The sequence below is a fragment of the Streptomyces sp. NBC_00457 genome (genome assembly GCF_036014015.1).
Taxonomy (GTDB): Bacteria; Actinomycetota; Actinomycetes; order Streptomycetales; family Streptomycetaceae; genus Streptomyces.
This window is the reverse complement of the sequence record NZ_CP107905.1, coordinates 9207916-9264693: the sequence shown is the minus strand read 5'-3', so window position 1 is coordinate 9264693 and position 56778 is coordinate 9207916. Positions and strand designations below refer to the sequence as shown.

Genomic DNA, 56778 nt, shown 5'->3' with positions numbered 1-56778 from the left:
GTCGGTGAGGCCGGGCGACCACGAGATCGAACTGGGCGAGCTTCACGGACGTAAGGGAGACGCATGACCACCCGTATCGGCATCGACTTCGGCACCGCCAACACCGTCGTCGCGGGCTGGGACCCCGAGGCGGGCCGCGGCGTCCCCATCCCGCTGCCCGGCGTCGACATGCTGCGCGAGGCCGGCCCCGGACCCACCCAGCGGGTGGTGCCCTCCCTGATCGCGTACGCCCACGACGGAACCACCCGCCGCCTGGGTATGCAGGTCACCCCCGAGATGGACGACGACCCCGGCTTCACCGTCTTCGCGTCCACCAAGAGCAACGTCTCCGGACACGCCTACGACGCGGGCCGCCCGGTCGGCGACCGCAAGGTCACCGGCCGGGAGGCGGCCACCCAGTTCCTCAGCGACATCATGGCGCTGGCGCTGCTCACCATCGAGGACGACGACCTGGAGATCGTCGCCACCGCGCCCGTGGAGTCCTTCGACGGCTACCGCGACTGGCTGGTGCGCGAGGTCCGCGAGGGCCTTCCCACCGCCCGCCTCCGCATCGTCGACGAGGCCACCGCGGCCGCCGTCGGCTACAGCGCCCGGCTCAACCCCGGCGACGCGTTCGCCGTGATCGACTTCGGGGCCGGCACCCTCGACGTCTCCGTCGTCCGGGTGCAGGAGCCCGACGAGACGGGCTCCGGCGCGGGGGTGCGCACGATCGCGAAGCGGGGCCTGGACCTGGGCGGCAACACCATCGACGCGTTCCTCGCCGAACACGCCCTCGGCCATCTCGCCCTGCCGCACGGTGACCAGATCGGCCGCAACCAGGTCTTCCGCCGCCTCCTGGCCTCCGCCGAGCGCGCGAAACGGGAGCTGGCGACCGCCGAGCAGGCCGTCATCCGCGCCGCCGACGCCCGTAGTGACCGTGTGCACCAAGTCACGGTCACCCGCGGCGAGTTCGACGCCCTTCTGCGCGACAAGGGCGTGCTGCGCCGGATCAACCAGGCCCTGCGCTCCTGCCTCGATCTGGCCGCCACCCGCGGCTTCGGCACCGACGACATCCGGGGCGTCTTCCTCGTCGGCGGCAGCTGCCTCATCCCCGCCGTGCAGGACGTCGTCCACCTGCACTTCGACCCCGAAGTGGTGCGCCTGGACCGGCCCTTGGAGGCGGTGGCCGCCGGGGCGGCCGGCATCGCGGGCGGCAGCGAGCTGTTCGACCACATCCAGCACGACTACGCCATCCGGCATGTCGACCACGACACCGGCTCCTACGAGTTCGAGACCCTGGTGGAAGCCGGCACCGCCTATCCCACCGAGGAAGCGGTCAAGACGCTCACCGTCAGGGCGGTGCACGACCGGCAGCGCAGACTCGGCCTGGCCGTCTACGAACTCGCCCACGCCACCTACCGCGACGCCAGCGCCGAGCTGGAGATCTCCTTCGACGCCGGCGGCGGCGCCCGCACCGTCACCGTCACCCCGCAGCAGCGCCAGCAGCGGTCCATGCTCTGGCTCAACGAGGACAGCCCCACCTTCCTGGAAGCCGACCCGCCGGCCACGGCCGGAGAGGATCGCTTCCGCCTCGAGTTCCGCATCGACGCCCACAAGCGCCTCACCGTCTCCGCCTACGACCTGCGCCGCCACACCCTGGTCCTGGACAGACAGCCGGTCGTCCGCCTGGCGTGAACACCCGGCTGCACCCCCTCCCGTCTCCGACCCCAAGGAATCGTCATGTCGCACTTCACCCGCGTCCGCACCGCCCTGCGCGACCCCGGCCTGCTCGTCCAGGCCCTCGCCGCGGTCGGCTTCACCACCGTCGAGAGCCACGACACGCCCCAGCGCCTCTACGGCTACCAGGGCGACGCCCGCCGCGACCGCGCCGAAGTGATCATCCGCCGCGCCCACATCGGCCGCCTCAGCAACGACATCGGCTTCCGCCGCGGCGACGACGGCACCTTCGAAGCCGTCATCAGCGAGTACGACAGGTCCCGCTACGACCAGCCATGGCTGACCAAGGTCGCCCGCGCCTACGGCCACGCCGCCGCCCTGCGCTACGCGGAGGACCACGGCTACGAGGTGGACACCGACGTACTGGAAAAGGACGGCCGGCGCCGCCTCGTCCTGCGCCGCTACACCTGAGCGTTCCGGTTCAGCGGCGGAGCCGGTCGAAGCAGAACGGTGCGAGGGCCTCGGGGCGTCGGCCGGTGCGGATGTACTCGGCGAGCCGGTGCCCTGTGGCGGGGCCCAGGGTGACGCCGAGCATGCCGTGGCCGGTGGCCGCGAAGGCATTGGCGTGCCCTGGGACGCGGTCGATCACCGGCAGGCCGTCGGGGAGGAACGGCCGCCCACCGACCCAGGGGTCACGGATCACGCTCACCAAGTCGTCCGGGTCGTCGAACCAGCGGCCCAGATAGTGCCGGCTCGCCAGCGCCACGGCGACGATGCGGCGCCAGTCGAGACGGCTGTTGTTGCCGCTCAGCTCCATCGTGCCGCCGATCCGCGTGGTGCCGCCGATCGGTGAGGCGACGGCCCGGCGCTCGCCGAAGTACAAGGTGTGCCGGGGCGCCGGGTCCAGCTCCACCGAGAAGCTGTAGCCCTTGCCCGCCTGGAGAGGCAGTCGGTGTCCCAGAGCACGCAGCAGACGGGGAGAGCGCATACCGGCCGCGACGACGACGGCCGAGCAGGGAATCTCGCCCTGGTCGGTGCTCAACGCGGTGACCCGCCCCCCTTCGGACCGGAATCCCGTGACCTCCGCGTTCTCATGGACCTTCACCCCCGCGGCGGCCAGCGCCGCACCGAGCCCGCGGGCGAAGGCCTCCGGATCGACCACGCCCTCCCCCTCCACGAGGTAGGCCGCGCGCACCTGGGGCGACAGCGCGGCGTCCAGCAGATGCGCTTCGGCACCCGTGGTGACGTCGTCGGGCATCGGATAGCGGCCGTCCGCCATCTCCTGCTGGATCGCGAGGTGATGACGAGCCTCCACCGGCGACAGGAACGCGTGCACCATCCCGGGCCGGGTCAGCGTCGTGTCCACCCCCGCATCGCGCAGGCCGTCGAAGAGGTCGAACGTGCCGCGGTTGAGCTCGGCGATCGCGGCGTAACCACGCCGGAACGCGGCCGGGGTGCTGCTGCGCCAGAACCGCCACAGCCACCGCAGGAACGCCGGATCCGGAAGCGGCCGTAGATACAGCGGTGAGTCCGGCCGCCCCAGCGAGCGCAGGGCGTAGCGCACCACACCCGGGGCCGGGACGGGCGTCGAGTGGCTCAGGCACACCCAGCCCGCGTTGCCCCGGGACGCCCCGGAGCCCAGGCCGCGCCGCTCGACGACCGCCACCGGCAGCCCGGCCGCGGCCAGGTAGTAGGCGGTGCACAGGCCCACGACACCGCCTCCCACGACCACGACAGGGTGGTCACCGACCGGCCCCGGCCTGCCGGGCACGCCGGTCATGACGCGGATCCGTACGACGCGAGGAACTCCCGGGTGCGGGCCTCGGCGGGTGCTCCGAGAACGTCCTCGGGCCTCCCCTCCTCCACGATCCGGCCGCCGTCGACGAAGACCACATGGTCGGCCACCTCGCGGGCGAAGGGGAGTTCGTGGGTGACCAGCATCATCGTCATTCCGTCCGCGGCGAGTTCGCGCATCACGCTCAGCACCTCCCGGGTGGCCTCGGGGTCGAGGGAGGACGTGGGCTCGTCGAAGAGCAGCAACTCGGGCTTGAGGGCGAGCGCCCGCGCGATGGCGACGCGTTGCTGCTCGCCGCCGGAGAGCTGGTCGGGCAGGGCGAGGGCACGGTGGGCGACACCGACCCGGCGCAGCAGCGCGACGGCACGCTCCAGCGCCTCCGGCTCCGGGATGCCCGCCTTGCGCTGGGCCAGGACGACGTTCTCCACGGCGGTGAGGTGCGGGAACAGGTTGAACCGCTGGAAGACCATGCCCACGGTGCGGCGCAGCCGGGCCAGGTCGCGACAGACCGTGCGGCCGTCCTGGTGCACCACCTCTCCGGCGACCTCGACCGTGCCCCGGTCGGGCCGTTCCAGCAGGTTGACGCAGCGCATCAAGGTCGTCTTCCCGCCGCCGCTCTGTCCGATGACGCTGACGATGCGGCCCCGGTCGATGGTCAGGTGGACGTCGTCGAGCACCAGCCTGCCGTCGAAGGACTTGCTCAGCCCGCCGATCCGCACGACGGCCTCGGGCGGCGCCGGCGATGTGGTCTGCGCGGCGGTGACTGGCTCGGTCATACGGCACCTGCCTTCACGTCGGCGCTCAGATCCTGGGCGAGCAGGGCACGCGCCGCCCGCAGGCGCCGTCGTCGCCACGGGGACAGGGGGACGCCTGCACGTACCTTCCGCTCCAGCAGAAGCAGCAGTTGGGAGAGCGGGTAGCACAGGGCGAAGTAGATGGCCGAGATGACCAGATACACCTCCAGGGCCCGGAACGTGGCCGAGGTGATGAGCCGCCCTTCGGACATCAGCTCGGCGGCGGAGACGGTGACCAGCAGCGAAGTGGACTTCAGCAGGTCGACGAGCATCGTGTTGGTCCCGGGCAGTGCCTGGCGTACGGCCTGCGGCAGGACGATGTGACTGAAGATTCCCGCCCTGCCGAGTCCCAGTGCCTGCCCTGCCTCCGTCTGCCCGTTGTGCACGCCGCTGATCGCGGAGCGGAAGATCTCGGACAGGTAGGCGGCGTAGAAGACGACCAGGCTCAGGCATCCGGCGGTGAAGACGTCCAGCCGGATCCCCGCCGAGGCCAGGCCGAAGTAGGCCAGGAAGATGATGGCGAGCAGGGGGATGTTCTTGAACAGCTCGGTGTAGACGGCGGCGACCGCGCGCAGCGGCCATGCCCTGCTCAGCCTGAGCAGCGCCACGGCGAGGCCCAGGAGCACGGCGCCGACGAAGCTCACCACCGTGTAGGAGAGGGTGCGCCACAGCGCGTCCAGCAGGTCGGGCCGGTAGTCGGACCAGGGGACTTGAAAGAGATCGGACATGTCAGCCCCTCACTCACCGATGGACGGCGGGGTCCAGTCCTGGGGCCGGTCCACACCGCGGCGCGCGGTGGCGACATCGGCGGAGGGCTTCAAGAACTGCTCGGGATCACCGCCGTACTTCTTGACGAGCTTCTCCATCTCGCCGTTCTGGTACATGGCGTCGATCTCGGCGGAGATCGCCTTCTCCAGCTTGGTGGCCTTCTGGGGCAGGTAGAAGCCGGTCTGGTAGGGCTGGAAGTACTGGTAGTCGGGCTTGGCCTCGACCTCGGCCGCTGTCGGGGGTGTCAGGTACTGGGTGTCGATCTTCAGGTCGGGCCGTTCCTTCTGTGCCGCGATGATGATCAGCGGGTCGAGGAATCCGACGTCCACGCGGCCCGCGCCGAGGTCGTCGAAGACTCCGTTGGCGTCGGGGTAGGCGTGCAGCTTGGCGTCGGGGACGGCCTGGATCGACTTGACCCACACATAGCCCTCGACCGTGCCGAGTTCCAGGCCCTTCAGGTCGTCGACGGTCTTGTAGGTCTTCCCGCTGCGGACGGCCATGGCCGGGGGCGAGTAGTACGGCGGATCGGTGAAAAGCCCCTGCTTCTGCCGGTCGGCGGACCAGGCGACACCGCCGATGGTGATGTCCACGCGGCGGGACTGCACGCCCGCGAGCATGCCGGCGAAGTCCGTCACCTGGGGCTCGATCTCCAGGCCCAGTTTCTCGGACACGTAGGTGAGGATGTCGCCGTCCAGGCCGACGATCTTGTCGCCCTCGACACTGGTGTACGGAGCGTACGGCTGTACGGCGACCTTGATGACACCGGGCGTGAGCGTGCCCAGCGCGGCGGTCCCGGCGGACACGTTCTTGGGGGCGTCATCGTCGCCCGAGCCACAGGCGGTGGCCGCCAGCATCAGGAGCATTACCGACAAACCGCCGGTGAGCGATCGTATTCGGGTCATGGCGTGGGCCTTCCGAATCAGTGCTGAGGGAGCTGAAGGAGCCCGCCGTTTCACCGCGCTGTGCCTCCGACGGGGAGGTGATTGGGCCCATACGTTATGGACAGGACCTCATCACGTCACCGGTCACTTCGTACGAACTTGCGGCCGGTATTCCTCGGCATGCTGTACGGTGCGTCCAGCCGCCGGCCGGTCCACGACCCGTTGCCGGTCCATTCCCGCGACGGGAGGAAGCCTGGTGCTGAGCCCGTCACTCGCGCAGGAGATCGCCGGGGACACCTCCGCCGTCATCGGCTTCAATGTGCTGATCACCGATGCGGACGGCATGGTCATCGGCAGCGGCGACACCAGCCGGGTCGGGTCCTTCCATGAAGCGTCGGTCGATGTGATCCGCACTCAGGAGGCCGCCACGCACAACGCGTTGCAGGCCCAGCAGCTGCGTGGGGTGCGCCCGGGTGTCACCCTGCCGCTGGTCACGGACGGGCAGGCGGTGGGAACGGTCGGCATCACCGGAACCCCTGCTCAAGTACGCCGCTTCGGGCTGCTGGTGAAGCGCCAGACGGAGATCCTGCTCAGGGAATCCGTGATGCTGCGCTCCCGCCTGCTCGCGGAACGGGCCACGGAGACGCTGCTCGCCGACATCGCGTCGTACGACCCTCAGGTCGTCGAAGGTGATTTCCTCCTCTTCCGGGCCGCTGAACTCGGCTACGACCTACGGCTCGAGCGGGTCGCGGTGGCGTTCGAGGTGAGCGTGCCCGCGACGGCCGCCCGACGTCAGGGCGCCCCGACCCGGGACATGGCGCTGGTCCGCTCGGAACTGCTCCGCACGGTTCGCGAGGTCTTCGCCGATCCCCAGGACATCGTCGCCTCCACGGCCCCCGGCTGGATCGGCGTACTGCGCCGGCTCCCGGCCCGGACCGAGGTGGCTTCCCTGATCGACGACTGCCGGAGAATCACCGACATCATCGCCGCGCAGGACGGCCTCGACGCCCGCGCGGGGATCGGCGAACCGGCCGTCTCCGTGGCCGGGCTGCACGACTCGTACCAGGACGCCCGCGACGCGCTCCGCCTCGGCGGCCGCGTCGCGGTCGACACATCGGTCCACCTGATCGCCGATCTACGCGTCCATCAGGTCCTGGCGACGGTGAGCCAGCCCACCCGCAACCGTCTGATCGAACGGGCCGCGGCACGACTGCGAGCCCAGCCGGACTGGCCGGTACTGCGCGACACGGTCACCGCCTGGTGCGAGAGCGGATTCAACCTCGTCCGCACGTCCGCCGCCCTGCACATCCACCGCAACACCGTCGTCTACCGCATGAACAAGATCGAGCAGATCACCGGTCGTCCGCTCCGTGAGCACCGCACGACCATGGCCCTGTACCTCGCCTGTCTGGCCGACGAACTGGGGGACGGCACCACGACCGCCGACGGATAGCCGTTCAATTCCCGGCGTTGCGGGCGTTGTTGACACGTCCGGTCGTCCGGGTGACGGTGCGTTCATGACTCCGTTACCCGCGCCGCCCGGTGCCGACGCCGAACTCGTCGACCGCGTACGAGCGTTACGTCCCCTCATCCGCGAACACGCCGTCCGCACCGAGCAGGAACGGCGCGTCACGCCCGAAGTCGTCGCCGCGCTCACCGAGGCGGGGGTCTTCCGGATGAACGTGCCCCGGCGGTACGGCGGTTGTCAGAGCAGCCTGCGGACACAGGTCGACGCGCTGGCCGAGGTCTCCGCCGCGTGCGGTTCGGCCGGGTTCATGGCGTTGATCCAGGCGGGGTGCGCGTACATCGCGGCGCTGTTCCCCGACGAGGCGCAGGACGAGATCTTCACCAGCCCGGACGTACGGGTCAGCGGCACTCTCATCCCGGACGCCACGGCCGTCCCCACCGAGGACGGGTACGTCGTCAACGGCACCTCGCCCTTCGCGACCGGCTGTCAGGACGCCGACTGGCATCTGCTCACCGCACGGGTCGAGTCCGGCGACGGGCCTCCCGAGATCCTGTGGGCCGCCGTTCCCATGGCCGAGCTGGAGGTCCTCGACGACTGGCATGTGACGGGGCTGGCGGGCAGCGGCAGCAACAGTGTCGTCGCCCGGGACATCGCCGTACCTGCTCATCGTGTGCTGCCGGTCGGGCCGTTGCTGGCCGGGGAGTTCCCGTCCAAGGCCAACGCGGACGACCCGTTCTACCGGATGCCGGTGCTGATGCTGTTCTGCGCGTGGACGACGCCGAACGCGCTCGGACTGGCGCGCTCGGCGCTGGCGGAGTTCCGGGAGCGGATCCACCGGCGCGGTATCACGTACACCTTCTACGAGCGGCAGAGCGAGGCCGCCGTCACGCATCTGCAGGCGGCCGAGGCCGCGATGAAGATCTCCTGTGCCGAGTTGCTGACCGGCGACATCGTCACGCTGATCGAGTCGCGGGCGGCGAGCGGGGAGCCGTACACGACCGAGGAACGGGCGCGGATCCGGGCGGGCAGCGGCTACGTGGCGCGGCTGTGCACGGAGGCCGCCGAGCTGATCGGCTCGGCATCCGGTGCCTCGTCCCTGCACCGGGACGTGCCGATCCAACGGACCGTGCGCGATCTGCGAGCGCTGAGCCTGCACTCGTTCGTCAACCCGGCCACCAACCTGGAGCTGTACGGCCGGGTGCTGTCCGGGCTCGACGCTGGAACGCCGTTCCTGTGACGAAGCGCTCCGCTTGAAGTGCCGCGCTGTGCCGTCGGCCGCCTGCGGCACCGTCGTGGCCGGTCGCGCCCGCGCGGCGGAGCCGCATATCGATACAGCCCCGCGCCCCTTCGGGGCGCTGCCGAACCCGCTTAGCCCGCCGGTACCGCCGAATCGTTCCGCAGCGCTGTGAACAGGGCCCGCGCCCGCCGTTCGTCCCATTGCACCGCGCTGCCCTTGGAGGTACGGAGATTCGGGTTGGAGACGGGCACGTTGAGCTGGCTGCCCTTCCCCGACGCGGCCTTCCGCATCGCCTCGAACAGGGACACGAGGTCGGGCAGTTCCGTGTCCTTGTCCACGATCAGCGTGTCGAGGCCCGCCTCGGCCGTGGGGACCGACTTGGTCGGATCGAGGAGGGTGGACGGCGTGACCGCCTTCTGGGCGAGCGCGGCCAGGAACTTCTGCTGGTTGCGGGTGCGCCCCAGGTCACCCTCGGCCTCCTGCTTGCGCTGCCGTACGAACGCCAGTGCCTCGGCGCCGTCGAGGGTCTGGCAGCCTCTGGGCAGGTCGGCCCCCGAGTCCTTGTCCTTCACGGCCCTCTCCAGGCACATGTCGACCCCGCCGACCGCGTCGACGACGCCCACGAAGCCGGCGAAGCCGATCTCCGCGTAGTGGTCGATGCGCACCCCGGTGTTGCGTTCCACGGTACGGACGAGCAGGTCGGGGCCGCCGAGCGAGAACGCCGCGTTGAGCTTGTCCGGTGTGGCGGGATAGCGCCTGCCGGTGTCCGGGTCGACGTACGGCGGAAGGGTCACCCACGAGTCGCGCGGCAGGCTCAGCATCGTGGTGCCGTCGGCCCCGGTATGCAGCAGGATCACCGAGTCGGTGCGGCGGCCCTCGGTCGAGCCGGTGTTCAGGTCCTGCTGCTCCTGCAGGGACAGGCCCGCGCGGCTGTCGGAGCCCACGACCAGGTAGTTGGTGCCCTCGCCGAGCGGCGCCCGGCCGGTGAGCGCCCCGAGGTCGACCTCCTGGTTGAGGCGGGTGTCGGCCCAGACGTACGTGCCGACGACGGAGAGCAGCAGCGCGGCCGACAGGACGGCCACCGTCCGCGCGACGCGGTGGCGTCGGGGGCGGCGGCGGCCGTGGCTCTGGCCGCGTCGGTCGTAGGCGCTCTGGTCGTAGCGGCCGGGGGTGGCGGGCGAGGGCATGCCGGGCAGGGGGGCGGTGCGGGTCGAGGGCGGAGGCACCGCCGGGGACGGTGGCGCGGCGCCCGGCACCGCGCTCGCCGTCCAGTGGCCTCCCGGCCGGCTGCCTGCCGCCTGGTGGTCTCCTGGATGCTCGGTCCAGTCGTTCATCCACCCGTCCCGCTGGTTCTGCTCGAAGGGTCAACGTCAACGCAGACTCTTGTACGGAACGGGACCGCCGATCTGTTCAGCGGCCGAGCCGGACCGCTTGACGCGGTGCCACTTCAGCCGGCTGCCGAGCAGCAGGGCGACCAGGGACTGGATGACGACCAGGTACATCAACTGCCGGTAGACGATGATCTGGAACGGCATCGTCCACAGCGTCCGCAGCCGCTCACCGTCGAGTCTCAGGGCGTAGCCGGACGTGACGAGCTGGACGCCGAGGAAGGCGAACCACACCAGGGCCGACTCCAGCGGATCGCGGAACAGCACCCCGTACAGCGCGTAGACGTCGATGACGGGCGCGAGGAGCGGCAGGGCGATCTGGAAGAGCGCGATGTACGGCAGTCCGCGCCGGCCGAACCGCCCGGCCGTGCCCATGCCGAAGAAGGCGCCGCGGTGCTTCCACATCGCTTGGATCGTGCCGTAGCACCAGCGGTACCGCTGCTGCCACAACTGGCGCACCGACGTGGGCACTTCGGTCCAGGCGACGGCGGACTCCTCGTACAGCACCCGCCAGCCCGCCCGCCACAGCGCCATCGTGAGGTCGGTGTCCTCGGCGAGGGTGTCCTCGCTGAGCCCGCCGACAGCCAGCACCGCGTCCCGGCGGAAGGCGCCGATGGCACCGGGCACCGTCGTCATGCACTCCAGGACCTCGAACATGCGCCGGTCGAGGTTGAACCCGAAGACGTACTCCAGGTGCTGCCATCGGGCCAGCAGCCTGCGGCGGTTGCCGACCTTGGTGTTGCCGCTGACAGCGCCGACCGCAGCGTGCGCGAGCGGCTGGATGAGCCGCTGAACGGCATCGCGCTCGAAGACGGTGTCGGCGTCGACCATCACCACGATGTCGTACCGCGCCTGCGCCAGCCCGGTGTTGAGGGCGGCGGCCTTGCCCTCGTTGGGCTTGCGGATCACCTCCACGCGCGGATCCCCGATCCCCTCGGCGATCTCGGCCGTACGGTCGGTCGACCCGTCGTCGATCACGATGATCTGCAGCGCCTGGTGGGTGGAGTCGAGCAGCGAGCGGACGGTGGACTCGATGCCGACCTCTTCGTTGTACGCCGGTACGAGCACCGTCACCGGCCCGGTCACCTCCCGCATCCAGGGCGCCCCGGGCAGGAACCGCTCCAGTCTGCGCACATGGGCCCGGGCGAACAGGGCGAGGAGCAGCAGCCGCAGCACACCGAGGCCGCCGGCGAGGCCGAGGGTCCAGATCATGGCCGTGGAGAAGGCGCGCCCGGCGGCCGTGGCCCAGATCAGCCCCTGCCCCTGCCAGCGGTCGACGGTGGAGGCGGACGAGTAGGGGACGAGATCGAGCCCCGCGGACACGGTGGTGAACCGGTCGACGTTCCGGTTCCCGAGCAGCTTCTTCGCCTCCTGGTACGCGCCGGCCGTCTGGCTCAGCTGCCTGACCGTCCCCAGCGCCGGCTTCCGCGACCCCTTGTCGGCGGCGACGAGCACATAGCCGTAGGCGGTGGCACGCCGGGCCGCCTGCCACTCGCGGCCGCACAGGGTGTCCGGTGTCGTGGTCCGCGGCATCCGCAGCAGATTGGTGTGCAGGCCGGTGGCGCCCGCCAACGCGGCCTGGGTCATGCCGAGTTCGGCCTCGAAGCGGGGCGGCGAGGCCTCGCCGAGAACAGCACCGGTGTACGTGTTGGAGCCGATCTCGTGCCCCTCGGCACGGATCCGCCGGATCAGCTCGGGGTACCGCGCCGCCTGGGCGCCCTTGACGAAGAAGGTGGCGCGAGCCCCCTTCGTGCGCAGGAGGTCGAGCAGGCGCGGAGTCCAGACGGGGTCGGGCCCGCCGTCGAAGGTGAGCGCCACGGTGCGGGGCGGCATCGCCGCCGTCTGTATCCCGCCGCGGTTGATCCCGATCACCGGCCCGCCCTTCGCCACGGCATCCGGCACGGGCGAGGTGCACGGCGACCGCGTCTTCGCGGCATCGACCTCGTGCTCGGTCCAGCCCTGGAAGAGCAGGGCGGCGAACAGGGCGGGGAGGGTGAGCGCCAGTAACAGCCAGTGGCCGCGGGGGTCACGGGTCTGCTTGTGACGGGCCTTCTGCCGGGACTTCAGCCCGGCCGTCACGGAAACCCACCTCCCCCGGGGCCATCACCTCTGCCCACGGCGGAGGTGATCTTCGTCCACTGCTCGGCGAGGCTGGGGGTACGCATGGGGCGCGAGTGTAGTTACGGGGTTTCGATTACGGGTGCACAACACCGATCTTCACAGGGGGCACCGCATGAAGTGCCCCGCTCGCGCCCCCGGCGCGGCGCAGCGCTCAGTACTCCTCGGTCTCGACGAACCCGGAGTCCGCGTCATTGTTCGCGCCGAAGGCGTCGACAGCGGCGGTGGGGTCGAATCCGGGCGGGCTGTCCTTGAGGGCCAGGCCCATGCCGTGCAGCTTCGCCTTGACCTCGTCGATGGACTTCGCACCGAAGTTGCGAATGTCGAGGAGATCGGCCTCGGAGCGCGCGACCAGCTCACCCACGGAGTGGACGCCCTCACGCTTGAGGCAGTTGTACGACCGGACGGTGAGTTCCAGCTCCTCGATCGGCAGTACCAGATCGGCGGCAAGGGCGGCGTCCGTCGGGGACGGACCCATGTCGATGCCCTCGGCGTCGATGTTGAGCTCACGCGCCAGACCGAACAGCTCGACCAGCGTCTTACCGGCCGACGCCATCGCGTCACGCGGACGCATGGCCTGCTTGGTCTCGACATCGACGATCAGCTTGTCGAAGTCGGTGCGCTGCTCGACACGGGTCGCCTCGACCTTGTACGTGACCTTCAGCACCGGCGAGTAGATCGAGTCGACCGGGACACGGCCGATCTCCTGACCGACCTGCTTGTTCTGCACGGCGGAGACATAACCACGGCCACGCTCGACCGTGAGCTCCATCTCCAGCTTGCCCTTGCCGTTGAGCGTGGCAAGGACGAGGTCGGGGTTGTGCACCTCGACACCGGCCGGGGGCGCGATGTCGGCGGCCGTGACCAGACCCGGGCCCTGCTTGCGCAGGTACATCACGACCGGCTCGTCGTGCTCACTGCTCACGACCAGCTGCTTGATGTTGAGGATCAGGTCGGTGACGTCCTCCTTGACGCCCGGCACGGTGGTGAACTCGTGCAGGACACCGTCGACGCGGACGGACGTGACAGCCGCACCCGGGATCGAGGACAGGAGGGTACGGCGGAGAGAGTTGCCAAGGGTGTAGCCGAAGCCCGGCTCCAGCGGCTCGATCACAAACCGGGAGCGGAACTCGTCGACGACCTCTTCGGCCAGGGACGGACGCTGAGCAATCAGCACGAGGTGTTGCCTCCAGTGGTTCGGCGCCCGGGGATGTGACGCCGTGGTCTCCACGAAGGATACGGGCGATACGGGTGATACGGCCTCCGAAAAGACCGGACCACCCGACTCCGTTCCTCTGCCGACCAGTCGGCGGCCCCAGTTGTCACAGGAATGGCGCCCGAGCTCCGGCAGGAACGGAGCCCGCCGATCAGCCGCTCCTACTCCTGGGCGGCAGTCATTCGGAGCGTGGCCGGGACTGGTACAGCCGGGTGTGACACCGGCCTTCGGACTCCAGTCCAGTGAGGTGCACCGCCGATCCGTGAAGCCCGACCTTGAGCGCCACGCGGCCCGTCGGCACGTCGGAGTCGATCTCCGGGTAGTCGTCGCTGGAGATCCGCAGCACCAACCGGTGTCCGGCCGCGATCCGGTAGTGCGTGGGCCAGATGTGCACGTCCAGGCCGTGGAACGCGCCCGGTGTCACCGGCGCGAGTGCGGTGTGCCCGCGGCGGTGGCTGGCCTTGAGCCAGCCGGCGGTGATTCTCGTCCGTGTGCCGTCGGGTGTCTCGTCGTACAGCACCGCGGCGATATTGCCGTCGGTGGCGGTGAACGCCGCGCGGAGCGACACACTGGCGTCTCCGGCCAGGACCAGGTCGCGCCTCAATGCCCTGGTGGAGAAGGTGAGTTGTTGGTGGCTCTGCGGCGCCTCGGTACCCGTGTCGACCTCGAAGGTGGCCTCGCCTCCGGCGCCGGGGGCGGTCCCGAGCGAGCCGTCGCCGCGCAGCGCGAGCGTCAGGGTACGGGCGCCGCGGGGCGGCCACGCGTCCCACTGGTGCCAGCCTGTGCCGATGCCGGGGCCGGGGATTTCGTACGAGGTGATGCGCGCGGCCGGCAAGGGGGCACGGGGGTCACCGGCCAGCCAGCGGTCCCACCACGCCAGATAGGGGCCGGGCCCGATGCCCGCGTGCTGGGTGCGTGGATCGCCGTGTTCCCAGGGGCCGGAGACGAGCCACACGTTCTGGGGCCGGGCGAGGTGGTTCTTGACCATGCCGTCGCGGTAGCGGTCGTACCAGCCGTTGATTTCGAGGGTGGGGACGGTCAGCCGGTCCCAGTGGGCCATGACGCTGCGGCCGCGCCAGAAATCGTCGTAGAGCGGGTGCGCGGCGTACGTCTGGAGCGTCGCGGGCGCGGTTGCCTGCTGCCAGTCGCGGATGCGGGGCGAGTAGATTCCGCCGCGATAGATCGTGTTCTCGTACCAGTCGTGCAGGCCGTTCGTCGGGATGATCGCCTTGAGGTGCGGGGGCCGGTTCACGGCGGCGAGGAGACTGGTGTGTCCGCCGTAGCTGACGCCCATCTGACCTATGCGGCCCGTGGAGGACAGGTGCCGGGCGAGCCATTCGATCGCGTCGTGGTTGTCACGCTGTTCCTGCGGACTGAAGGGGTCCACCGTGCCGGGCGAAGCCCCGGAGCCGCGGACCTGGCACACCAGCGCGTTGTAGCCCCGCTCCACGAAGTACGACGCCGCGTGTCCGAAGTGCTCCAGGTTCGCGGGGTAGGCGGTGTACTCGTACATGATCCCCGGGAAGCGGCCGGTGGCCGCCTTGCCGTCGGGGCCGGCGGGCCGGTAGAGCTGGGCGGCCAGATGGCTGCCGTCCCGCAGCGGCACTCTGACGTCCTCGCGTACGACGCCGAACCGCGCCGGACGGTCGTAGGAGAAGAACGGGTCGCCCGGCACACCGGCTGTCGCACGGACCGGCGCCGCGGATGCGGGCCGGGCGGGGGCGAGGGCGGCCGTCAGCGCGGCGGTGACACCGAGTCCGCACACGGTGCGGCGGGGCAAAGGCAGGGCCTGCCGTGTGCTTCCGGTGCCGGTCGGCTCGCGCATGTCGATGTCTCCTCACGGTGGTTCACAGGGATATGGCGCCGGTGAGCAGTGCTGCCGCGGTCATGACGAGGGTCGTGCCGAAGGCCCAGCGGAAGATGAAGCGCTGATGTTCGCCGAGCTGGACTCCGCTCATGCTGACGAGGATGAACGTGGAGGCGGTGAGCGGGCTGAGCGGGAACCCGGTGGTCATCTGGCCGAGGATCGCGGCCCGTGCGATCTCCGCCTCGTCGCCGCCGAAGCCGGACGCCGTCTGGGCGAGGACGGGGAGCACCCCGAAGTAGTAGGCGTCCGGTGTGAAGGCAAGGCTCAGCGGCATGCCGGTGACGGCCACGATCGGCGCGAGGTGTCCACCCAGCGAGTCGGGCACGACCGAAACCAGCGCCTCCGCCATCTCCGTGATCATCTCGGTGCCGGTCAGGACTCCGGTGAAGACGCCCGCTGCGAAGATCATCGTGGTGACGAGGACGACGCTCTTCGCGTGCTTCTCCAGAAGGTCCTGCTGTGCCTCCCACGTGGGGTGGTTGACGAAGAGGGCGAGCGCGAAGGCCAGCGCGAACAGCACCGGCAGCGGCATGACTTCCATGACGAGCGCCACGATCAGCGTGACGGTCAGGACGGCGTTGAACGCGGTCAGCCAGAGCTGCGGGCGCCCTTCCCGCACCACGAGGGGCGTACCCGGCCCGTCCCCGGCGGCACGGCCGGCGAGCGGCCCCGCGTCGTCCTGCTCCTTGGCGGTATCCGGACCGAGCGCGGCGAGGCGGCGGCGCTCGCGTCGGCCGATCCAGTACGAGGCGAGCAGCACCCAGACGATGCCGCAGCCCATCGCCGGGAGGACGGGTGTGAAGACGTCCGAACTCTCCAGTTCCAGCGCCGCCATGGCCCGCACCGTCGGCCCGCCCCACGGGATCATGTTCATCACGCCCGCGCCCAGGCAGACCACCCCCGAGAGGACCAACGGGCTCATGCCCAGGCGCTTGTAGACGGGCAGCAGCGCGGAGACGGTGATGAGGAACGTCGACGCGCCGTCACCGTCGAGGGCCACGCACATGGTGAGGACGGCGGTGCCGACGGCGATGCGTGCCGGGTCGTTCCGGGCGAGGCGAACGACGCGGTTGATCAACGGGTCGAAGAGCCCGGCGTCCACCATCAACGTGAAGTAGAGAACGGCGAAGGCGATCATGATGCCGGTCGGGGCCACCGTGGTGAGCCCTTTGAGGATCATGTCCCCCATGTCGCCGGCGAAGCCGCCGACCAGGGCCGCCAGGACCGGCAGCAGCACCAGCGCCACCAGGACGGAGACCCGTTTGGTCATGGTGAGCAGGAGGAACAGGCCGATCGTGGAGAACCCCAGCGCTGCCAGCATGGTCGTCGCTCACCTTCTCGTACGGCTCGAGGGTCCCCCGGCACTCCCGGTGGCCCGTGCTGCGGATGAGTGTCGGAGCGGCAGCGAATCGGCGTCCAGCATCAAACCGAGATCTATCCATGCTGTTCACGCATCAATGGGCGCGTACGGCCATAAGCTCGCTCGTCATGGACAGCACTCTTCGTCAACTCAGCGCCTACGCCGCCGTGGCCCGGGTGGGCAGCTTCACCGCGGCCGCCGCTCAACTGCGCGTCTCCCAGTCCTCGCTCAGCCGCGCGGTGGCCGACCTGGAGCGGCAGGTGGGCGCTCGACTCCTCGAACGCGACACCCGGAACGTCGAGTTGACAGCCGCCGGCGTCGAGGCGCTGCGCATAGCCGAGCAGATCGTGAATGCCCATCAGTCGGGCATGAAGGAGCTGGAGCGCTTCCTGCTCGGTGAGTCGGGGACGGTCGCCGTGGCCACGCTGCCGTCGGTGGCCGCGGTCCTGCTGCCCGAGGTGATCCTGGACTTCCGCCGGCAACGGCCGCAGGTGGCCGTGCAGATCATGGACGGACTGGAACAATCGGTACTGAGCCGAGTCCTGACCGGCGACGCGGACTTCGCCATCACTACCGGTGAGCCGTCGGGGCAGCTGGAGCACCGCCCTTTGGTACGCGACCGGTTCGTGGCCGTCCTGCCGCCGGACCATGCTCTGTCCGACCGTCCCGAGGTCACCTGGGACGACCTGGCACGCGAGCCCTTCCTCGCCGTCGGCCGCGCTTCCAGCGTGCGACGCCTGACCGATGCCGCGTTCGCACAGGCCGAGGCCCGGTCGGTGCCGGCCGCGGAGGCGGGCAACGTCGCCACGGTGGGCGGACTCGTGGCAGCCGGGCTCGGGGTCACCGCGATGCCCGCCCTGGTCCTGCCCCTCCTCGGGACGGGCCCGTTCATCCACAGACCGCTCGTCGAACCGACTCTGCACCGGCGCCTCGACATCGCCCTGCGCGCGCGCCGCCCACTCCCGCCGGCGGCCGACCGGTTCCTGGAGACACTGCGGGAGTTCCGTGCGCGTCGGCACGAGCTGCCGCCCGGCGTGTCCTGGGCCTGATCTGCCGCCCCTCCGACTCATGCGTGAACCGCAAGGATTCATAGCCGTTTGTTGCTGGACTCACATGCTCACAGCTCGGCAGGCTGATTGGTGCCGCCGTCAAGCGAGTTGGGGAGCAGAGGGTGTCGATGGTGTCGATCACGGGTCAGGATGCCGGTGGCCAGGGCCAGCTGCACGGCCTCAAGGTCGTGGAGTTCGCGCACGTGGTGGCGGGTCCGCTGGCCGGCTCCTTGCTTGCCGACCAGGGCGCGGACGTCGTCCATGTGGAGCCGCCGGGCGCCGGTGACGCGGCACGGGCGATGGGCCCCACCAAGGACGGCCACCCGCTCTGGTTCAAGGTCGCCGGCCGCAACAAGCGGTCGGTCACGCTCGATCTCCATCAGGAGTCCGGGCGGCGGGTCGCCCAGCGTCTCGTCGCCTGGGCGGATGTCGTCATCGTCACTCTGCGCGCCGGCCGGCTCCGCTCGTGGGGGCTCGACTGGGAGTCCGTGCATCGCGTCAACCCCAAGGCCGTTCTGTTGCAGATATCCGGCTTCGGCGCCACCTCGTCACGCGCCGACGAGCCCGGCTTCGGCAAGGTCGGCGAGGCCCGCAGCGGCGTCGTGCATCTGACCGGCTTCCCCGATGCCCCGCCCGTGCACACCGGCTTCTCGCACGGCGACGCGGTGACCGGGCTCATGGGCGCCTACGCGGTGCTCGCCGCACTGCACCGCCGCGACCACGACCCCGACTTCGACGGCGAGTGGATCGATCTCGCCCTCTTCGAGCCGCTGTTCCGGCTCGTCGAGTGGCAGGTCATCGTCCACGACCAGCTCGGCACGGTACCCGGACGCTCCGGCAACCAGCTCGCCGTCGCCCCCGCCGCCGTCATCAACACCTATCGGTCGAGCGACGACGAATGGATCACGGTGACGTCGGCGACGCTCCGCTCGGTCCGCAACGTCGCCAAGCTGCTCGGGTTCGACGAGGCCGACTTCGCCACGCCGCAACAGCAGTTCGCCGGGCGCGCCCGCCTCGACGACGGCCTGCGAGCGTGGGTGGCCGAGCGCACGGCGGCCGCCTGCCTCGAAGCGTTCTCACAGGCCGAGGTCGTGGCGTCCCGTGTGTTCAGCGCCGCCGACATCGCCGAGGACCCTGTCTACGCCGAACGCGGCGACATCGTCACCGTCGACGACGCCGACCTCGGCCCCGTACGCATGCAGTCCGTGATTCCCCACTTCCGGCAGCGACCCGGCACCATCTGGCGGACCGGCCCCGCCCTGGGCCAGGACAACGACCTCGTCTACCGCGAGTGGCTCGGGCTGAGCGAAGACGAGCTCACCGACCTGGAGAAACACGGTGTCGTCTAACCCCGCTCCCCTCCCCCGCCCACCCCTGCGCTCCCTGCTGTTCGTCCCCGGAAACCGTGCCACGCACTGGCTTCCCAAAGCGCGGGCGGCCGGGGCGGACGCGGTCGTCCTCGACCTGGAGGACGCGGTGCCGCAGGCCGAACGCGCGGCCGCCGTCAGGCAAGTGACCGAGGCGCTCGCCCGCCGGGCCGACGGCTCCCTGCCGGGACCGGCCCTGTTCGTCCGCGTCACCCCACTCGACACGTGGAGGGCCGCCGACGAGCTGCGCGCCCTGTGCGGCCCCGGACTCACCGGAATCGTGCTGCCCAAGGTGACAGGCCCCGGCGACATCCGCTTCGCCGACCGGCTCCTCGCCTGGAGCGAGCACGAACACGGCCTGCCGCACGGCCACTTGGCCCTCATCCCCCTCCTCGAAACCGCTCGGGCCCTGCGCGAGGCCCACGCCTGCGCGACGGCCGCCGCACGCGTCGCCCACCTCGGCGCGATCACCGGGGCGGGCGGCGACGTGGAGCGTGCGATCGGTTACCGCTGGAGCCCGGAAGGCGCCGAGACGCACGCCCTGCGCGCCCGCGTCCTGCTCGACGCGCGCGCCGCGGGAACCCCGCATCCGGTGGCCGGGCTGTGGACCCGTATCGGCGATCTCGACGGCCTGCGCGCCTTCGCCGAGCAGAACCGCTCGCTGGGTTACGCGGGCATGATGGCGATCCACCCCTCCCATGTCCCCGTCATCAACGACGTGTTCGCACCCAGCCCGGCCGAACTCGCCCGTGCGGCACGACTGATCGCCGTGGTGGAAGAGGCCCAGGCGTCCGGCGCCGGCGCGGTGACGTTCGACGGGGAAATGGTGGACGAGGCGATGGCCGCCACGGCTCGGGCGCTGCTGGAGCGGCACACCGATACGCACTGATCAGAAGGCCCCGCGAAGTGAGGTGTCACCCGGGTGCGTCACGCGGATCCGCTCCCGGACGTAGCCCTTGTTCTTGTCGACCACGTTCCGCAGCGGCCGGCCCTCGTTCCTGCGTATCAGGTTGTCCAGGAACAGGTCCGCCAGGTCGGCACGCCAGCCGGTCACCTCACCCGCCGTGTGCGGAGAGACGATCACGCCTGGCAGGTCCCAGAGCGGTGAGGCGGCGGGCAGTGGCTCCTGGGCGAAGACGTCCAGAGCCGCACCGGCGAGCCGACCGTCGGCAAGGTGACGTATCAGCGCCTCCTCGTCGACCAGGGCGCCCCGGCCGACGTTGACCAGCCGGGCGCCGCTCTTCATCGCGGCCAGGACGGACGCGTCGACCATGCCGCGGGTGTCCGGGGTGAGCGGGGTGGCGAGGACGACGTAATCCGCCTCCGCCAGCGCGGTCCGCACCCGCGCTCCCGCGTGGACCAGGCCGAAGTCGGGGTCGTCCGCGCGGGCGGTGCGTCCGGCTCCGGTCACCCGCATGCCGACGGCACGCAGCATGCGGGCGACGGCGCGGCCGATCGGCCCCGTTCCCCAGACCAACGCCGTGCGTCCACCGATGCGTTCGCTGTCGCGCGGTCGCCACTCACGGCGCCGCTGGTGCTCCCAGGTTCCGGGAAAGTCCTTGGCGAGGGCGATGATCAGGCCGAGGACGTACTCGGCGATGGCCTGGTCGTACACGCCGCGCGAGTTGGTCAGGACGACGTCCGGGTTGCCGACAAGCGCGGGGAAGAGCAGCGAGTCCACTCCGGCGGCGGCCACGTGGACCCAGTCGGGCGCCAAGGCCGGGTCCTCGGGCCAGGCCGCGGCGACCACCGGGGTGATGGAGTGCCAGCACAGGACGATGTCCGCACCGGGCAGCAGGAGCGGCAGTTCCTCCTCGGTGGCGTACACCGTGTCCGCGAGGCGTTCGATCCGTGCGGGATCGGGCGGCAGGATGCCGCGGTGCAGGACGACGAGCCGGTCAGCCACGGGCGTCCGCCACGGGGATGGCGAGGTACTCGTACTCCGGGAACCCGTCGATACCGACGCGCCCGAAGAGGTGGACTCCCTCCCCGCGTTCGGCGACGACGGGTGCGGCCTGACGCAGGTGCTCGGACAGTTGGCCCATACAGCGGCGCTCCCGGGGGTTGGGAAGGTGCGGGGGGACACCCGACACCCTGTGGGCGCGGGGGCGGGAGGGTCAACGACCACGGTGTTCCATGGGCCCGGCATGTGTGGACGGTCTGTCAACCGGCGCCGGGCCGCGGAACAGACTGTCCATTCGGCGGCCGCCGAGCGAACACCGTGTTCATTGACGGTGGCCGCCCGCTGAACCAGGGTGATGGCCAACCCCGGACCGTCTCGCCCCCGCTCGGCGACCTTCCGGTCTCTCCGGTGTACAGCGACGTACGCCTTCCTGCTCGACGCACGTCCCCTCCCCGCCCCGCGTCCCCAGGAGTCTCACGCATGTCCACGACCTCAGCTGCCACGGGCGGCGCCTCGTCCCTCGACGACGCGCCCGTCACCTCCTTCCATCGCCGGATCGTGCTGGTCGCCATGGGCGGCCCGTTCTGCGACGGCTATCTCCTCGGCGTGATGGGTGTGGCCCTCGGGCTCATCACCCCCGCTCTCGCGCTCGACACCCTGTGGACCGGCCTGATCGCCGCGTCCGTCCTCGTCGGTGTGTTCATCGGCGGTGCGGTCTTCGGACCGATCACCGACCGGGTGGGCCGCCACCTCATGTACGTCCTCAACTTCGTCGCCTTCGTCGTTCTGTCGGCGCTCCAGTTCTTCGTCACCGAGGCCTGGCAGCTGATGGTGCTGCGGCTGCTGATCGGTATCGCGATCGGCGCCGACTATCCCATCGCCTCCGCCCTCACCACCGAGCTGGTGCCCCGCCGGATGCGCGGCCCGGCCCTGTCCGGGCTGGTGCTGGCCTGGTGGGTCGGGTACGGCGTGAGTTTCTGGGTGGGCTGGGCGCTGACCGGGCTCGGCGACGACTCCTGGCGCTGGATGCTCGCCTCCGGTGTCGTCCCGGCGGTGGTCTTCCTCGTCTTCCGGGCCGGCATCCCGGAGTCCCCTCGCTGGCTGGCCTCGCGCGGCCGGATCGAGGAGGCGCAGGCCGTCGTACGCAAACACCTCGGCCAGGAGATCGACACCGACGAACTGCTCGCGGAGACCCGCCAGGAGCAGCGCGGCGGTTCCGGCCTCGGCAACCTCGTCGAGATCTTCCGACGCGGCTACGCGGTCCCGGTCGTCTTCTGTTCCGTCTTCTGGATCTGTCAGGTGGCGCCCGCCTTCGCCGTCCGCTCCTTCCAGCCTCAGATGCTGTCCGCGTTCGGGGTGGAGAGCACCTACGGTTCCAGCGCACTGATCACCACGATCGCCGTGCTGGGCATCGCGCTCGGTCTGGTGGTCGTCAACCGGATCGGCCGCCGCTCACTGCTGATCAGCACATTCATCTGCATCAACGTCTCCCTGATCGCGCTCGCGGTACTGCCACTGCACTGGGCGTTCCTCGTCGTGACCCTGTTCGCGGCCTTCCAGTTCTTCGAGGCGGCCGGCAGCGGACTGCAGTTCGTCTACCCGAGCGAGCTCTTCCCGACCGACCTCAGAGCCACCGGCGTCGGCATCGCCACCGCGATGAGCCGGATCGGCTCCGCCACCTCCACGTTCCTGCTCCCCATCGCCGCCGAGGACCTCGGGGTGCGCGGCACGCTCGGGGTGGCGGTCGCGATCACCCTGGCCGGCCTCGCCGTGTCGTACTTCCTCGCCCCCGAGACCAAGGACCTGGACCTGGCCGAGGCCAGCAGCCGTTCCTGAACACCCCTCCCTCTCTTAGGAGTTCACCGCATGCGCAAGGTCGTCAGCTTCGACTGCTACCGCACCCTCATCAACTTCGACACCCGGGCCGCCACCCACGAGATCGTCAAGGACCGGCTCGCCGAGATCGGCGTCGACGCCGACCAGTTTCACCACGACGCGTACGTCATGCGCTTCCAGGGCGTCGTCGACGCCTACCGTCCCTACCGCGAGATCGTCCGCAGCACCCTGCGCAACGTCATGCTGCTGCACGGCCTGGAGTACAGGGACGAGGACGGCGAGGCGCTGATCGAGGCGATCAAGAAGTTCAAGCCGTTCCGCGAGGTCCCGGACGCACTGCGCCGCCTGAAGAGCGAGTACGACATCGCGATCCTCTCCAACAGCGAGGACGACCTCATCCAGTACGCGGTCGACGAACTGGGCGTCGAGTGGGACTACGTCCTGACCGCCGAGCAGGCCGGCGCGTACAAGCCGCTGCCGCAGGCCTTCGAGTACCTGATGCAGGCGACCGGCCGGGGCCCGCAGGACATCATCCACACGGCCCAGGGCTGGGAGTACGACATCATGCCGACCAAGCGGTACCCGGGCATGCGGCGCATCTGGGTCAACCGGTACGGCTTCCCGGGCTCGCCCGCCTTCCAGCCGTACGAGGAGATCAAGGACCTCTCCGGGCTGCCAGGTCTGCTCGGCGTCTGACCCTCTCCCGGTATCCGCTCCGAAAGGACTCCCCCCTTGAGCACCCCCACGCTCGGCCGCCCCGGACCGGTGAACGGCCGGATCTCCCACTGGTTCTCCGAACTGCCCACTCCCCGGCCGTCGTTGCCCGGCGACCGCGACGCCGATGTGTGCATCGTGGGCGCCGGCCTCACCGGACTGTGGACGGCCTACTACCTCAAGCAGGCCGACCCGTCACTGCGGATCACGATCCTGGAGGCCGAGTTCGCCGGGTTCGGCGCCTCCGGGCGCAACGGCGGCTGGGCCTCCGGTCTGGTGCCCGGAGCCCGGGACCGGCTGGCCAGGACGTACGGGCGGGATGCCGTCCTCGACCACCAGCGGGCGATGAACGAGGCCGTCGACGAGATCATCGCCGTCGCCGAACGCGAGAACATCGACGCGGACATCGTCAAGAGCGGCACCCTGCGGGTGGCGCGGACGCCGGCGCAGGCCACCCGGCTGCGGCACAAGACCGAAGCAGACCACGAGTGGGGGGTCACGGCGGCGGTGATGCTCACTCCCGAGGAGGCGGCCGAGCGGATCGACATCGCCGGAATGACGGCGGCCGCGTACACCCCGCACTGTGTACGGCTCCAACCCGCCTCCCTGGTCCGGGGGCTCGCCGCGACGGTCGAGCGGCTCGGCGTGACCGTGTACGAGAAGTCCCCGGTCACGGCCATCAGGACCGGGCGGGCGAGCACCCCGCACGGCACGCTCAAAGCCCCCGTGATCCTGCGCGCGACCGAGGGCTTCACCGCGTCCGTCAAGGGACTGCGGCGGACCTGGCTCCCCATGAACAGCTCGATGATCGTCACGGAGCCGTTGCCGGAGGAAATGTGGGAGGAGATCGGCTGGGCGGGCCGGGAGACCCTGGGCGACACCGCACACGGACATCTGTACGCGCAGCGCACCCGGGACGACCGCATCGCGATCGGCGGGCGCGGGGTGCCGTACCGCTTCGGCTCGCGCACCGACACCGACGGACACGTCGACAGCCGTACGATCGCCCAGCTCATCGACACCTTGTATGCGGTGCTGCCGCAGACCACGGGCGCCCGCGTCGACCACGCCTGGTGCGGGGTGCTCGCGGTGCCCCGCGACTGGTCGGCGACGGTGGGCCTGGACCGCGACACCGGCCTCGGCTGGGCCGGCGGCTACGTCGGCCACGGCGTGACCTCGACGAACCTCGCCGCCCGCACGCTCACCGACCTGGTCCTCGGCCGTGACTCACGGCTGACCCGACTGCCCTGGACGGGGCACCGCCCCGGCACCTGGGAGCCGGAGCCGCTGCGCTGGCTCGGGGTACGCGGACTGTACGTCGCCTACCGGCTGGCGGACCGGCACGAGGCGGGCGGACGGACGCGGACGTCCCCGATCGCCACGATCGCCGATCTCATCGCCCGGCGCCCCTGACCGGCGTCGGCAGCACGCTCCTGAGCAGCACTGTCACACCTTGCGCTGCCTCGTCCCACCCTTCAGAGTGGTCCGGAACCACGTGCCGGACCACTCGGTACGACGTCTCCCGGGAGCCAGCGCCCATGCCGTTCCTCACGGTTGCCGACGTACTGCGACTGCCGGTCATCGCCGCCGGTCTCCCCCGGGTGGCGGCCGGCGGGGAACAGCTGGGGCGTACCGTGCGCTGGGTCCACGTCACCGAACTGCTCGATCCCGCCTCCTTCCTGGAGGGCGGCGAGCTGGTGCTCACCACCGGCATGCCGTACCCCTCGGATCCGACCCAACTGCGCGGCTATGTCGACCAGTTGGCGGACGTCGGGGTGGCGGGCCTGGTCGTGGAACTGGGCCGTCGGTACCAGCAGGCGCCCCCCGAGCTCGTCACGGCGTGCCGGGAGCGCGATCTGCCGCTGATCGTGCTGGCGCGCGGGGTGCGCTTCATCGAGGTCACTCAGACCGTGCACGCCCTGATCCTGGACGCGCAGGGCGAACTGCTGCGGCGTGCCCAGCAGGTGCAGGAACTGTTCACCTCCCTCACCCTGCGCGGCGCGGAGCCCGAGGAACTCGTGCAGACCGCGGCGGACCTCGCCGGCTGTCCGGTCGTGCTGGAGAACCTGATCCACCACGCGGTCATCTGCGTGCAGGCCGGCCACCCGGGCGGACAGATCCTGGAAGCCTGGCCACGCCGCTCACGCGCCGCCGCGACGCCGGACCGCGCCGCGGTCAGCGGGCCCGAGGGCTGGCTCATGGCGCCGGTCACGGAACGGAGCAGCCCATGGGGGCGCCTGATCATGCTGCCTCTGGCCGCCGGACCGCCGTTCGGCCCCGAGCACACGATGATTCTGGAACAGGCCGCGACCGCCCTCACGCTGGCCCGGCTGACCGGTCGCCCCTCGTGGGACCGGCGTGCCCACAGCTCCGTCCTGCTCGATCTGCTGCACTGGCGCTACCGCAGCCGCACCGAGGCACGGCTGCGCGCCGAGGCTCTCGGTCTGCCCACGACCGGCCACCGCCTCCTCCCGGTCGTCGTCGACCACGCGGCGGCGCCCGGCGGCGGCACGTCGGTGGCCGATCACCTCGCCGGGGAACTGCACACCGCCGGCGTCAAGGCCTTGGTGGGGAACCTTTCCGAGCGGCGGACCGGCCTCCTCATGGCCCTGGCCCGCGCGAGCGCGTGGCGGCCGGTCGCCGAACGGGTCGCCCGCGATCTGCACGCGGTGTTCGGCGAGGACGTCGTCGTCGCGGTCGGCCCGTCGGTCACCGAACTCGGGGAGGTCACCGGGTCGTTCCGCCAGGCCGAGCAGGTCGCCGACGCCATCGGCCCCACGTCACGGGGCCGCCCGTTCCACGTAGCCTCCGATGTGGGCCTGCCGGAACTGCTGTACTCCCTGCGCGACGACGTCCGTGTCCAGAAGTATGTGGAACAGCAGCTCGGCCGCCTCCTCCGCCACGACGCACGGCACGGCAGCGACCTGCTCACCTCCCTGCGCGCCTACCTCGACGCGGCCGGCAACAAGTCGATCGCCGCCAAGCACGTGGGTCTGTCCCGCCAAGCCTTCTACCAGCGTCTGCACACCATAGAGCGCCTCCTGGCCACGGACCTGGAGTCCGGCTCCCAGCGCACCCAGCTCCACGTGGCGGTGACGGCCCTGGACGCGCTGCACGGTCCACCGATGGTGTCTCAGTGACGGCTATGTCGCTGCCCAACTGGCGAGGAGCTTGAGCCGGTCTTCGGAAGACGTGCCGGGCTCGGCGGTATAGATCGTCAGGTCGTACACCGCACGGTCGGACAGAGGCAGGTCCATGGACCGGTACACCAGTTCCAGGCGGCCGACGTCGGGGTGTTGCAGCCGCTTGATGCCGTCGTGGCGGATGCGGACATGGTGGGCCGCCCAGTGAGTACGGAACTGGGTGCTGAATGTGGACAGTTCGCCGATGAGTTCGCGCAGGGCGCGGTCGCGCGGTTCGCGCCCGGCTTCGGCGCGCATCAGCGCGACGGTGGTCACGGCGGCGGCCTCCCAGTCCACGAACAAATCGGCTGAGCCCGGATCGAGGAAGAGGTAGCGGGCGATGTTCGGACGGCCGCGCCGGTCGATGGTGCCGCTGTCGAACATCGGTGCGTGCAGAGCGCGGAACAGCGCGTTGTGGGCGATGACGTCCATGCGGCCGTTGCGTACGAACGCCGCCGACTTCGTCATGGAGTCGAGCATCCACTGGACGGAGGGCGGCACCTCGACGTCCCTGCGGCGGCGAGGTGCACTCCGGGCGGGACCGGCTGCTTGGACAAGGTCGAACAGGTACCTGCGCTCATCCTCGTCCAGTTGCAGGGCCCGGGCGACCGCTTCCAGGACGGGGACGGACGCCTGCATGCGCCCCTGCTCGACCCGGGTGTAGTAGTCGGTGCTGATGGAAACCAGCTGCGCGACCTCCTCGCGCCGCAGCCCGGGCACCCGTCGTGGGCCTCTGGTGGGCAGTCCGACCTGTTCCGGGGTGATCCGGGCGCGTCGGCTTGCGAGGAAGTCCCGGATGTCGGATCGCCGCCCGGAAGAGCGCACCGACACCGTGCGCTGGAACCCCGAGGCCCTCGACGAGATCCTCTCGAACGACGAGGACTGCCCGCCCTGTTCACCAACGCCCGCATCCTGACGATGGACCCGCTGATCGGGACCATGACAGGCGCCGGCCTCCTGTTCGTCGGCTCCCTGGGCGTGGGGGTCGGTCCCGCCATCGTCACCGCGGCGGGCGACGACGACGCCATCGTCATCGACTGCGCGGGTATGACCATCGCCCCCGCCGTCGTGGACACCGTGGCGCTGGCCGGCGGCCGTGCCCACCGCTCCGAGTACGTCGCGACGCTGACCCCGGGCAACACCCCCGACTGCCTGGTAGTGCCCGACGAGCTCGCCGCCGACGTGCCGTGCGCGGTGGCCGCGCTCATGACCCGGCCGGATCAGGTGCGCGCACTCGTCACGGCCGGCCGGTCCTGTGGGCCGACACCGACGTCTCCGGCCAGGCCGTCCGGCGGAGGACTTCTCTGTCCAAACATCGGAGGGTGGTGTAGTGCCGCTGGCGGGCGATGGCTCCGGTGTCGTTACTCATGGTGCTCCAGAGCAGGGCGGTTGACCGATCTGCTCCGGTCAGGCGGGGAGTTGCGGCAGCGTGCCGTTGAGCAGGGCGATACCGAGGCCGGTCACCGAATGCAGAGTGGCGCTGTGGTGGCGCTGGCTGGAGGTGAGGGAGGCTTCGCGCAGCGCAGTGAGATGGCGACTGGTGTTGGAGGGGGTCAGTCCGGTACGGCTGGCCAGCTCGGTGGTGCTGCCGGTGCCCTCGGCCACCGCCTGCAGCAAGCTGGTCCGTGCCGGACCCAGGATGGCGATGAGCGGCCTGTGATCGTTGTCGGCGGTGCCGGGGGAGGCCCAGTTGGGTTGGTGCTCGATGGGGTAGACGAGGACCGGATCATAGGAGGAGTCGACGAGGGCGGTGGGTGTGTACCGGCAGAAGAACGACGGCTGCAGCAACAGCCCACGGCCCTTCAGGTGCATGTCCTGATCGACGGGATAGTCGAGTTCCAGGACCGGATAGCTCCAGCGAGCCGACGTATGCAGGGTGTTGAAGACCGCGTCCCAGCCGGCCGTGGCGAGCGTACGGGTGCGCAACTGCAGATCCTTGCCGACCTGGGTGCGTATCCGCTCCCAGTACGGCGCGAGGCAGGCGGTGAAATAGCTGTCGGCGACGTCCCCGATCAGGTCGAGGAGGTGAGCCTCGCCGTCGGCCAGATCCCCCACCCAACGCGGCAGATGCCGCTGGGGGTTGAACCGGGTGTACGTCTCCAGGTCACCGCGCAGGCGGGAGCGCGGCGTCGCGCGCAGGGCCTGTGTCTGCTCGGGTAGGCCCGCACCGGTCCGCGGTGTGAGGAAGTCGCAGCTGTAGCCGACCGCCGGCGCCAGGGCCGAGAGCATGCGGGTCGCAGCCGGGACGTGGGGCACGACTTGGCGTCGCCATGCTCCGAAGAGCACGGAGGCGTCACGGCGTTGGAGACGGTGGAGGCTGATACACAGCTCCCACATCGGGTCTGGGCCCTCGGCTAATCGCGTGTGGGCCAGATCCTCTGAGGCGAAATGGATCCTCAGCATCCGTTTCCATCCTGACTTCTTCTTTTGCGGTCAAGACCCGTGGTTGGCGTGTGCCGTGACCGGCTCGGACCAGGGATATTGCGTTCTGCCGCATACTTCTACCAGCTTTCCTGGGAGTGGCTGCATTCTCTTTTCGGACAGGAAAGCATGCACAGCTCCAAGCATCCGTAAAAGGAGAGAGGACAGCCATGCGAAAGATGCTGGCCGCAGCCGCAGGATCCACGCTATTGGTGCTGGGCGGTCTCACCGCAGCGCCCGCCACGGCGAGTTCCGACGAAAGGGTGGAGCCGCTCCTCACCTGTGCGGCCGGAGATACGTGCTTCTGGGTGAACAGCAACTACGGCGGTGCCCGGGGCCGCGTCGCGGGCGACAACCCCAACTTCACGGCCTTCGCGCAGAGTCAGTGCCGCGGTGGCACCTGGAATGACTGCATCAGTTCCATCGCCAACCGCGGCAGGGAGTGCACGGTCTACTACTGGACGGACGCCGGTTACAACGGCCGCTATCACAGCCTCGGCAGGAACGACCAGGTTCCTGACTTCGGGGCGGCGCCGCCCGTCGGCTACAACGACCCGGCGTTCAACGACACGATCAGCTCCAACCACTGGTGCTCGCCGAGGTGATGAGGCGACCCTCAAGGGTCCTGTGGCTCACCGTGGCCGCCCTTGCCGCCGTGTCCGGCTGCGCCGACGCTCAGCCGGACACGGGGGCAACGCCGCTGCCGAAGCCGCCCGCGTTCAGCGGGCGGCTGAGCCCGGAGGCGCTCGACATGGTGACCCGGTCAGGGAGTTGGCCGCGGGCGCAGCAGACCCTGGATACGGCGGTCAACAAGCTCGTCCACCGGTGTATGAAGGACAAGGGCTTCACCTACCCCGCAAAGCGGGCCCCGCTGCCGACGTCGCTCGACGACACCGCCGCAGTCGTGGACCTCCCCGGCCGCAGAAGCCACGGCTATGCCATCGCCACCACGCCCGAGCAGTCAGGGCCGCCACCGGCCCCGTACTACACGGACCTGCCGCCGGACCGGAAACGCTCCTTCGACCTGGCCTTCTCCGGCCCCTCGGATTCTGGCGACGACGTCTCGACGGGCACCGGGACCGTACGAGTACGGCGGCAGGGCTGCGACGCCGAAGCCCGCCGCGACCTGACCGGCGACGTCACGGTGTGGGCCCGCATGTACTACGCCCCCGAAGCCCTCAATGGCCGCCTCGACGCCAAGGTACCCAAGGCCCGGGAATTCACAACCGCAATGTCTGCCTGGCGTTTGTGTATGGCGGCACGAGGGTTCGCGTACCGGACTCCAGAGGAGGCACGCGGCTCTCTGAATCGCCTTCTCCTGGAGAACAACGGCCGAAATGAGTCGTCGAAGGAAGAATTCCGGAAACGCGAGATTGCGGTCGCCGTGACTGATGGAGAATGCGCCATCGAGGCCGATGTCCCCGGAACAGCTGTGCGGGTTCGACGTGCACTCATCGCCACTCTTCCGAAGAAGGATCAAGCATTTTTGGCCGAATTGGCGAGTTACCAGAGCGAAGCACTAAAACGGGCGGAGGCGATCCTCCGCCGGTGACCCAGGCTCACGGCAACGGGTCGCAAGCGATGGGTCCCCAGGCCGGTGGGGGCAGGGCTTGATCAAGCCCTGCCCCCAGAGGGAGCGCGGCGTGGAACGCGCTCCCTGGTCGAGTCGTACGTGGCCATGTAGAGCTGGTCTCCGGGCGGCGCTTTGGGGGTGCCGCTGCGGGGGCGCCGTTCCGGGGTGAAGTTGGTCTCGGCCGCGGGTTGGTCATCCGCTCGCCTTCACCCCGAAAACCCACCCTCGACGGCGGAAACCTGCCCGCCCCGGCCACCACGGCTGCACCCCAGGAAACAACTGCGATCGAGGCGCACTCAAGCTCCGCCTTCGCCGCACCTGAAACCGAATGCCTGCCCGTTTGGCCCGGCCGGACATTACACCTGAGGTCGTCACGCGTCGCCCCTCAGCCGAGGAACGACAACCGAACCTGCCTGTTCGAGTTGTCCCGATTCGTGTCCACCAGGCACACCGACTGCCACGTCCCCAACTCCAGCCGCCCGCTCAGCACCGGCAGCGTCGCGTGGGGTGGTACGAGTGCCGGGAGGACGTGGTCGCGGCCGTGGCCGGGGCTGCCGTGGCGGTGTTGCCAGCGGTCGTCGGCGGGCAGGAGGGTGTGCAGGGCGGCGAGGAGGTCGTCGTCGCTGCCCGCGCCCGTCTCGATGATCGCGATGCCGGCGGTGGCGTGGGGGACGAAGACGTTCAGCAGGCCGTCGCGGTCGGCGGCCGTCTCCCGCAGGAAGGTCTCGCAGTCATGGGTGAGGTCGACGACCCGCTCCGTGGAACCGGAGGTCACGTTCAGCACGCGAGTGGTGAAGGCATCTGACATGCTTCCCATCCTCGCGCACACGACCCAACGCGCACGTCATCGGACCGGACGGGTCCGCCACGAGGGGTCCACACCGCGAGACGGGCGTTGACCGCGCGCATGTCATCTGGCTACTTTCGGCCGCATGTTGCGTTCAGCCCTGCTCACCACGCGCGGTCACATCGACCTGCTGCGGGTGGCCTCTGCCGCGTGTCGCCGCGGCTGCTGACGCCCTTCTCTCGCATTCCTCGCGCCTGCGCGCCCTCCTGCCCGAACGTCTGATGCGCTGATCCGCATCGGACGCGGTGGCGCGCATGCGCATCTCCTCACCGGCCGCTCCCCCATGAACCCATGGAGCATCCATGAGCATCAGCCATGCCCGGCCCGGCCCGCACGAACCCGATATTTCGCCTATGGGCAAGAAAGGCAGTCCCGCTTCGGCCCCCTCCCCCGACCTCGTCCCCCTCGTCCCCGCCTCCTCCCACCGCACCCGCGTCCCCCGCTGGCTGCGCCGCACCACCGGCCCACTCCTGCTGCTGGGGCTCTGGCAACTGCTCAGCGTCACCGGCGTGTTGACCGCCGATGTACTCGCCTCACCTGGCCGTATCGCGCAGGTCGGGAGTGATCTGATCGCCGACGGTTCGTTGCCGTCCGCCATGGGGACCTCGCTGCAGCGGGTCGCGTTCGGGCTGCTGCTGGGCACGGTCGTCGGCACCGGACTGGCCTTGGTGTCCGGGCTGTTCCGGGTCGGGGAGGATCTCGTCGACGCCCCGGTGCAGATGCTGCGGACGGTGCCCTTCGTGGGGCTCATCCCGCTGTTCATCATCTGGTTCGGTATCGGCGAGGCTCCCAAGGTCGCCATCATCACGCTCGGTGTGACCTTCCCGCTGTACCTCAACGTCTACGCCGGGATCCGGGGCGTGGACGCCCAGTTGATCGAGGCCGGGGAGTCCCTGGGGCTGTCGCGGTGGGGGCTGGTGCGGCATGTCGTGCTGCCGGGTGCGCTGCCCGGCGCGATGACCGGGCTGCGCTACTCGCTCGGCATCGCCTGGCTCGCGCTCGTCTTCGCCGAGCAGGTCAACGCGGATTCCGGCATCGGGTTCCTCATGGTGCAGGCGCGGGACTTCCTGCGGACCGACGTGATCGTGGTCTGCCTGGTCGTCTATGCCTTCCTCGGCCTGTTGGCCGACTTCGTCGTCCGCTCCCTCGAAAGGCTGCTGCTGCAATGGCGACCGACGTTCACCGGCCGGTGAACCCCAAGGTGAGTCCTCAGTCCCCTCAGGCCGTGCACGTCGATGGGCTGACCCGCTCCTTCGACGGGCGTGCCGTCATCGACCGGCTCCGACTCGACGTCCGGCCGGGCGAATTCGTCGCCCTCCTCGGCCGCAGCGGCTGCGGCAAGTCCACCTTGCTGCGCATCCTCGCCGGGCTCGACCGCGACATCGAGGGCACCGTCCTGGTGCCGCGCCGCAAGGCCGTCGCCTTCCAGGCGCCGCGGCTCATGCCGTGGAAGAAGGTGTGGCGCAACGTCCTGCTCGGCCTTCCGGGCAAGCCCGGCCGTGCCGTCGCCGAGCAGGCGCTCAAGGAGGTCGGCCTGGACCACCGTACGGACGCCTGGCCCAAGACGCTCTCCGGCGGCGAGGCCCAACGCGCCTCCCTCGCACGGGCGTTGGTGCGCGAGCCCGATCTGCTGCTGCTCGACGAGCCGTTCGGGGCGCTGGACGCGCTCACCCGCATCAAGGCCCAGCGTCTGGTGGGCGAGTTGTGGCAGCGCCGTGGCTGCGCGGTGCTGCTCGTCACGCACGACGTCGAGGAGGCGGTCCTGCTCGCCGACCGCGTCCTCGTGATGGACGACGGTGTCATCGCGCACGAGCAGGAGATCGACCTCGACCGGCCCCGTGACATCACCGACCCCCGGTTCGCGGAACTGCGCGCCGGGCTGCTGGAACGGCTCGGCGTCGACACCGCCGCCGAAGCCGCCTGAACTCCCTCACCCCGAAGAACGGATCCATCATGCGACGACGCCTCGTCCCCGCCGCGCTGCTCCTCCCCCTCGCCCTGCTGCTCACGGCCTGCGGCGGGAGTTCGTCCGCCAGCACGGGGTCCGACACCGACGGCAAGGGCTCGCTCACCCTCAACGTCGGTGATCAGAAAGGCGGTTCCGAAGCGATCCTGCGCGCCGCCGGAGAGCTCAAGGACCTCAACTACAAGATCAAGTGGTCCACGTTCACCTCCGGCCCGCCGCTCCTCGAAGCCGTCAACGCCAAGGCCGTCGACATCGGCGGCGTCGGCAACACCCCGCCGGTCTTCGCAGCCGGGGCCGGCTCCAAGATCAAGGTGGTGGCCGCCTGGCACGGCACGTCCCAGGGCGACGCCGTCCTCGTGCCGAACGGGTCCAAGCTGAAGCGCACCGGGGACCTGAAGGGCAGGTCCGTCGCCGTCGCGCAGGGGTCCTCCGCGCACTACCAGCTGGTCGCCTCCCTCAAGGCGGCCAGGCTGACCCTCGGCGACGTGCAGGTCAAGTACCTCCAGCCGGCCGACGCGCTCGCCGCCTTCACGTCCGGCAAGGTCGACGCATGGGCGGTCTGGGACCCGTACACCTCGCAGGTGCTCCAAGCCAAGCAGGGGACCGTTCTCACGACCGGCGAAGGCGTGACGAACGGTCTCACGTTCCAGGTGGCGGCGCCCTCCGCGCTTCAGGACAGCACGAAGACGGCAGCCATCGAGGACTACCTCGGCCGACTCCGCCGGGCCTACGACTGGGTGTACGACCACCCGGAGGCATGGGCGAAGGTGTGGGCCGAGGAGACCGGGCTGCCGTACGAGGTGGCACTGGCCTCGGTGAAGCGGACCAACGCCTCCCGGGTCGCGGTCGCCGTGGACAAGCCGCTCATCGCCTCGGAGCAGGAGATCGCCGACACGTTCGCCGATCTGAAGCTGCTCCCGCACCGGGTCGACTTCGCGGAGTTCACCGACGCCCGCTTCAACGCCAACCTGCCGCCCTCCACCGCCAAGCCCCGCGTCTACAAGGACTCCTGATGGGAGCATGATCCGGCGGGAAGATCCATGCACCCCACGCGGTTAGTAGAAGCGTGAACAACACCGAGGTAGTCGTCATAGGCGCCGGCCAGGCAGGTCTGGCCGGCGCCTATCACCTGCGGCGCACCGGATTCGAGCCGGACCGGGACTTCGTGATTCTCGACCACTCCCCCGGGCCCGGGGGCGCCTGGCAGTTCCGGTGGCCTTCGCTGACGTACGGCAAGGTGCACGGGATGCATGCGCTGCCCGGGATGGAGCTCACGGGCGCCGACCCGGCGCGGCCGTCCTCCGAGGTCATCACCGAGTACTTCGACAGATACGAGCGCACCTTCGATCTGCGGGTACGGCGGCCCGTCGATGTCCACGCCGTGCGCGAGGGCGACGCGGGGCGGCTGCTCGTGGAGACCTCGGACGGTGTGTGGTCGACCCGGGCGCTGATCAACGCGACGGGAACCTGGGACCGGCCGTTCTGGCCGCGCTATCGCGGTCAGGAGACCTTCCGGGGGCGGCAGTTGCACACCGCGCAGTATCCGGGACCGGAGGAGTTCGCCGGGCTGCGGGTCGTCGTGGTGGGTGGAGGTGCGTCCGGTACCCAGCATCTGCTGGAGATCGCCCCGTACGCGGCGGCCACGACCTGGGTCACCCGACGGCCGCCGGTCTTCCGCGAGGGGCCCTTCGACGAGGACGCCGGTCGTGCGGCGGTCGCGCTGGTGGAGGAGCGGGTGCGGCAGGGGCTGCCGCCGCGGAGTGTGGTCTCCGTGACGGGGCTGCCGTTGAACGACGCGATTCGGCAGGGGCTCGCGGACGGGGTCCTTGACCGGCAGCCTATGTTCGACCGGATCACCCCGGACGGGGTGGCGTGGAACGACGGGCGGCACGTGCCCGCCGACATCATCCTGTGGGCGACCGGATTCCGGCCCGCCGTCGACCATCTGACACCGCTGAAGCTGCGTGAGCCGGGCGGTGGGATCCGGCTCGACGGGACCCGCGCGGTCGCCGATCCGCGGGTCCATCTGGTCGGCTACGGTCCGTCGGCGAGCACCATCGGTGCCAACCGGGCGGGCCGTGCGGCCGTGCGGGACATCAGGCGGCTGCTCGCCGAGGAGCCGGTCGCTGCGTGATGTCCACGCCGGTCACGTCTTCGCCTGCGGGCGCTTCTGGAGGGAGTTGAACTCCGCCACGTTGCGCTGGTGCTCGGCGTAGTCGGCCGTGAAGCGGGTGTCGCCCCGCTTGACCGTGACGAAGTACAGCCAGTCACCCGGCGTCGGAGTGACCGCGGCGCGCAGGGCCTGCTCGCCGGGGTTGGCGATGGGCGTGGGCGGCAGCCCCATGCGCTGGTACGAGTTGTAGGGGCTCTCGATTCGCAGGTCGTCGAGGGTCGTCCGCACGGTGGAGCGGTTCAGGGCGTAGTTGATGGTGGAGTCCATCTGGAGCGGCATACCGCGTTCGAGCCGGTTGTGGATGACCCGGGCCACCTTGCCCATCTCGGCCTTGGTGGAGGCCTCGGCCTCCACGATGCTCGCGATGGTGACCGCCTGATAGACGTTCATCGCGTTGCGCTGCGCGCCTGCGGCGATCGGGACGCCGTTGAACCGCTGATGGGCCGTGTCGACCATCGACGACAGCAGCGCCTCCGGCGTCGCCTTCTCGTCGATCGGATACGTCGCCGGGAAGAGATAGCCCTCCGGGTTGCCCTCGGCGTCGGCAGGCAGCTTCAGGTTTGCCTTGCCCAAGGACTTCTTCGTGGTGCCCGGCGGCAGCTCGAGGGCCTTGTCGACGGCGTCGTAGACCTGGCCCGCGCGCCAGCCCTCCGGGATCACCAGGGACACCGGCTTGGTCTCTTCCTCGCCGCCCAGAGTGAGCAGCGGCACCGCCACGGCGGTGCCGGCCAGGACGGCCCCGGTCGCGATGAGGGCGATACGGCCCCGACGCGTCAGTCGCATGGTGCTTCGTGGCGGAGTGTTGAAGTGCATGCGCAAACCGTAACCCGCATATCGTCACAGACTACGCATATCTTCAGCTTGTCGGCTCCAGTTGGGCGTCTCTGCGGACCAGCGCCGCGTACCGGCCCTCACGACCCAACAGCTCCTCGTGCGTACCGCGTTCGACCGCGCGCCCGGCGTCCAGGACCACGATCTGGTCGGCACCCCGAATGGTGGACAGGCGGTGCGCGATGGTGAGCGTGGTGCGGTCGGCCGACAGCGCGTCGATCGCTTCCTGGACGGCGTGTTCGGTGCGGGTGTCCAGGGCGCTGGTCGCCTCGTCGAGGATGAGCACGGGCGGGTCGCGCAGGATGGTGCGAGCGATGGCCAGGCGCTGCTTCTCGCCGCCGGAGAAGCGGTGCCCTCGTTCGCCGACGACGGTGTCGTATCCATCGGGAAGCGCGGCGATGTGGTCGTGGATCTGGGCCGCCTTCGCCGCCTGCTCGAGTTCCTCGTCGGTGGCGTCCGGCTTCGCGAAGCGCAGGTTCTCGGCGATCGAGGCGTGGAAGAGGTACGTCTCTTGGGAGACGACGCCGACCGCGCGGGCGAGGGTGTCGAAGTCGAGGTCGCGGACGTCGATGCCGTCGAGGGTGACCCGGCCGCCCGTGACGTCGTACAGCCGCGGCACCAGATAGCCGAGCGTGGACTTGCCCGCGCCGGTCGGGCCGACGATGGCGAGGCTGCCGCCGGCCGGGACGGTGACGTCGATGCTGTCGAGGATCGGCCCGCTCTTGTCGTCGTACCGGAACTCGACCTCCTCGAAGCGGACCTCGCCCCGCACGCGGTCCAGGTGGACAGGGTCCTCGCGCTCGGTGATGTCTATGGGCAGGTCGAGATACTCGAAGATCCGCTGGAACAGGGCGAGCGAGGCCTGGATCTGGACGCCGGTGCCGAGGAGGCTCACGGCCGGGCGGAACAGGCCTTGCTGGAGCGAGACGAAGGCGACGATCGTGCCGATCGAGACCGCGGGTCCGCCGAACTGGAGGGCCATGCCCGCGGCCCAGTAGATGACGGCGGGCATCGCGGCCATGACGATCGTGATGACGGACATCCGCCAGCGCCCGGCCATGCTCGACCGCACTTCGAGGTCGACCAGTTCCTCGGACTCCTCCCCGAATGACTTCGTCAGCGAGTCCGAGCGACCCATCGTGCGGCCGAGCAGGATGCCGCTGACCGAGAGCGACTCGGTGACCGTGGCGGCCATCGCGGCCATCTGCTTCTGGCGCTGGGTGGTGATCTTTCTGCGTTCGTCGCCGACGCGGCGGCTGATCCACACGAACACCGGCAGCAGGAGCAGCGAGACGACGGTGAGCCGCCAGTCGAGGGCGATCATCGCGATGATCGTGGCGACCACGCTGGTGAAGTTGGCGACCAGTGAGGTGGCGGTGGAGGTGACGGTGGCCTGCATGCTGCCGATGTCGTTGGCGATGCGGGACTGGACCTCGCCGGTGCGGGTGCGCGTGAAGAAGGCGAGCGACATGCGTTGCAGCCGGCCGTAGACGGCGGTGCGCAGGTCGTGCATCACGCGCTGGCCGACCGTCGTGGAGATCAGGGTCTGCAGGACGCCGAAGACGCTGGTGAGGACGGCACTGAGGATCATGCCGAGCGCGAGCAGGCTGAGCAGGCCGGTGCGGCCCTGCGGGATCGCGGTGTCGAGGATCGCCTTCAGGAAGAAGGGAGTGGCGACGGAGACGAGGGACGAGGCGCCGACCAGGAGGCCGACTACGGCGAGACGTCCCCGATACGGACGGAAGAGGGTCAGGATGCGCCGCACCTGCCGGGGCTTCTCCTCGGCCTCGGCGGGCGGGATCGACGCGGGTTCGTGGTCGGGTTTCATGGGCTCCTACGGGTGGTGAGTCGACGGTGACGGACGGAGACTAGCTCATTGTTACCTATACTCACAATGAACGGCATCCTGATATTGTTCCCACATGACCACCCCCGATTCCGACGGTCAGCTGGCCGACCAACTGCTGCGGTTCACCCGGCGTGTGCACCGCATCCAGAAGCGGCACATCGAGCAGTCCGGCCTGGGCGTCACCCCGGCCCAGTCCCGGCTGCTGCGCACCCTCGCGCACTACGAGGCGCCGCCCCGCATGGCCGACCTCGCCGAGCGGCTGGAGGTGGTGCCGCGGGCCGTCACCTCGCTGGTCGACGGGCTGGAGGCGAGCGGGAAGGTGCGGCGGGTGCCCGATCCCAGCAATCGGCGGGTGATCCGCATCGAGTTGACGGACGACGGGCGCAAGGCGCTGGGCGAGTTGCACGGGGCGCGGAGAGCGGCGGCCGACGAGATTCTGGCGCCCTTGACCCATGTGGAGCGTGCCGTGCTCGGGACCCTGCTGGACACGTTGGTGGACAAGACGCACCACGGTTGAGACATGCGGCGGCCACCGCCCCTGGAGAGGAGCGGTGGCCGTCTGAAGGACCGCGATGCGTCAACTGACCTCGGGGGCGGGCTCCTTGGTCAACTGGGCGGGTACGGCGACGGGGGCCGGGGCATCCGATTCCGGAGCCTCGTCGGCAGCGGCGGACTCGTCGCCGTCGCCGCCCTCGGCCCTGGGCTCGATCTCTCCGCTCAGCACCTTCTTCGCCCGCTCCATGTCCAGCGCGCCTTCCCACCGGGACACGGCGAACACGGCGACGCAGTTGCCGAGCAGGTTCGTGACGACGCGCATCGAGTCCATGATGCGGTCCACGCCGAGGAGCAGGGCGACGGCCCCGGCGGGGATGGCGCCCAGCGAGGAAGCGGTCGCGGACAGGGCGAGGAAAGCGGAACCGGGGATGCCGGCCATGCCCTTGCTGGTGAGCATCAGCACCAGGATCACGGTGATCTGCTGGCTCAGGCTGAGGTCCACGCCCACGGCCTGGGCGATGAACAGCGTGCCGATGGACAGGTAGAGCGAGGCTCCGTCCAGGTTGAAGGAGTAGCCGGTGGGCAGCACCAGGCCCACGGCGTCGTCGCGGGCACCGGCCTTGCGCAGCTTCTGCATCACGCGCGGCATGACGGACTCGGTGGAGGCGGTGCCGAGCGCGAGGAGCATCTCCTCGCGGATGTAGCGCAGGAACTTCCAGAGACTGAGTCCGGTGACCATCTTGAGCGCGACGGCGAGGAGCGCGATGAAGAACGCCGCAGCCGCGTAGCACAGGACGATCAGCTTGGCGTAGGTCTCGATGACGCCGAGTCCGTACTGGCCGATCAGAACGGCCATCGCGCCGAACACCGCGATCGGGGCGAGGCGCATGATGAAGCTCACGACCGCGAAGATGATCTCTTGGGCCTGCTCGATGGCGGGCAGGACCTTCGGCACCTTGGTGTGGCCGAGGTGGAGCAGCGCGGCGCCCACCAGGCAGGCCAGGATCAGCACCTGGAGGAGCGCGTTCTCGGCGAAGGCGCCGATGAAACTGGTGGGAATCGCGTTGACGATGAACTCGGTCGTCGACGGCAGTGACCCGCCGCCCGTCTTCGCGTCGACCGCCGAGGTGTCGAGCGTGGACGGGTCGACGTTCATCCCCGAGCCGGGCTGCACGACGTTGGCGGCGAGAAGCCCGATGAGCAGGGCGAGCGTGCTCGCGACCTCGAACCAGATCAGGGCCTTCAGCCCGATCCGGCCGAACGCCTTCAGGTCACCGGCCTTGGCGATGCCGACCACGACCACGCAGAACACCAGCGGCGAGATGATCGTCTTGATGAGCCGGGTGAAACCGTCGCCGAGCGGCTGGAGATCCGCGGCGAAGTCGGGCCACAGCTTGCCGACGAGGATGCCGAGCACGAGCGCGCAGGCGACCTGCGCGAAGAGGGAGGTACGCAGTATGCGTGCGACGCGTCGCGGCAGGGACGGTACGGGCGGCGGCACGGGGACTCCTAGAGGGGGACGGCGGTACGGCAGAAGCCCCGGAGGACTTCTGCCATACGGAAAGCGACTTCCGTGCCGATCACTCTCGGGGTGCCATTGATCCTCCCGGAAACCTTTGTGTATCGGTCATGTAAATCCGCCCGCCTTGTGGAATCTCACATACCGCCGCACCTCAACAGGCGTTACGGTCCTTCGTCAGCACGCCCTGAACCGTCGTCAGCGCCCGGTCGTAGCACCCGCCCGACCCGTACAGCCGGTACCGCTCACTCGTCGTGCCGACCGCGTGCCGCTGATCGCGCGGCACGTTGATCGTGTACGTGGCCTCACCCGCGTAGGTGTCGTCGAGCCGCGACCATGCGAGGCGCCGACCCCCCTGGGAGGTGACGACCGAGGCACGGTCACCGAGTGAGAGCACCGTCCGCAGCCGGTCGCCCGCGCCGATCGTGGTCGTGCCGTCCATCGTGTACGTCCGCTCCGTGCGCGTCGTCCGGGCCGGACCGCGTCCATCGACGGTGACCGACTCGTCGTCCGTCCAGCGGGCGTCGAGACCGTCGACGCTCTCGCCCTCCGTCCAGCGGTGCACGGAGCTGTTCGCCAGCGACCGGCTGACAGTGGTCGTCACCCGGCCGTGCGAGGTGTCGACGTATCCGGCGACGGTGAGCCGATGTGCGCCCTCGGTGTCCACTCGGTGTTCCGAACCGGGCGTATGTGTCGAGGAGTCGGTGAGCTCGCCTTCCCTGTGAACGGTCAGCTTTCCGCTGACGTGTGCGCTCTTCGTGTCCTGCCAGACGAGGACGTTCACGGGAGTGCTCCAGCCGGTCTGCCCCTCGGGGACACCGACGACGGAGACCTCGACGCGGTGCGGGCGGCCGTCGTTGAGGAGGCCCGCGAAGGGTGTCAGGTCGTATTCGATCGGCTTGATGTCGAAGGCGCGCGGGCCCGGAACGACGTACCAGAGGAAGGGGTTCGACCAGCCGCCGGTCCACACCGTCGGGAACGGCGCGGCGATTCCGGCCAGTTGGCCGTCGACCTTCACCTGCACCTCGCGGTAGGGGCCGCCGTCGGCCTGGCAAGAATACGGCGCCGAGTCGGGCACCGTCAGATACCAGTACTCCTCGCAGCCGCCGCCGGAGCCGGTGGCGTACACCTCGGCGACGACGCGTTCGCTGTTGCGCGGGGTGGTGAGCGTCGAGTCGGCGGCGAGGGTGAGGACTTGGTCCGGCGTCGCAGCGGGCTTGCCCGCATAGAACGTGAGCGTGACCTTGACGTCGATGATCCCGGTGTACGTATCGTCCACCACGTTCCCGATGAGCATCTCGACGTCCTGGGCGCTGCGGAAGGTGTCGCTGTAGCGCGTGACGTCCTTCTCCACGGACCACTCGATGCCGTCGGGCGACGGCTGCGGTGTCGACGTACGGAAGATCTCGACACCGCCGAGGTGCAGATACCCGAGCCTGTCGAACTGTCGCCCCTTGACCTTGCCGTCCATGCGCAGGACCACCTTGCTCCAGCGGTCGCCGCAGCCGTCCGGTGGTGTGTAGGTGCCGGTGTACGGCGTGAAGTCGCGGAACTGTGCCTCGGCGAGGGTGACTTGGCAGGATGCGCCGGAGGGCTTGGGGACGGGTGGGGCGGCGGTGATGGGGTCGTGCCAGTCGGTGGTGCTGAACTCGGGCGGGGCGTCGGCGGATCGGGCCGGGGCCGCCGTGAGGAAGGTGCTCGCGAGGAGGGTGGCTCCTGCGAGCATGGACATGATGATCCGTCTCTTCATGGCCGGTGTTCTACGGGGAGTCGGGCGCCCCGCGCAAGAAAAAACCGTTTGCCTTCGGACACTCTGCGACGCGAACCTGTCACGGCTTGTTGCCACCCTCCCACCCTGTCCTCCTCCCCCGTCCTCCATCCCTTCCGACCTGACACGAGCCACTGGGACGTCATGCAGATTCAAGACCTTCCGTATCCCGACCCCGGTGTGCCGGACGCACGCTCGGGTCCCCGATTCCTGCGGTGGCTCTTCCGGAATCAGCTGGGTGGACAAGTGAAGTCGCTGGCCTGGGGGCTGCTGCACTTCGTGTCCGTCTCCGCGCTGCCGTTCTGTGTCGGACTCGCCATCCAGGCCGTCGTCGACCGCTCCGGCACCCGGCTGGCCCTCGCGGGCGGCCTGCTGGCGCTGGCCTGCGCCGGAAACGCGATCGGCGACACCTTCCTGCACCGCTCCGCGGTCACCAACTGGATCACCGCCGCCGCCCGTGTCCAGCAGCTGCTGGCCCGCAAGGCCTCGGTACTGGGCTCGGCGCTGACCCGGCGCGTCGCGGCCGGTGAGGTCGTGGCCGTCTCCACGGGTGACGTCGAGAAGATCGGCTGGTTCGTGGAGGCCGTGTCCCGGTTCACCGCGGCCGCGGTCACCGTCGTACTGGTCTGCGTCGCCCTGGTCGTCTACCAGCCCGCGCTCGGGGTGGTCGTCGCCGTCGGCCTGCCCGTCCTGGCGATCGCCGTGCTGCCGCTGCTGCCCCCCGCGACCAAGCGGGCGGACATCCAGCGCGAGAAGGCGGGCCGCGCCACCGAACTGGCTTCGGACACCGTCGCCGGACTGCGCGTCCTGCGCGGCATCGGCGGCGAGGAGCTGTTCCTCGACCGCTACCGCAGCGCCTCCCAGGAGGTACGCCACGCGGCCGTGCGCAGCGCCCGCATGTGGTCCCTGATCTCCGCGATCCAGGTGCTGCTGCCGGGGCTGCTGCTGATCGCGGTGGTCTGGTACGGCGTGCATCTGGCCCGCCAGGGCCGGATCACCGTGGGCGAACTGGTCACCGTCTACAGCTCGGTCATGGTCCTGACCTATCCCCTGCGGCACTTCGAGGAGATCGCGATGGCGTACTCCTTCTCGCGTCCGTCGGCCCGGCGGGCCGCGCGCGTACTGTCGCTGGAGCGTGCCACGGACACGGGCGGATCGCGTGCCGCCGAGGTGCCGTCCGGGGACCTGTACGACCCGGCGACCGGTCTGCTCGCTCCCGTCGGCCGGTTCACCGCGGTGGTGTGCGGTGACCCCGACGCGGCCGGGCGGCTGGCGGAACGACTGGGCGGGCACCCCGCGGAGGAGAGCACCTCGGTGCTGCTGGGCGGTGTGCCGCTGGACGAGCTCCCGCTCGATTCGGCGCGGACGGCCGTCCTCGTCCAGGACAAGGACCCGGTGCTGCTGTCGGGTTCGCTGCGGGAACTGCTCGACGTGCCCGCGTCCGGTGACGTGGCCGCCGAGCGGGCACTGGCGGCGGCGCAGTGCGAGGACGTTCTCGCCGCGCTCCTCCAGGGTTCGCTCGACGCCAAGGACCCGCTGGACGCCCGGATCACCGAACGCGGGCGGTCCCTGTCCGGCGGCCAGCGGCAGCGGCTCGCGCTGGCCCGGTCGCTGCTGACGGACCCGGAAGTGCTCGTCCTCGACGAACCGACCTCCGCCGTCGACTCGCACACCGAGGCACGGATCGCGACAGGCGTGAAGGAGTTGCGGGAGGGGCGCACGACCGTCGTGTTCACCTCCTCACCGCTGCTCCTGGACCGCGCGGACCGGGTCGTGCTGGTGCATGAGGACGAGGTCACGGCGGTCGGCTTGCACCGCGAACTCCTGGTCAAGGAGGACCGGTACCGGGCCGTCGTCACCCGCGAGACCGACGACGAGGCCGCCCTGAACGACGTATGGGAAGAACTGGAAGAGATCGAGGAGACAGCATGATCGGCGTGGCGCCACCGGCCTACGACCCGGCGGCACCGACGACGGCGAACACTCTGCCCGTCGGCGCCACCACGACCGTACGCGCCTATGTGGCCGAACTCTTCCGCCGGCACCGCCGAGCCTTCCTGCTCCTCATCGGCGTCAACACGGTCGCCGTGCTGGCGTCGATGGCGGGCCCGTATCTGCTGGGCGGGCTCGTGGAACGGGTGTCGGAGGAGGCGCGCGAACTCCATCTGGAGCTCACCGTCGCACTGTTCCTGGTCGCGCTGGTGCTCCACGCCGTGTTCGTACGAGAGGTGCGGCTGCGCGGCGCGATGCTCGGCGAGCGGATGCTGGCCGACCTGCGCGAGGACTTCCTCGTACGGTCGGTCGGGCTGCCGCCGGGGGTTCTGGAACGTGCGGGGACCGGCGACCTGCTGTCCCGGATCACGACGGACATCGACCGGCTGGCCAACGCGATGCGCGAGGCCGTACCGCAGTTGGCGATCAGCGTGGTGTGGGCGGCTCTGCTGCTGGGCGGGCTCGTCGTGACCGCGCCGCCGCTCGCCGCCGCGGTGCTGCTCGCCCTGCCGTTGCTGGTGGTCGGCTGCCGCTGGTACTTCAAGCGCGCCCCGTCCGCCTACCGGTCGGAGGCCGCGGGGTACGCGTCCGTGGCCGCCGTGCTCGCCGAGACGGTGGACGCCGGGCACACCGTCGAGGCCCACCGCCTCGGCGACCGCCGGATCGAACTGTCGGACCAGCGGATCAAGGAGTGGACCGCCTGGGAGCGCTACACGATGTGGTTGCGGTCGGTGCTCTTCCCGGTCATCAACGTCACCCATGTCACCGTGCTCTCCTCGGTCCTGATGCTCGGCGGCGTCTTCGTCCTGCAGGGCTGGATCGACGTCGGCCAGCTGACCACGGGTGCGCTGATCGCGCAGATGCTCGTCGACCCGGTCGGGCTCATGCTGCGCTGGTACGACGAGCTTCAGGTCGCCGAGGTGTCCCTGGCCCGTCTGGTCGGGGTCCGGGAGATCGAGCCGGACGCCGGTGACGCCGAGGTGTCACCCGACGGGCGCGACGTGCGGGCCGACCGGGTCCACTTCGGCTACCTCGAAGGCGTCGACGTCCTGCGCAAGGTGTCCCTCCAGGTCGCCCCCGGCACCCGGCTGGCGCTGGTCGGCCCGTCGGGCGCGGGTAAGTCCACGCTGGGCAGGCTGCTGGCCGGCATCTATGCGCCCCGGGACGGCCACATCACCCTCGGCGGCGCCGAACTGTCCCGGATGCCCGCCGAAGCGGTCCGCTCCCATGTGGCGCTGGTCAACCAGGAGCACCATGTGTTCGTCGGCTCCCTGCGGGACAACCTCCTGCTGGCCCGCACGAGCGCCGGCGACGCCGAGCTGTGGGCAGCGCTGGGCGCGGTCGACGCGGACGAGTGGGCGCGGGCGCTCGACGACGGCCTCGACACCGAGGTGGGCTCGGGCGGGGCGGTGCTCACGCCGGCGCAGGCCCAGCAGATCGCGCTGGCTCGCCTGGTGCTGGCCGACCCGCACACGCTCGTCCTGGACGAGGCCACCTCCCTGCTCGACCCACGCGCGGCACGCCACCTGGAACGGTCCCTGGGCCGCGTCCTCGACGGCCGCACCGTCGTCGCCATCGCCCACCGGCTGCACACCGCCCACGACGCCGACGTCATCGCCGTCGTCGAGAACGGCCGGATCAGCGAGCTGGGCAGCCACGACGAGCTGGTCGCGGCGGACGGGGCGTACGCGGCGCTGTGGCGGTCCTGGCACGGGTGAGCCGCTGAGCTGCTCGGTTCAGCAGCCGTGACCGCCGGTGCCGTCCTCGTCCGTCGACGGGACGGCACCGGTGGCCGCCTGCCCGGCACGAGGGCATGGCTGTCCCGTCCTGCGTGCGGGCCGGTCGCGTGCCCGGGCGGGGTGGCACACGGGCCCTCCCGCCGAACCCTGTCCTCTCCCTTACCTCCCGTGCCGTTGCGCGGTCCCGAACGGGGGTGGAAGGCTGGGGTTATCGGTACGGGCTCGCGGAGTGCGGCCGGGAACCGCTCGGTTCCGGTCGTGTGCGCCCCGCGCCCCGGCACGCCCGCCGCCGACCGCGGTCGGAACGGGCCCGTCCCCATCACCTGGAGGTACCCGTGAACAGCGCCGACGGATGGGGAGACGACGTCTACCAGCCCGACGGATCCGAGGTCCAGGACGACGCGGGGTTGCTGGACGTGCAGGACACCCTGGTCGACGACGGTGTCGACGACCCCCTCGACCGGGGCTGGTCTCCGCCGGACAGACCATGGGCGGTGGAGCGCTCCGACGTGACGGCCGCCGAGCGCCTGCACGGCGAGACGCTGGACCAACGGCTCGCCGAGGAGCTGCCGGACCTCACGGAGCCTGACGGGGACGGTATCGGAGACAGCCAGGGCACCGACGGGGAACTCTGGGACAACGAGGTCGGCGCCGTCCGCTCGGGCCGTCTGGTGGCCCCCGACGAAGGAGCGCATGAGGACGAGGAGAGCGCCATGGTCGCCACGGACGTCGGGATCGACGGTGCCGCGGCCTCGGCCGAGGAGGCCGCGATGCACATCGTCGACGAGGACACCCTGCCCGGCTGACCCGTCGTCCCCCGCGCCGACGATCCCGGTGCCGTACAAGGAGCCGCCATGCAGCAGGACAAGCACCCCGACTACCACCCGGTCGTCTTCCGCGACCGCGCCGCCGGCTACGCCTTCCTGACCCGGTCCACCGCCACGAGCGAGCAGACCATCGAGTGGGACGACGGCGAGACCTACCCGGTCGTGGACGTGGAGATCTCCTCCGAGAGCCACCCCTTCTACACCGGCAAGGCGCGGACCGTGGACACCGAGGGCCGCGTCGCCAAGTTCGAGAAGCGGTACGGCGGCACCGGACAGAACGGCTGACAGCACAGGGCAGGTGGGGTCGGGCTCACGGCAACCCGTGCCCCGGCCTGATGGCGGCGGGCTCAGATGAAGTTGAGTGCCGCCGCGCAGCCCACGCCCCCGAGCAGCATGAAGGCCGGCATCAGCACCTTCAGCTCGACCCAGCTGCCCGCCCGGAACCGCATGGCCTTCGGCGGGCCGATGGGGTACCAGCGCTTGCGGCCCACCGGGATCGGCCAGAGTATCGGGCAGCCGGAGACCGTCAGCGCGTCCCCGATGTCGTGCACCAGCGCGCCCAGCAGGACGGGCAGGCCCAGCCACAGGTACTCCTGGCCGGGCTCGGTGAACAGCCAGCTCGCGCCGTTGCCCGGCTCGTCCAGGACACCCGCGAGAATCCACGCACTGGTGGCCGCCAGCAGCCACACCAGGACATCGGCGCTGGATCCACGCGTCGCCCGCCACAGCAGGCCTTCGATGGCCAGCACTATGTGCGCGAACAGAATCGCCAGCACCGCCCAGCGCCCCCCGGTGATCGCCAGGACCGAGGCGCCCGCGCCGATCAGGACGGCCCACAGCCAGGTGTGGGTCAGCGTGCGGTGCCCGCCGGAGCGGCGCGGGTCGCCCTGCTTCTTCGTGGCCTTGTAGACGGCGTACGACAGCTTGTCGACGATCTCGCACAGCCCGCGCGAAAGCGGTCCGAAGGCCCGCGAGATGGTGGCCGCCTTGTGGTCGAGGTCCGGGGCGAGCGCGGCGCCGGCGCAGATCAGGGCGCCCACCAGGAGCACCGGCCACGGCATCGTGTGCCCTGTCGCGGCCGCCGCAGCTCCGACGCCTAGCCAGGCCGCGGCCCCCGACAGTGAGTGTGCTGGTCCCATCATGGCCGTTGCCCGCCCCATTCCTCGTGTGCCACTGTCCAGTTGACCGGGTGCGCTGACGCTCCGCCGGCGAGACAGCGTAGCGTTCGCGATCTTCGGGCCCGCATCCGATTCCCCCATCGGGCAGTAGGGCAGGCAAGATGGGGGCGTGACCCTCATCGATCAGCTGCCGCCGACCGCCGACCCCGACGCTCTCTATGAGGCCTTCGAGTCGTGGACCCAGGAGCGCGGCCTCACCCTCTATCCCCACCAGGAGGAGGCGCTGATCGAGGCGGTCTCCGGCGCGAATGTGATCGTGTCGACGCCCACCGGCTCCGGCAAGAGCCTGATCGCGGCGGGTGCGCACTTCGCCGCCCTCGCCCGTGACGAGGTCACCTTCTACACCGCCCCGATCAAGGCGCTCGTCTCGGAGAAGTTCTTCGAGCTGTGCAAACTCTTCGGCACCGAGAACGTCGGCATGCTCACCGGCGACGCGTCCGTCAATGCCGACGCTCCCGTCATCTGCTGCACCGCCGAGGTGCTCGCGTCGATTGCCCTGCGCGACGGCAAGAACGCCGACGTCGGCCAGGTCGTGATGGACGAGTTCCACTTCTACGCGGAGGGCGACCGGGGCTGGGCCTGGCAGATCCCGATCCTCGAACTGCCGAAGGCGCAGTTCGTCCTGATGTCGGCCACGCTCGGCGATGTCTCGATGTTCGAGGAGGACCTCACCCGGCGCACCGGCCGCCCGACCGCGGTGGTCCGCTCGGCGACCCGTCCCGTGCCGCTGTCCTACGAGTACAAACTCACGCCGCTCACCGAGACGCTGACCGAGTTGCTGGAGACCAGGCAGGCGCCGGTCTACATCGTGCACTTCACCCAGGCCCAGGCCGTGGAGCGGGCACAGGCGCTGATGAGCATCAACATGTGCTCGCGCGAGGAGAAGGACCAGATCGCCGAGCTGATCGGCAACTTCCGCTTCACCACCAAGTTCGGCCGCAACCTCTCCCGCTACGTCCGGCACGGCATCGGTGTCCATCACGCCGGCATGCTGCCCAAGTACCGGCGCCTGGTGGAGAAGCTCGCCCAGGCCGGTCTGCTGAAGGTCATCTGCGGCACGGACACGCTCGGCGTGGGCGTCAACGTCCCTATCCGCACCGTGCTGTTCACGGCTCTCACCAAGTACGACGGAAGCCGCGTGCGCACGCTGCGCGCCCGTGAGTTCCACCAGATCGCGGGGCGGGCCGGGCGCGCGGGCTTCGACACGGCGGGCTTCGTCGTGGCGCAGGCGCCCGAGCACGTCATCGAGAACGAGAAGGCGCTCGCCAAGGCGGGCGACGACCCGAAGAAGCGCCGCAAGGTGGTCCGCAAGAAGGCGCCCGAGGGTTTTGTCGGGTGGACGGAGAACACCTTCGAGAAGCTCATCGGCTCCGATCCGGAGCCGCTGACCTCGCGTTTCCGGGTCACGCACACGATGCTGCTGTCGGTGATCGCCCGGCCCGGCAACGCCTTCGAGGCGATGCGGCACCTCCTGGAGGACAACCACGAGCCGCGCAAGCAGCAGCTCAGGCACATCCGGCGGGCGATCGCCATCTACCGCTCGCTGCTGGACGGCGGCATCGTCGAGAAGCTCGACGAGCCGGACGCCTCGGGCCGCATCGTGCGCCTGACCGTCGATCTCCAGCAGGACTTCGCGCTCAACCAGCCGCTCTCCACGTTCGCCCTGGCCGCATTCGAGCTGCTGGACCCCGAGTCGCCGTCGTACGCGCTGGACATGGTGTCCGTCGTCGAGTCGACGCTGGACGACCCCCGGCAGATCCTCGTCGCCCAGCTGAACAAGGCGAAGGGCGAGGCCGTGGCCGCGATGAAGGCGGACGGTGTCGAGTACGAGGAGCGCATGGAGCGGCTCCAGGACATCTCGTACCCGAAGCCTCTGGAAGAGCTGCTCTTCCACGCCTACGACACCTACCGCAAGAGCCATCCCTGGGTGGGCGACCACCCGCTGTCGCCGAAGTCCGTCATCCGCGACATGTACGAACGGGCCATGTCCTTCACGGAGTTGGTGTCCTTCTACGAGCTGGCCCGCACCGAGGGCATCGTCCTGCGCTACCTCGCCTCCGCCTACAAAACCCTCGACCACAACATCCCCGACGACATCAAGTCCGAGGATCTGCAGGACCTGATCGAGTGGCTCGGCGAGATGGTGCGCCAGGTCGACTCCAGCCTGCTGGACGAGTGGGAGCAGCTCGCCAACCCGGAGGAGATGACCGCCGAGGAGGCCCAGGAGAAGGCCGACGAGGTCAAGCCGGTGACCGCGAACGCGCGCGCCTTCCGGGTCCTGGTCCGCAACGCCCTGTTCCGCCGCGTCGAGCTGGCCGCCCTCGACCAGGTCGAGGAGCTGGGCGAGATGGACGCGGAGTCCGGCTGGGACGCGGACGCCTGGGGCGAGGCGATGGACAAGTACTGGGACGAGTACGACGACCTCGGCACCGGCCCCGACGCCCGCGGCCCCAAGCTGCTCGTCATCCAGGAAGAACCGCAGCACGGCCTGTGGCGCGTGCGCCAGATCTTCGACGACCCGAACGACGATCATGACTGGGGCATCAGCGCGGAGATCGATCTCGCCGCCTCCGACGCGGAAGGCCGTGCGATCGTCCGTGTCACCGACGTCGGCCAGCTGTGAGCACAGGAGAAATTCACCCATGACGAATCCGGCCGAGAGGCTTGTCGACCTGCTCGACCTGGAGCAGATCGAGGTCAACATCTTCCGGGGCCGCAGCCCGCAGGAGTCCTTGCAACGGGTCTTCGGCGGCCAGGTGGCCGGCCAGGCGCTGGTCGCCGCCGGACGCACCACGGACGGCGAGCGCCCGGTGCACTCGCTGCACGCGTACTTCCTGCGCCCGGGCCGGCCGGGCGTGCCGATCGTGTACCAGGTCGAGCGGGTCCGGGACGGCCGGTCGTTCACCACCCGTCGGGTCACCGCCGTGCAGCAGGGCCGCACGATCTTCAATCTCACCGCCTCCTTTCACAAGCCTGAGGAAGGTCCCTTCGAGCACCAGCTGCCGCCGGCCCGCGAGGTCCCGGACCCGGAGTCCCTGCCGACGGTGACGCAGGAGGTCCGGGAGCATCTGGGCGCGCTGCCCGAGCAGTTCGAGCGCATGGCCCGGCGTCAGCCCTTCGACATCCGCTATGTGGACCGGCTGCGCTGGACCGCCGAGGAGGTCAAGGACGCCGAGCCGCGCAGCGCCGTGTGGATGCGCGCGGTCGGGCCGCTCGGCGACGACCCGCTCGTGCACACCTGCGCGCTGACCTACGCCAGCGACATGACCCTCCTGGACGCCGTCCGGATCCCGGTCGAACCCCTGTGGGGGCCGCGGAACTTCGACATGGCGTCGCTGGATCACGCCATGTGGTTCCATCGGCCGTTCCGCGCGGACGAGTGGTTCCTCTACGACCAGGAGTCGCCGATCGCGACGGGCGGACGTGGCCTTGCCCGTGGGCGCATCTACGACGTGGAGGGACGGCTGCTCGTCTCCGTCGTCCAGGAGGGGCTGTTCCGGGCGCTGTAGGTCACTCTCCTCTGCGGCGCAGCCAGCCCAGCAGTCCTCCTCGTGATCGCCTGGGCTCCTCGGCCGGGGCGGGAGTGCGGGGCGGGGCGGCGGGAGGTCCCGGGTGCTTCGCCTTCGGTCGTGGTGCGGGGCGGTACCTGCGCGCCTCGTCCAGCGCCTGGGTCAGGTCCGCCCGGAGCCAGCTGATCTCGTCCGCGTCGTCCGCTGTCATGATCCGCTCGGCGAGGTGCGCGGCGGGCGATCCGGGTGCGCCGTGTGCGGGCGGTGCGGGCCGGAACCTGTTCAGGTGCGCCCGCTCGTAAGGGTCTGTGACGATCTCGGCGATCTGGACGGGGTCGAGCAGGGCGGCCACGGCACCGGCATGCTGCCAGGGGTCGTCGGCCTGCCGCAGCAGGAATCCCAGGTGACGTCCCCGCCAGTTGCGGGGCCGTAGGTCCAGGCCTGCGTCCAGTTGGTCGCGAAGGCCCTCGGGTGTTCGGCCGTTCAGCAGCTGAGCGTTCTTCTCGTCAGCCGCGAACTGACGTAGTTCTTCAGCCAGATAGAGCCAGACAATCGCTCGGTAGCGGTTGAGATAGAAGGAGACCGGGACCACCAGGCCGAGCCGGGCGAGGCGGGTGAACCTCCCCGCGGTCACCTCCATGATGCGGGCGCCTTCCGTGGCCCCTACCGCCTTGACGGCGCTGAGAAGCCTCTCCGGGAAACCCTCTTCGGCGCGAAGCCGCTCGATCTCCTGCTGGGCCACACGACGTCCCCCGCCGCCCTCGTCGGGCACGGTCCGGATGCGTCCGAGGTGCACGGCGAGGTCGAACTCGCGCCGCTTCAAGCCGAGTTCGCGAGCGGCGCGGCTTGGCGCCCAGGAAAGTCGGTGCGGTTTCGTGATGGTGTCGCCAGACATGTCTCCCCCGTGGAGTCAGCGGCTCACGCCCTGTGCGTTCGCCGTGAAAAAACCGTAGCCGGTCCGGCGGATCTCGTGGCGAGCCTGTGGATAACTCCACGGGGGATGGAATACGAGCAGGTCAGGCGTCTGATGACGGGAAGCGCTCGGGCTGGCGGGCGTCCACGCCGAGGTGCTCGCCCACACGATTGACGAGCAGGGTCATCTCGTAGGCGATCTGGCCGATGTCGGCCTCCGCGCCGCTGAGGACGCACAGACAACTGCCGCTGCCGGCCGCGGTGACGAACAGGACCGCGTCGTCGAACTCCACCATGGTCTGGCGCACCCTGCCCGCGCCGAAGTGGCGTCCGGAGCCCTTGGCCAGGCTGTGCAGCCCGGAGGAGATGGCGGCGAGGTGTTCCGCGTCCTCGCGTCGTAAGCCCGTACTCGCTCCCGTGACCAGCCCGTCGTTGGACAGGACCAATGCGTGCCGCACCTGTTCGACGCGCTCGGTCAGATCGTCCAGCAGCCAGTCCAGTCCCTGGTTCTGCGCCATGATCTGCTCTCCCCGTGTGTTGTCTCCCCCTGGCTGGAGGATCTGCCGGCCACCCTTCCGGACGACCCGGCGTCGGGGCAAGGAGGATGGGGGCATGGCACAGAAGATGACCGATGAGGAATGGCGGGCGTTCGTCTCGTACGGCACCCGCACCGGCAAGCTGTCGACCGTCCGGGCAGACGGGAGCCCACATGTGGCGCCGATCTGGTTCGTACTCGATGGCGACGACGTGGTGTTCAACACCGGCAGCAGGACTGTGAAAGGGCGCAATCTGGTCCGTGACGGGCGTGTCGCGCTGTGCGTGGACGACGACCGGCCGCCGTTCGGCTACGTGATACTGACCGGTCGCGCCCACATTTCGGAGGATCCCGCGGAGTTGCGTCACTGGGCCGCGCGCATCGGCGCGCGGTACATGGGCGAGGAACGCGCCGAGGAGTTCGGGGAGCGCAACGGCGTCCCCGGCGAACTCCTCGTCCGCGTCACGATCGACAAGGTCCTGGCGGAGAAGGACCTCGCTGACTGAGCCGAACTCCCGTATCAGCCCACGGAGTCGAGCAGCCGGGCGGTGTGCATCCGCCCGGCGTACTCGACGAGTCGGATCAGCACCTCCTTCCCCGAGTCGCGGTCGCGGGCGTCGCAGAGCACCACGGGGGTTCCCTTGTCGAGGTCGAGGGCGCGGGAGACGTCGTGGGCGCCGTATGCGCGCGCGCCGGGGAAGCAGTTCACGGCCACCACGAACGGGATGTGCCGGTGCTCGAAGTAGTCGACGGCGGGGAAGCAGTCCTCCAGGCGCCGGGTGTCCGCGAGGACCACGGCGCCGAGGGCGCCTTGCGACAACTCGTCCCACAGGAACCAGAAGCGGTCCTGGCCCGGCGTACCGAAGAGGTAGAGGGACAGGCCGGAGCGGATGGTGATGCGTCCGAAGTCCATGGCGACGGTCGTGGTGACCTTCTGATCCACGCCGTCGGTGTCGTCCACCGCCTGGCCGGCTTCGCTGAGCAGTTCCTCGGTGCGCAGCGGCTTGATCTCGCTGACCGCGCCCACCAGGGTGGTCTTGCCCACGCCGAATCCGCCGGCGACCAGTATCTTCAGCGCCAGCGGGGCGGACTCGCCGTCCTGGGCGTCGGAGTTCTCGGAGACCATCGATCACTTCTCTCGGGAGTGCCGGCAACGGTCGACGTGTGACGCCAGCATCATGGCAACTGCGGCTTCCTCTTGAGGGGTTGGACCGCTATTGGCCGGTTTCCGAACATTCATCTACAGCGCCCGCAATCCCTCGATCACCTCGCGCAGAATGCGTTCGTCGGGCAGCTGCGCCGGGGGCACCGGGCGGCTGACGGTGACGCAGCCGAGTTCCAGCAGGTCCCCCAGGAGTACGCGCACCACGCCCACGGGCAGATCGGCGCCCGCGGCGAGTTCCGCGACCGACTGGGTCTCGGTGCGGCACAGTTCGACGAGCGCGCGATGTTCGGGTCCGAGCGCGGTGTCGTCGAATCCGGGTGCGCCCGCGTCCAGGGTGACGAGGGCGATGAGGTCGAACCGCACTCCGGTGGGGCCGGGTTTGGTACGTCCGCCCGTCATGGCGTACGGGCGGACGAGGGGCCCGGCCTCGTTGTCGTACCACTGGCTGCCCTGCTCCCGCGGGGCGCCCGTCAGGTGATCGGTCATGTGCGCGGACCGCCCTCTCGGTTCATCCGGCGGGCGGCCGCGCGGCGACGCGCGGCGCCGTGTAGAGGTGCTCGCCGACGCGCTTGACCAGCCGCGCCATCTCGTAGGCCACCAGCCCGATGTCGGCGGTGACGGCGGTGAGGACGGCGAGGCAGGAGCCGTCGCCCGCCGCGGCCACGAACAGGAAGCCGTCGTCCATCTCCACCATGGTCTGGCGTACGCCGCCCGCGCCGAAGTGCCGGCCGGCGCCCTTGGCCAGGCTGTGGAAGCCGGAGGCGACCGCGGCGAGGTGTTCGGCGTCCTCACGGCGGAGGTCGGTGGACGCGCCCACGGCCAGTCCGTCGTTGGACAGCACCACGGCGTGCCTGACGTCGCTCACGCGCAGGACCAAGTCGTCCAGCAGCCAGTCGAGTTCGCCCGACCTCCCCCACTCTCGGTTTCGCTCGAGCGGGGGGACCCCCACGTCGGCCCTCATGCTCGGGTCCTGGATCATGCGGGGTCTCCTTCGCTGCTGTCGCTGCCCGCCGGGGTTTCTGGAGCGGCACCGCGTCCGGGCTGCCTGCCGCCGCCGCGCGTCCAGCCGTCGCGGTACGACGCCATGCGGTCCCGCACGAGTTCGGGTGTGCGCTCGTCCTGGCCCGGCGGAGCGGCCGGTGGTTCCGGCTCCTCGGGGCGTCCGTCGCGCAGTTGGGGGGCGAGGTTCGCCTGCCGGACGCGACGGGGAAGGTCGTCGGAGGCTTCGGAGTCGTCCGGCGGGCGGTGCAGTCGCAAGGTGGTGACTCCGGGGGGTGGTGTGTCTGCCGCGGTGTCCGCGGCGGTGGCGACGGGTGCCACCAGTGCGGGGCGGTCCGCGGGCGCGGTCACGGACTCCTGGTGCGGGGCCGGGCCGGGCACGCGCGCGTACTCGCGTTCCGCGGGTCGCTCCGCCTCTGCGGTCTTGCGAGGAGAACGTTCCTCCGCGCCGCTGTGCAGCAGGGCGGTGGGCAGCAGTACGACCGCGGTCGTGCCGCCGTACGGGGAGGTGCGCAGGTGCACCTTGACGCCGTGCCGGGCCGCGAGCCTGCTGACCACGAAGAGGCCCAGCCGGTCGCTGTCGAACAGGTCGAGGGCCTCGGACTGTTCGATACGGCGATTGGCCTCGGCGAGGGTCTCCTTGCCCATGCCCAGGCCCCGGTCCTCGACCTCCAGGACGTAGCCGTTGCCGACGGGCTCGCCGGTGATCCGCACGCGCGTGTGCGGCGGCGAGAACTGGGCCGCGTTCTCCACGATCTCCGCGAGAAGATGGGTGAGGTCGGCCACGGCCGTGCCGATGACGGCGGTCTCGGGGAGTTGTCGTACCTCCACGCGCGCGTAGTCCTCGACTTCGGAGACCGCCGCGCGGACGACGTTCGTCAGGGAGACCGGCATGCGCCACGCCCGGCCGGGTGCCGCCCCGGAGAGGATGATCAGGCTCTCCGCGTGGCGTCGCATGCGGGTGGTGAGGTGGTCGAGCCGGAACAGGTCGCTCAGCTCATTCGGGTCGTCGGAGCGCCGTTCCATGCTGTCGAGCAGGCTGAGCTGGCGGTGGACCAGGACCTGGCTGCGGCGGGCGAGGTTGACGAAGACACCGGAGATGCCGCTGGCCAGCTCCGCGCGTTCCACGGCGGCCCGCAGCGCCGCGCGGTGCACGGTGGCGAGGGCCTCGGCGACCTGGCCGGCCTCGTCCTCCGCGGCCGGACCTGGCGGAGCCTCGGCACCGACGTCGATCTCCTCGCCCGCGCGCAGTTTCCGCATGGCTTCGGGGAGCTTGCGCCGGGCGATCTCCAAGGCGCTGTTGCGCAGGCTCACCAGCTCGACCACGAGGGCGCGGCCGATGCGTACGGAGATGACGAGCGACGCAGCGACGGCGAGGAGGCCGAGCAGGACCGCGGCACCGGCCGGGGTGAGCAGACCGCGGGTGAACGGGTCGGCCCGGTCGGCGACGCCGCGCCCGGCGTCCTCCTCGATCGAGCGCATCGCGTCCTGCACGCGCGCGTGCGCCTGGTCCCAGGTGGCTTCCGGTGCCGCGTGGATCGCCCGCGCACCCGAACCGGTGGCGAGGACCTTGTTCTCGACCGCTCCCAGGGCGGCGTAGGCACTGCCCTCGGCGAGCGCCCGCCAGGCGGTGCGTTCGGGGCCGCGCAGGTCCGCGACGGCTGCCCCGGTGAGGGTGCGGCGGGTTTCGACGGCTCCGGTGAACAGCCGCATCCGCTCCCCGTCGAGGCGACCGGCGAGGCGTGCGCCGGCCAGCACGACGTCCTCTTGGGCCAATGCCTCGCCCGCGCGGGAGAATTCGAGCAGCACGCGCGCGTCCGAGCCGAGTTCGGCGTCCTGGATGCCGGTGAGGGCGCCGCCCACGGTGAAGGCCGTCGCGAT

Annotated in this window: 52 protein-coding genes (2 of these 52 cut by a window edge); 27 read left to right on the top strand and 25 right to left on the bottom strand. The window is 70.2% G+C overall.

Translation table 11 applies throughout. The annotated features are described in order from the left end of the window. The 3 genes in view from OG828_RS42410 to OG828_RS42400 are tightly spaced (at most 45 nt apart) and all read left to right on the top strand, a layout consistent with a single transcriptional unit that may run on beyond the window. On the top strand, positions 1-67 hold the 3' portion of the coding sequence (locus OG828_RS42410; RefSeq protein ID WP_328504149.1) for a hypothetical protein. It extends 2207 nt beyond the left edge of the window; the window shows 67 of its 2274 coding nt (coding positions 2208-2274); its start codon lies beyond the left edge, outside the window; its stop codon occupies positions 65-67. Then, on the top strand, positions 64-1674 hold the full coding sequence (locus tag OG828_RS42405) for an Hsp70 family protein (RefSeq protein WP_328504148.1): 1611 nt from the start codon (positions 64-66) through the stop codon (positions 1672-1674). The genes OG828_RS42410 and OG828_RS42405 overlap by 4 nt, the downstream gene beginning before the upstream one ends. Positions 1675-1719: 45 nt before the next feature. Next, positions 1720-2127, top strand: coding sequence for a DUF1257 domain-containing protein (locus tag OG828_RS42400; RefSeq protein WP_328504147.1), 408 nt, complete (start codon positions 1720-1722; stop codon positions 2125-2127). 10 nt (positions 2128-2137) lie between these two features. Here the strand turns inward: OG828_RS42400 and OG828_RS42395 are convergent, their stop codons facing one another. The 4 genes from OG828_RS42395 to OG828_RS42380 are packed head-to-tail and all read right to left on the bottom strand — an operon-like array spanning position 2138 to position 5915. Beyond that, complete coding sequence (locus OG828_RS42395) at positions 2138-3436, bottom strand: NAD(P)/FAD-dependent oxidoreductase (RefSeq protein ID WP_328504146.1); 1299 nt, start codon at positions 3434-3436, stop codon at positions 2138-2140. Further along, on the bottom strand, positions 3433-4227 hold the full coding sequence (locus OG828_RS42390) for an amino acid ABC transporter ATP-binding protein (protein WP_328369262.1): 795 nt from the start codon (positions 4225-4227) through the stop codon (positions 3433-3435). Before OG828_RS42390 ends, OG828_RS42395 begins: the two co-directional genes overlap by 4 nt. Continuing rightward, complete coding sequence (locus tag OG828_RS42385) at positions 4224-4973, bottom strand: amino acid ABC transporter permease (protein ID WP_210571260.1); 750 nt, start codon at positions 4971-4973, stop codon at positions 4224-4226. The genes OG828_RS42390 and OG828_RS42385 overlap by 4 nt, the downstream gene beginning before the upstream one ends. Before the next feature lie 9 nt (positions 4974-4982). Next, the gene (locus OG828_RS42380; protein WP_328504145.1) at positions 4983-5915 is read right to left on the bottom strand and encodes a substrate-binding periplasmic protein; all 933 of its coding nucleotides are present in this window, start codon (positions 5913-5915) and stop codon (positions 4983-4985) included. A 235-nt stretch (positions 5916-6150) separates the two neighbouring features. Between OG828_RS42380 and OG828_RS42375 the strand changes: the two genes are divergently transcribed. Next, positions 6151-7347: a CdaR family transcriptional regulator gene (locus tag OG828_RS42375; protein WP_328504144.1), complete on the top strand. Its 1197-nt coding sequence runs from the start codon at positions 6151-6153 to the stop codon at positions 7345-7347. A gap of 64 nt (positions 7348-7411) precedes the next feature. Next, entirely contained in the window at positions 7412-8599 is a 1188-nt protein-coding gene (locus OG828_RS42370) for a flavin-dependent monooxygenase (RefSeq protein ID WP_328504143.1), read from the top strand. Between the two features lie 131 nt (positions 8600-8730). Here OG828_RS42370 and OG828_RS42365 read toward each other — a convergent pair whose 3' ends face one another. From OG828_RS42365 to OG828_RS42345, 5 genes are all read right to left on the bottom strand, one after another. Beyond that, positions 8731-9933, bottom strand: a complete 1203-nt coding sequence (locus tag OG828_RS42365) for an LCP family protein (RefSeq protein ID WP_328504142.1) — start codon at positions 9931-9933, stop codon at positions 8731-8733. A 36-nt stretch (positions 9934-9969) separates the two neighbouring features. Next, positions 9970-12066, bottom strand: a complete 2097-nt coding sequence (locus OG828_RS42360) for a glycosyltransferase (protein ID WP_328504141.1) — start codon at positions 12064-12066, stop codon at positions 9970-9972. Between the two features lie 193 nt (positions 12067-12259). After that, positions 12260-13282, bottom strand: a complete 1023-nt coding sequence (locus OG828_RS42355; RefSeq protein ID WP_210571255.1) for a DNA-directed RNA polymerase subunit alpha — start codon at positions 13280-13282, stop codon at positions 12260-12262. Between the two features lie 217 nt (positions 13283-13499). Then, the gene (locus OG828_RS42350) at positions 13500-15146 is read right to left on the bottom strand and encodes a CocE/NonD family hydrolase (protein ID WP_328504140.1); all 1647 of its coding nucleotides are present in this window, start codon (positions 15144-15146) and stop codon (positions 13500-13502) included. Between the two features lie 22 nt (positions 15147-15168). After that, entirely contained in the window at positions 15169-16509 is a 1341-nt protein-coding gene (locus OG828_RS42345; protein ID WP_328504139.1) for a CitMHS family transporter, read from the bottom strand. A gap of 167 nt (positions 16510-16676) precedes the next feature. Between OG828_RS42345 and OG828_RS42340 the strand changes: the two genes are divergently transcribed. The 3 genes from OG828_RS42340 (at position 16677) to OG828_RS42330 (ending at position 19853) form a co-directional block, all read left to right on the top strand. Then, positions 16677-17597 (top strand): LysR family transcriptional regulator, encoded by a 921-nt coding sequence (locus OG828_RS42340; protein ID WP_328504138.1) that lies wholly within the window; start codon positions 16677-16679, stop codon positions 17595-17597. Positions 17598-17725: 128 nt separating this feature from the next. After that, positions 17726-18946 carry a CaiB/BaiF CoA transferase family protein gene (locus OG828_RS42335; RefSeq protein WP_328505034.1) on the top strand — a complete coding sequence of 407 codons (1221 nt, stop codon included), beginning with the start codon at positions 17726-17728 and terminating at the stop codon, positions 18944-18946. After that, positions 18936-19853, top strand: coding sequence for an HpcH/HpaI aldolase/citrate lyase family protein (locus OG828_RS42330; protein ID WP_328504137.1), 918 nt, complete (start codon positions 18936-18938; stop codon positions 19851-19853). The genes OG828_RS42335 and OG828_RS42330 overlap by 11 nt, the downstream gene beginning before the upstream one ends. Here the strand turns inward: OG828_RS42330 and OG828_RS42325 are convergent, their stop codons facing one another. After that, on the bottom strand, positions 19854-20870 hold the full coding sequence (locus tag OG828_RS42325; protein WP_328504136.1) for a D-2-hydroxyacid dehydrogenase: 1017 nt from the start codon (positions 20868-20870) through the stop codon (positions 19854-19856). Next, positions 20863-21009: a hypothetical protein gene (locus tag OG828_RS42320; RefSeq protein ID WP_328369231.1), complete on the bottom strand. Its 147-nt coding sequence runs from the start codon at positions 21007-21009 to the stop codon at positions 20863-20865. Before OG828_RS42320 ends, OG828_RS42325 begins: the two co-directional genes overlap by 8 nt. Positions 21010-21347: 338 nt before the next feature. Between OG828_RS42320 and OG828_RS42315 the strand changes: the two genes are divergently transcribed. From OG828_RS42315 to OG828_RS42300, 4 genes are all read left to right on the top strand, one after another. Continuing rightward, a complete protein-coding gene (locus OG828_RS42315) occupies positions 21348-22703 on the top strand; it encodes an MFS transporter (RefSeq protein ID WP_328504135.1) in 1356 nt (451 codons plus the stop codon). Positions 22704-22733: 30 nt separating this feature from the next. Next, positions 22734-23399 carry an HAD-IA family hydrolase gene (locus OG828_RS42310; protein ID WP_328369226.1) on the top strand — a complete coding sequence of 222 codons (666 nt, stop codon included), beginning with the start codon at positions 22734-22736 and terminating at the stop codon, positions 23397-23399. Between the two features lie 36 nt (positions 23400-23435). Further along, the gene (locus tag OG828_RS42305; RefSeq protein ID WP_328504134.1) at positions 23436-24830 is read left to right on the top strand and encodes an NAD(P)/FAD-dependent oxidoreductase; all 1395 of its coding nucleotides are present in this window, start codon (positions 23436-23438) and stop codon (positions 24828-24830) included. Positions 24831-24955: 125 nt separating this feature from the next. Then, positions 24956-26557, top strand: coding sequence for a PucR family transcriptional regulator (locus OG828_RS42300; protein ID WP_328441839.1), 1602 nt, complete (start codon positions 24956-24958; stop codon positions 26555-26557). Positions 26558-26560: 3 nt separating this feature from the next. Here OG828_RS42300 and OG828_RS42295 read toward each other — a convergent pair whose 3' ends face one another. Then, entirely contained in the window at positions 26561-27424 is an 864-nt protein-coding gene (locus OG828_RS42295; protein WP_328505033.1) for a helix-turn-helix domain-containing protein, read from the bottom strand. A gap of 582 nt (positions 27425-28006) precedes the next feature. Beyond that, positions 28007-28855: a winged helix-turn-helix domain-containing protein gene (locus OG828_RS42290; RefSeq protein ID WP_328504133.1), complete on the bottom strand. Its 849-nt coding sequence runs from the start codon at positions 28853-28855 to the stop codon at positions 28007-28009. A gap of 335 nt (positions 28856-29190) precedes the next feature. Here OG828_RS42290 and OG828_RS42285 point away from each other — a divergent pair, with 335 nt between their 5' ends. Both OG828_RS42285 and OG828_RS42280 read left to right on the top strand, forming a co-directional pair. Next, entirely contained in the window at positions 29191-29625 is a 435-nt protein-coding gene (locus OG828_RS42285; RefSeq protein WP_328504132.1) for a peptidase inhibitor family I36 protein, read from the top strand. Between the two features lie 32 nt (positions 29626-29657). Beyond that, on the top strand, positions 29658-30572 hold the full coding sequence (locus tag OG828_RS42280) for a hypothetical protein (RefSeq protein WP_328504131.1): 915 nt from the start codon (positions 29658-29660) through the stop codon (positions 30570-30572). A 406-nt stretch (positions 30573-30978) separates the two neighbouring features. Here the strand turns inward: OG828_RS42280 and OG828_RS42275 are convergent, their stop codons facing one another. Further along, on the bottom strand, positions 30979-31401 hold the full coding sequence (locus tag OG828_RS42275; protein ID WP_328504130.1) for a secondary thiamine-phosphate synthase enzyme YjbQ: 423 nt from the start codon (positions 31399-31401) through the stop codon (positions 30979-30981). Positions 31402-31525: 124 nt separating this feature from the next. Between OG828_RS42275 and OG828_RS49700 the strand changes: the two genes are divergently transcribed. From OG828_RS49700 to OG828_RS42255, 5 genes are all read left to right on the top strand, one after another. Next, the gene (locus OG828_RS49700; RefSeq protein ID WP_349817350.1) at positions 31526-31609 is read left to right on the top strand and encodes a putative leader peptide; all 84 of its coding nucleotides are present in this window, start codon (positions 31526-31528) and stop codon (positions 31607-31609) included. 133 nt (positions 31610-31742) lie between these two features. Continuing rightward, the gene (locus OG828_RS42270) at positions 31743-32633 is read left to right on the top strand and encodes an ABC transporter permease (protein ID WP_328504129.1); all 891 of its coding nucleotides are present in this window, start codon (positions 31743-31745) and stop codon (positions 32631-32633) included. Beyond that, positions 32606-33364, top strand: coding sequence for an ABC transporter ATP-binding protein (locus OG828_RS42265; protein ID WP_328369207.1), 759 nt, complete (start codon positions 32606-32608; stop codon positions 33362-33364). The genes OG828_RS42270 and OG828_RS42265 overlap by 28 nt, the downstream gene beginning before the upstream one ends. A gap of 29 nt (positions 33365-33393) precedes the next feature. Next, positions 33394-34419, top strand: a complete 1026-nt coding sequence (locus OG828_RS42260) for an ABC transporter substrate-binding protein (protein WP_328504128.1) — start codon at positions 33394-33396, stop codon at positions 34417-34419. A gap of 53 nt (positions 34420-34472) precedes the next feature. Further along, on the top strand, positions 34473-35540 hold the full coding sequence (locus OG828_RS42255) for an NAD(P)-binding domain-containing protein (RefSeq protein ID WP_328504127.1): 1068 nt from the start codon (positions 34473-34475) through the stop codon (positions 35538-35540). Positions 35541-35552: 12 nt separating this feature from the next. Here OG828_RS42255 and mltG read toward each other — a convergent pair whose 3' ends face one another. Together mltG and OG828_RS42245 are read right to left on the bottom strand one after the other, a co-directional pair. Continuing rightward, on the bottom strand, positions 35553-36392 hold the full coding sequence (gene mltG / locus OG828_RS42250) for an endolytic transglycosylase MltG (RefSeq protein WP_328504126.1): 840 nt from the start codon (positions 36390-36392) through the stop codon (positions 35553-35555). A 43-nt stretch (positions 36393-36435) separates the two neighbouring features. Continuing rightward, the gene (locus tag OG828_RS42245; RefSeq protein ID WP_328504125.1) at positions 36436-38238 is read right to left on the bottom strand and encodes an ABC transporter ATP-binding protein; all 1803 of its coding nucleotides are present in this window, start codon (positions 38236-38238) and stop codon (positions 36436-36438) included. A 94-nt stretch (positions 38239-38332) separates the two neighbouring features. Here OG828_RS42245 and OG828_RS42240 point away from each other — a divergent pair, with 94 nt between their 5' ends. Beyond that, positions 38333-38776 carry a MarR family winged helix-turn-helix transcriptional regulator gene (locus tag OG828_RS42240; protein ID WP_210571236.1) on the top strand — a complete coding sequence of 148 codons (444 nt, stop codon included), beginning with the start codon at positions 38333-38335 and terminating at the stop codon, positions 38774-38776. A gap of 60 nt (positions 38777-38836) precedes the next feature. Here OG828_RS42240 and OG828_RS42235 read toward each other — a convergent pair whose 3' ends face one another. Continuing rightward, positions 38837-40255: a cation:dicarboxylate symporter family transporter gene (locus tag OG828_RS42235; RefSeq protein ID WP_328504124.1), complete on the bottom strand. Its 1419-nt coding sequence runs from the start codon at positions 40253-40255 to the stop codon at positions 38837-38839. A 172-nt stretch (positions 40256-40427) separates the two neighbouring features. Then, on the bottom strand, positions 40428-42023 hold the full coding sequence (locus tag OG828_RS42230; RefSeq protein ID WP_328504123.1) for a peptide-N4-asparagine amidase: 1596 nt from the start codon (positions 42021-42023) through the stop codon (positions 40428-40430). A 162-nt stretch (positions 42024-42185) separates the two neighbouring features. Here OG828_RS42230 and OG828_RS42225 point away from each other — a divergent pair, with 162 nt between their 5' ends. From OG828_RS42225 to OG828_RS42210, 4 genes are all read left to right on the top strand, one after another. After that, the gene (locus OG828_RS42225; protein WP_328504122.1) at positions 42186-43973 is read left to right on the top strand and encodes an ABC transporter ATP-binding protein; all 1788 of its coding nucleotides are present in this window, start codon (positions 42186-42188) and stop codon (positions 43971-43973) included. Next, on the top strand, positions 43970-45751 hold the full coding sequence (locus OG828_RS42220; RefSeq protein ID WP_328369183.1) for an ABC transporter ATP-binding protein: 1782 nt from the start codon (positions 43970-43972) through the stop codon (positions 45749-45751). The genes OG828_RS42225 and OG828_RS42220 overlap by 4 nt, the downstream gene beginning before the upstream one ends. Positions 45752-46107: 356 nt before the next feature. Beyond that, entirely contained in the window at positions 46108-46578 is a 471-nt protein-coding gene (locus tag OG828_RS42215) for a DUF5709 domain-containing protein (RefSeq protein ID WP_210571232.1), read from the top strand. A 48-nt stretch (positions 46579-46626) separates the two neighbouring features. Continuing rightward, positions 46627-46884, top strand: a complete 258-nt coding sequence (locus OG828_RS42210; protein WP_328369177.1) for a type B 50S ribosomal protein L31 — start codon at positions 46627-46629, stop codon at positions 46882-46884. A 62-nt stretch (positions 46885-46946) separates the two neighbouring features. Here OG828_RS42210 and OG828_RS42205 read toward each other — a convergent pair whose 3' ends face one another. Then, positions 46947-47741, bottom strand: coding sequence for a metal-dependent hydrolase (locus OG828_RS42205; protein ID WP_210571230.1), 795 nt, complete (start codon positions 47739-47741; stop codon positions 46947-46949). 145 nt (positions 47742-47886) lie between these two features. Here OG828_RS42205 and OG828_RS42200 point away from each other — a divergent pair, with 145 nt between their 5' ends. Continuing rightward, the gene (locus OG828_RS42200) at positions 47887-50400 is read left to right on the top strand and encodes a DEAD/DEAH box helicase (protein ID WP_328504121.1); all 2514 of its coding nucleotides are present in this window, start codon (positions 47887-47889) and stop codon (positions 50398-50400) included. A gap of 19 nt (positions 50401-50419) precedes the next feature. Then, positions 50420-51286, top strand: a complete 867-nt coding sequence (locus tag OG828_RS42195) for an acyl-CoA thioesterase (protein WP_328441826.1) — start codon at positions 50420-50422, stop codon at positions 51284-51286. A gap of 1 nt (position 51287) precedes the next feature. Here the strand turns inward: OG828_RS42195 and OG828_RS42190 are convergent, their stop codons facing one another. Then, on the bottom strand, positions 51288-52181 hold the full coding sequence (locus OG828_RS42190) for a DUF6397 family protein (RefSeq protein ID WP_328369166.1): 894 nt from the start codon (positions 52179-52181) through the stop codon (positions 51288-51290). Positions 52182-52302: 121 nt separating this feature from the next. Beyond that, positions 52303-52716, bottom strand: coding sequence for a roadblock/LC7 domain-containing protein (locus OG828_RS42185; RefSeq protein ID WP_328369163.1), 414 nt, complete (start codon positions 52714-52716; stop codon positions 52303-52305). A 94-nt stretch (positions 52717-52810) separates the two neighbouring features. Here OG828_RS42185 and OG828_RS42180 point away from each other — a divergent pair, with 94 nt between their 5' ends. After that, positions 52811-53239: a PPOX class F420-dependent oxidoreductase gene (locus OG828_RS42180; RefSeq protein ID WP_328369160.1), complete on the top strand. Its 429-nt coding sequence runs from the start codon at positions 52811-52813 to the stop codon at positions 53237-53239. Positions 53240-53253: 14 nt separating this feature from the next. On the opposite strand, the gene OG828_RS42175 is transcribed toward OG828_RS42180, so the two are convergent. From OG828_RS42175 to OG828_RS42160, 4 genes are all read right to left on the bottom strand, one after another. Continuing rightward, positions 53254-53859, bottom strand: a complete 606-nt coding sequence (locus tag OG828_RS42175; protein ID WP_328369158.1) for a GTP-binding protein — start codon at positions 53857-53859, stop codon at positions 53254-53256. A gap of 114 nt (positions 53860-53973) precedes the next feature. Further along, on the bottom strand, positions 53974-54384 hold the full coding sequence (locus tag OG828_RS42170; protein WP_210571223.1) for a DUF742 domain-containing protein: 411 nt from the start codon (positions 54382-54384) through the stop codon (positions 53974-53976). Positions 54385-54406: 22 nt separating this feature from the next. Next, complete coding sequence (locus OG828_RS42165; protein WP_443060237.1) at positions 54407-54877, bottom strand: roadblock/LC7 domain-containing protein; 471 nt, start codon at positions 54875-54877, stop codon at positions 54407-54409. Then, positions 54874-56778, bottom strand: partial view of a sensor histidine kinase gene (locus OG828_RS42160; RefSeq protein WP_328504120.1) — the 3' portion only. The gene runs 609 nt beyond the window's last position; the window shows 1905 of its 2514 coding nt (coding positions 610-2514); its start codon lies beyond the right edge, outside the window; the stop codon is at positions 54874-54876. Before OG828_RS42160 ends, OG828_RS42165 begins: the two co-directional genes overlap by 4 nt.

Bases quoted from the DNA above. Each gene is read 5' to 3' on its own strand.
- OG828_RS42300 (WP_328441839.1), top strand. From the start codon at position 24,956: ATGCCGTTCCTCACGGTTGCCGACGTACTGCGACTGCCGGTCATCGCC.
- OG828_RS42350 (WP_328504140.1), bottom strand. From the start codon at position 15,146: ATGCGCGAGCCGACCGGCACCGGAAGCACACGGCAGGCCCTGCCTTTG.
- OG828_RS42315 (WP_328504135.1), top strand. From the start codon at position 21,348: ATGTCCACGACCTCAGCTGCCACGGGCGGCGCCTCGTCCCTCGACGAC.
- OG828_RS49700 (WP_349817350.1), top strand. From the start codon at position 31,526: ATGTTGCGTTCAGCCCTGCTCACCACGCGCGGTCACATCGACCTGCTG.
- OG828_RS42310 (WP_328369226.1), top strand. From the start codon at position 22,734: ATGCGCAAGGTCGTCAGCTTCGACTGCTACCGCACCCTCATCAACTTC.
- OG828_RS42385 (WP_210571260.1), bottom strand. From the start codon at position 4,973: ATGTCCGATCTCTTTCAAGTCCCCTGGTCCGACTACCGGCCCGACCTG.
- OG828_RS42390 (WP_328369262.1), bottom strand. From the start codon at position 4,227: ATGACCGAGCCAGTCACCGCCGCGCAGACCACATCGCCGGCGCCGCCC.
- mltG (WP_328504126.1), bottom strand. From the start codon at position 36,392: ATGCACTTCAACACTCCGCCACGAAGCACCATGCGACTGACGCGTCGG.
- OG828_RS42240 (WP_210571236.1), top strand. From the start codon at position 38,333: ATGACCACCCCCGATTCCGACGGTCAGCTGGCCGACCAACTGCTGCGG.
- OG828_RS42365 (WP_328504142.1), bottom strand. From the start codon at position 9,933: ATGAACGACTGGACCGAGCATCCAGGAGACCACCAGGCGGCAGGCAGC.
- OG828_RS42170 (WP_210571223.1), bottom strand. From the start codon at position 54,384: ATGACCGATCACCTGACGGGCGCCCCGCGGGAGCAGGGCAGCCAGTGG.
- OG828_RS42335 (WP_328505034.1), top strand. From the start codon at position 17,726: ATGGTGTCGATCACGGGTCAGGATGCCGGTGGCCAGGGCCAGCTGCAC.
- OG828_RS42175 (WP_328369158.1), bottom strand. From the start codon at position 53,859: ATGGTCTCCGAGAACTCCGACGCCCAGGACGGCGAGTCCGCCCCGCTG.
- OG828_RS42270 (WP_328504129.1), top strand. From the start codon at position 31,743: ATGAGCATCAGCCATGCCCGGCCCGGCCCGCACGAACCCGATATTTCG.
- OG828_RS42260 (WP_328504128.1), top strand. From the start codon at position 33,394: ATGCGACGACGCCTCGTCCCCGCCGCGCTGCTCCTCCCCCTCGCCCTG.
- OG828_RS42370 (WP_328504143.1), top strand. From the start codon at position 7,412: ATGACTCCGTTACCCGCGCCGCCCGGTGCCGACGCCGAACTCGTCGAC.
- OG828_RS42190 (WP_328369166.1), bottom strand. From the start codon at position 52,181: ATGTCTGGCGACACCATCACGAAACCGCACCGACTTTCCTGGGCGCCA.
- OG828_RS42400 (WP_328504147.1), top strand. From the start codon at position 1,720: ATGTCGCACTTCACCCGCGTCCGCACCGCCCTGCGCGACCCCGGCCTG.
- OG828_RS42395 (WP_328504146.1), bottom strand. From the start codon at position 3,436: ATGACCGGCGTGCCCGGCAGGCCGGGGCCGGTCGGTGACCACCCTGTC.
- OG828_RS42405 (WP_328504148.1), top strand. From the start codon at position 64: ATGACCACCCGTATCGGCATCGACTTCGGCACCGCCAACACCGTCGTC.
- OG828_RS42245 (WP_328504125.1), bottom strand. From the start codon at position 38,238: ATGAAACCCGACCACGAACCCGCGTCGATCCCGCCCGCCGAGGCCGAG.
- OG828_RS42225 (WP_328504122.1), top strand. From the start codon at position 42,186: ATGCAGATTCAAGACCTTCCGTATCCCGACCCCGGTGTGCCGGACGCA.
- OG828_RS42380 (WP_328504145.1), bottom strand. From the start codon at position 5,915: ATGACCCGAATACGATCGCTCACCGGCGGTTTGTCGGTAATGCTCCTG.
- OG828_RS42210 (WP_328369177.1), top strand. From the start codon at position 46,627: ATGCAGCAGGACAAGCACCCCGACTACCACCCGGTCGTCTTCCGCGAC.
- OG828_RS42285 (WP_328504132.1), top strand. From the start codon at position 29,191: ATGCGAAAGATGCTGGCCGCAGCCGCAGGATCCACGCTATTGGTGCTG.
- OG828_RS42230 (WP_328504123.1), bottom strand. From the start codon at position 42,023: ATGAAGAGACGGATCATCATGTCCATGCTCGCAGGAGCCACCCTCCTC.
- OG828_RS42165 (WP_443060237.1), bottom strand. From the start codon at position 54,877: ATGATCCAGGACCCGAGCATGAGGGCCGACGTGGGGGTCCCCCCGCTC.
- OG828_RS42220 (WP_328369183.1), top strand. From the start codon at position 43,970: ATGATCGGCGTGGCGCCACCGGCCTACGACCCGGCGGCACCGACGACG.
- OG828_RS42195 (WP_328441826.1), top strand. From the start codon at position 50,420: ATGACGAATCCGGCCGAGAGGCTTGTCGACCTGCTCGACCTGGAGCAG.
- OG828_RS42265 (WP_328369207.1), top strand. From the start codon at position 32,606: ATGGCGACCGACGTTCACCGGCCGGTGAACCCCAAGGTGAGTCCTCAG.
- OG828_RS42345 (WP_328504139.1), bottom strand. From the start codon at position 16,509: ATGCTGGCAGCGCTGGGGTTCTCCACGATCGGCCTGTTCCTCCTGCTC.
- OG828_RS42185 (WP_328369163.1), bottom strand. From the start codon at position 52,716: ATGGCGCAGAACCAGGGACTGGACTGGCTGCTGGACGATCTGACCGAG.
- OG828_RS42205 (WP_210571230.1), bottom strand. From the start codon at position 47,741: ATGATGGGACCAGCACACTCACTGTCGGGGGCCGCGGCCTGGCTAGGC.
- OG828_RS42180 (WP_328369160.1), top strand. From the start codon at position 52,811: ATGGCACAGAAGATGACCGATGAGGAATGGCGGGCGTTCGTCTCGTAC.
- OG828_RS42340 (WP_328504138.1), top strand. From the start codon at position 16,677: ATGGACAGCACTCTTCGTCAACTCAGCGCCTACGCCGCCGTGGCCCGG.
- OG828_RS42275 (WP_328504130.1), bottom strand. From the start codon at position 31,401: ATGTCAGATGCCTTCACCACTCGCGTGCTGAACGTGACCTCCGGTTCC.
- OG828_RS42320 (WP_328369231.1), bottom strand. From the start codon at position 21,009: ATGGGCCAACTGTCCGAGCACCTGCGTCAGGCCGCACCCGTCGTCGCC.